The organism is Methylocella tundrae, from assembly GCF_901905185.1.
GTDB classification, from domain to species: Bacteria; Pseudomonadota; Alphaproteobacteria; order Rhizobiales; family Beijerinckiaceae; genus Methylocapsa; species Methylocapsa tundrae.
In genome coordinates, this window is sequence record NZ_CABFMQ020000076.1 from 173,015 (window position 1) to 230,685 (window position 57,671).

Consider the following 57,671-nt stretch of genomic DNA (forward strand, 5'->3'; position numbering starts at 1 on the left):
TCCCGGCGACACCGATTTTCTCGCAAATGAGCAGGTCGATCAGGTCGAACTCGAGGAAGCCAACGCCAAGGCGCTCGAACAGGGCGGCAAGCCGGCCACGGGCACGCCGGTTCTGCTCGGCATCACCAAGGCCTCGTTGCAGACGCGTTCGTTCATCTCCGCCGCTTCCTTCCAGGAGACGACCCGCGTGTTGACCGAAGCCGCCGTCAACGGCAAGGCCGACACGCTCGAAGGCTTGAAGGAGAACGTCATCGTCGGCCGCCTGATCCCGGCGGGCACAGGCGCGGCGATGGCCAAATTGCGGCGCGTGGCGGCGATGCGCGATGAGCTGATTCTGGCGCAAAAAGGCGAGACATCGCGAGAGGCCGCGCCGACCCCGCTGCTGCCGGCCGCTGTTCCGGCGGCCCAGGACTGAGCAGTCAAGCTCACGCCGGCGTCTGACAAGGGCGACGGCGATGAGACGACCATGAGAAAGAGCGCATGATCGCAGCGGTCATGCGCTCTTTTCATGACTGGCGCGCGGTTGCGTCCGCGTCTTTGACTGGACAGGCGAACTGGTAAAACACCGGCTCTCACCGTTCGCGCCGCGGCGACGAAAGCTTCGCAACAGTTTGATTGATCATGATATCTATCGTGACCGCGGCCTGGTATTTTGCCATTTTCTTCCGCCGCATCGCGTGTCATTCTCGCGCGCATTGAACAAACTTGAGTTTCATGATGCGGACAGCAAGATTGATTTTTCATCTCGTGGCCGGTGCGGTCCTGTTGGCGGCCGCGACCGCTTCAGCGCCTCAGCCAGCGCTGGCGCAGTGGCGAAGCTATTCCGGCTATCAGCCCTATCCCTATTACCCGCCGGCCCCCCTGCCGGCCTATCCGGATTATCCGCTGCCGCCGGGAGCGCGGCCTTACGCCCCTTACGCTTATGGCGGCCCAAATCCACCATATGGCGGCGCCTATCCCGACTCCGAGCCGCGCGGCGAAGCCTACAGGCCCGGCTATGGCGCCCCCGAGGATCGGCAGGGTCTCGAACTCGGCGTCAATGCCGCGCAAAGAACGGCGATGCTGGTCCAAAATCCGACGAATCAACCGCCCGGCACCATCGTCATCGATACGCATAGCCGCCATCTCTATCTGATCCGGCCGAACGGGCAGGCGATCGAATATGGCATCGGAGTCGGGCGTCAGGGATTTGAATGGAAAGGCAGCGCGAGGGTCGGCCGCAAGGCGGAATGGCCACGCTGGATTCCGCCAAAGGAAATGCTGCAGCGCCGGCCGGACCTTCCTGAATCGATGGACGGCGGCCTAGAAAATCCGCTCGGCGCGCGGGCGCTTTATCTGTTTCAGGGGAACAAGGACACGCTGTTTCGCATCCATGGCACCAATGAACCGGACACAATCGGCAAAGCCGTGTCATCCGGTTGCATCCGCATGATGAACGCCGACGTCATTGATCTCTATCAGCGCGTTGGCGTCGGCACGCGAGTGGTCGTAGAATGAGCTGAGCCGGGGGGCGGCCGTAACACGCGCGCGTGTTACGGCCGCCCCCCGTCGCCGCTGCGCCAGTCTGTCAATGCCAGCCCATTGCTGAGCGAGCATGATGACCAATTCCGTCGATCATGCTTCGCGAGTTGCGGCTTACCTTGGCAGAACGCTCGAGCCCATCAGGAATGTGTCGACTGACTGCGCCGCCTGGCGTCCTTCGCGGATTGCCCAGACCACCAGCGATTGGCCGCGCCGCATGTCGCCGCAGGCGAAGACCTTTGGCAAGGAGGTTTTGTAGGCGATCTGGTCCGCCGCCACGTTGCCGCGTGGGTCGAGCTTGACGCCAAGGCTGTTCAGAAGCCCGTCCTGCAGAGGCGAAACAAAGCCCATGGCAAGCAGCACGAGATCGGCCCTGATCTCGAACGTGCTGTCCGGGATTTCCTTCAGCTTCTCGTCGACGTGGACGCAGATGATCTTCTTGACGACGCCGTCTTCGCCATGAATGGCTTTGGTGAGCACGGAAAACTCGCGTTTTGCGCCCTCTTCCTGTGAGGAGGAGGTGCGCAGCTTCAAGGGCCAGTTGGGCCAGGTCAGCAGCTTATTTTCCCTGTCAGGGGGAATCGGCATGATTTCGAGTTGCGTTACCGACAGCGCACCTTGGCGGATCGAAGTCCCGATGCAGTCCGAGCCTGTATCGCCGCCGCCAATGACGACGACATGTTTCGCCGCCGCGAGGATCGGCTCATTGCTCTGGACGGGCTCCCTGCTGACGCGGCGATTTTGCTGCGGCAGAAAGTCCATCGCGAAATGCACGCCGGAGAGATCGCGGCCCGGGATCGGAAGATCGCGCGGCTTTTCGGCGCCGCCCGAGAGAACGATGGCGTCATAGTCATTGAGCAGGGCCGAGGCCTCGATGTCGACGCCGACATTGACGTTGACGCGGAACTCGACGCCTTCCGCCTGCATCTGATCGACGCGGCGGTCGATCAGATGCTTCTCCATCTTGAAATCGGGAATGCCATAGCGCAGCAGGCCGCCCGGCTTGGCGTTCTTCTCGAAAACATGCACCTCATGTCCAACCCTTGCGAGTTGCTGGGCGCAGGCGAGGCCGGCGGGACCGGAGCCGACGACGGCGATTTTCTTGCCAGTCCGGACGGAAGAAATTTCAGGCGGCAGCCAGCCGTTGGCCCAAGCGCGATCGACGATGGCGCATTCGATCGTCTTGATCGTCACCGGGGTGTCGGCGAGGTTCAGAGTGCATGAGGCTTCGCAAGGCGCGGGGCAGACGCGGCCGGTAAACTCGGGAAAATTATTTGTGGAGTGGAGGTTGCGGGAAGCTTCCTCCCAATCGGAACGATAGACGAGATCGTTCCAGTCCGGGATCTGATTGTTGACCGGGCAGCCGGTATGACAATAAGGGATGCCGCAATTCATGCAGCGGGCCGCCTGATCCTTCGTCGCCTCTTCGGACAGCGGGATCACGAACTCCTTATAGTGGCGAATTCGGTCGGAAGCGGGCGCATAGCGCCGGTCGCGCCGGTCGATTTCCAAGAATCCTGTCACCTTGCCCATAAAAGCCCCTCTGCCGGACGTTGTCGCCCGCAACTCGCGATGGTCACGCTTCAGCCCGCGTTCAAAGCCGCAAGGCCCAAACGCGAGCTGATGAACATGCAGGATTTGCGCCTGTGTCAAGCCGGAAAACGGCCGTTGAAGCGCGCCTGTTTTCCCCTAGATTCCAACCGTCGCGAGAAGCGCCTGACCCTGCTCCAATTTCATTTCTTCGATGGCGCGGCGATATTCCACCGGCATCACTTTGCGGAATTTGTTTTTGTACTCGTCCCAATGGTCGAGGATCAGCTTGGCCCGCTCCGAACCGGTGTTGGCGGCATGTTGCGAGATCAGCTGATGGAGACGCTCGGCGTCATAGCGGGTCATGTCGCTCATCACGTCGACGCGGCCGTGGGCGTCGAGATCACCGCCCTGGTGATAGCTGTTTTGCATCACTTCTTCTTCATCGGCGACAGGCTGCAGTTCGACCATTGCAAGATTGCAGCGCTCGGCGAATGTGCCTTCCTCGTCGAGCACATAGGCGATGCCGCCCGACATGCCGGCCGCGAAATTGCGTCCCGTCTGGCCGATGACGACGACAATGCCGCCCGTCATATATTCGCAGCCGTGATCGCCGACGCCCTCGACAACCGCCACCGCGCCGGAATTGCGCACAGCGAAGCGCTCGCCCGCGACGCCGCTGAAATAGCTCTCTCCCGCGATTGCGCCATAGAGGGCGGTGTTGCCGACGATGATGGCATCCGTCGCAGCGATGCGTGAACCCGCCGGCGGACGAATGACGATCCGGCCGCCGGACAATCCCTTGCCGACATAGTCGTTCGCCTGACCTTCGAGTTCAAGCGTGACGCCCGCCGCCAGCCAGGCGCCGAAGCTTTGTCCCGCGGTTCCCTTGGCGAGGATATGGATCGTGTCGCGCGGCAGCCCCGCATGGCCGTATCGCTTCGCGATCTCGCCCGACAACATGCCGCCGGTGGTGCGGTCGGTGTTGTGGATCGGCGTTTCGATGACGACTTTCGCGCGCGTCTCGAGGGCGGGCCTTGCCTGCTCGATCAGTTTACGGTCGAGCACCCTGTCGAGCCCGTGGTTCTGCGCGATCGAATGATAGATCGTCTGGTTTGGCGCCGGCTGCGGCTTGTGGAAGAGCTTCGAGAAATCGAGCCCGCGCGCCTTCCAGTGGGCGATCGCCTTTTGCCTGTCGAGCATTTGCATCTGGCCGATCATCTCATCGAAGCTGCGATAGCCCATCTGCGCCATCAATCCGCGCACTTCCTCGGCGACGAAGAAGAAGAAATTGATGACATGTTCGGGCAGGCCGACGAAGCGCCTGCGCAGCACCGGATCCTGCGTCGCGACGCCGACCGGGCAGGTGTTCAGATGGCATTTGCGCATCATGATGCAGCCGGCGGCGATGAGCGGCGCGGTGGCGAAGCCGAATTCATCGGCGCCGAGCAGAGCGCCGATGATGACGTCCCGGCCGGTGCGCAGGCCCCCGTCGACCTGCACCGCAATGCGCGAGCGCAGCCGGTTGAGGACGAGCGTCTGCTGCGTTTCGGCGAGGCCGATCTCCCACGGGCTGCCGGCGTGTTTGATCGAGGTCAGGGGCGAGGCGCCCGTGCCGCCCTCGAAGCCGGAGATTGTGACATGATCCGCCCGCGCCTTCGAGACGCCGGCGGCGACCGTGCCGACGCCGACCTCCGATACGAGCTTGACCGAGACGAGCGCCTGCGGATTGACGTTTTTCAGATCCGAGATGAGCTGCGCCAGATCCTCGATCGAATAGATGTCGTGATGGGGCGGCGGCGAAATCAGTCCGACGCCCTGCGTAGAATGGCGCACCTTGGCGATCACCGCGTCGACCTTGTGGCCGGGCAATTGTCCGCCTTCGCCGGGTTTTGCGCCCTGCGCCATCTTGATCTGAATCATGTCGGCGTTGATGAGATATTCGGTGGTGACGCCGAACCGTCCGGAGGCCACCTGCTTGATGGCGGAGCGCATGGAATCGCCATTGGGCAGCGGCTTGTAGCGATCGGATTCCTCGCCGCCCTCGCCGGTGTTCGACTTGCCGCCGATGCGGTTCATGGCGATCGCCAGCGTGGTGTGAGCCTCGCGCGAAATCGAGCCATAGGACATGGCGCCGGTGGCGAAGCGCCGCACGATCGTCGCGGCGGATTCGACCTCCTCGATCGGTACGGGCGAGCGGCCGTCTTCCTCCGCCGATTTGATGCGGAACAAAGACCGGATGGTCAGAGGCTGTTCGCTCTCGTCGTTCAGAAGCGCGGCATAGGCTTTGTATGTCTCGGGGTTGTTGCCGCGCACAGCGTGTTGCAGCAGCGTCACCGATTGCGGCGACCAGGAATGCGCCTCGCCGCGAATGCGGTAGGCGTAATCGCCGCCGACGCTCAGCGCGTTGCGATAGACGGGCGAATCGCCGAACGCATCCTTGTGCCGGCGCACCGTTTCCTGTGCGATTTCGGCGAGGCCGACGCCGCCGATCTGCGTCGCCGTGCCGGTGAAGTATTTCGCAACGAAATCATCGGCGAGGCCGACCGCGTCGAAGATCTGCGCGCCGCAATAGGACTGGTAGGTCGAAATGCCCATCTTCGACATGACTTTGAGCAAGCCCTTGTCGATCGATTTGATGAAGCGCTTGCACGCCTCATAACCATCGACTTCCTCCGGGAACTCGTCCGCCATGGCGGCGATCGTCTCGAAGGCGAGATAGGGATTGATCGCCTCCGCGCCATAGCCTGCGAGCAGCGCGAAATGATGCACCTCTCGCGCTTCGCCTGTCTCGACGACGAGGCCGACCGAGGTGCGAAGTCCCTTGCGAATCAGATGATGATGCACGGCGGCGGTCGCGAGCAGAGCCGGGATCGGAATGCGGTCGGGGCCGGCCAGGCGATCGGACAGAATGATGATGTTGAAGCCGCTTTTCACCGCCTGATCGGCGCGATCGCCAAGGCGCGCCAGAGCTTCGCCCATGCCATCGGCGCCCGCTTCCGCCTTATAGGTGATGTCCAGCGTCTTGGTGTCGAAGGCTTCCTCCAAATGGCCGATCGAGCGGATCTTCTCGAGATCGCTGTTGGTCAGAATCGGCTGGCGGACTTCGAGCCGCTTCAGCTTCGAATTGCCCTCATGATCCAGAATGTTCGGCCGCGGCCCGATGAAGGAGACGAGGCTCATGACCAGCTCCTCGCGGATCGGATCGATCGGCGGGTTGGTCACCTGGGCAAAATTCTGCTTGAAATAGGTGTAGAGCGGCTTTGAGGCTGAAGACAGCGCCGAGATCGGCGTGTCCGTCCCCATCGAACCTACGGCCTCCTGGCCGGTCGCCGCCATCGGCGCCATCAGGATTGCGAGATCCTCCTGCGTGTAGCCGAACGCCTGCTGACGGTCGAGCAAAGACACGTCGGTGCGGGTCGAGCGCGGCTCGACATGGGCGAGGTCTTCGAGGAAGATCTGCGTATTCTTCAGCCATTCGGCATAAGGATGCGACGTCGCAAGCGCATTTTTCATCTCGTCATCGGAGATGATGCGGCCCTGCTCGAGATCGACGAGCAGCATCTTGCCGGGCTGCAGGCGCCATTTGGCGATGATGCGCTCTTCCGGGATCGGCAGCACGCCGACTTCCGAGGCGAGCACCACCAGCCCGTCGTCGGTGACGATGTAGCGCGCCGGCCGCAGGCCGTTGCGATCGAGCGTCGCGCCGATCTGCCGCCCGTCCGTGAAGGCGACGGCGGCGGGGCCGTCCCACGGCTCCATCATGGTGGCGTGATATTCGTAAAAGGCGCGCCGCGCCTCGTTCATCAGAGGATTGCCGGTCCAGGCTTCCGGAATCAGCATCATCATCGCATGGGCGAGCGAATAGCCCCCCTGCACGAGGAATTCGAGCGCATTATCGAAACAGGCCGTATCGGACTGGCCCTCATAGGAAATCGGCCAGAGCTTTGAAATGTCATTGCCGAATAGGCCGGACGCGACCGAGGCCTGGCGCGCGGCCATCCAGTTGACGTTGCCGCGCAGGGTGTTGATCTCGCCATTGTGGGCGACCATCCGGTAGGGATGCGACAGCGACCAGGTCGGGAAGGTGTTGGTCGAAAAGCGCTGATGCACCAATGCGAGCGCCGAGACGAAGCTCGGGTCGGCGAGATCCTTGTAATAATGGCCGAGCTGTCCGGCCAGCAGCAATCCCTTATAGACTACGGTCCGCGACGACAGTGAAACCGGATAAAAGCCCGAGACTCGCGGGTCGCCGAGCTCATGCACGGTATTGGAGATGACTTTGCGCAGGATGAAAAGCCGCCTCTCGAAGGCTGTCTGGTCTTCGACGTGAGGGCCCCGCTGGATGAAGATCTGCCGGCTCACCGGCTCGGTCGGCTTGACGCTCTCGCCGAGGTCCGAAGAATCGATTGGCGTGTCGCGCCAGCCGAGAAAAATCTGGCCCTCATCGGCGATCACTTTCTCGATGATGGTCTCGACGATTTTGCGCCCTTCGGGATCGCGCGGAAGAAATAGCGCGCCGATGGCGTATTCGCCGGGCGCGGGCAGTTCGAACCCGAGCTCGCGCGCTTTCCCCGCGAAGAATTCGTGCGGAATCTGCACCAGCATGCCGCAGCCGTCGCCGGCCTTGGGGTCGGCCCCGACCGCGCCGCGATGATCGATGTTGAGCAGGATCTGAAGTCCCATCTCAATGATCTCGTGCGACTTCCGGTTATTCATATTCGCGACGAAACCAACGCCGCAGGCGTCGTGCTCTCGCATGGGCGAATAAAGACCTTGCTCTGGCGGCAGTCCCGGATCGCGCGCGCTCAAGGCCACAGCGCTCGTAGCAAGGCCGCTCGACGCGAGAGAGGAGTGACGGGAGGCGGCCGGGTCAATGGAATCGGTCATATCTTACCTCTCTCAGGAATTGGGAAGCGCGCGCCGACAGCCGCCTTCGCGAAGCGGGCCGGCGTCGGCGAAACAGCGAGCAGCCGGTTGAACTGTCAGCGCGCAGCATCGCTTCGGCATTGGATCGCCCTCGGTCATGGTCTCTTTGGCGCGCATGGTTCCTCTCGCGCGGTCTTTCGCCGCTGTCGCATCGCCCGCGGACGATAGCCCTTATTATTTCGACCCTCAACGAGCGTGCGTCCGCGACAAGACCGGAAGCAGGCGAGAAGAATGCTCAGCCTGCGCCGAGCCGCCAGACGGAGATGTTTCCATGGAGAACATGGCCAGGCCGGCGCGCCGCGGATAGCGGAAACACGTCAGTATCACTGTCCTATCCGGAATGGGAAAATAGGTCATTTGATCGGCGTTAACAAGAGGGCTGCGCCGCGATGGGCGTCATTTCCTCGTATGGCGGCGCAATAGAGTTTGATTTTCTCAAATCCTTGCCAATCTTAGCAATTTGGATGCCATGACTTGCGCCCGCGACGCCGCGCCAGCTTGACCGATAACCGCTGCCGCGTTCTGCTGCTGATCGGCGAGCCGTCTTGCCAGAATTATGAGGCCCAATGGATTTTACGAGCGACAATGCCGCCGGGGTCAGTCAGCCGATCTTCAACGCGATGATGGCGACGAATCAGGGGGCCTCTCCCGCTTATGGCGCGGATCCGTTCACGGCCAAAGCCGTCGCCCTCCTGAGCGCCATCTTCGAAACCGATGTCGCCGTCTTTCTCGTTGCGACCGGCACAGCCGCGAACGCGCTCGCGCTCGGCGCTCTTTGCCCGCCCTGGGGAGCCGTCTTCTGTCACGAGACGGCGCATGTCATGGAGGATGAATGCGGCGCGCCGGAAATGTTCACGGGAGGCGCGAAGCTGATCGGCGTCAAGGGACGCGCGGGCAAGATCGCGGCGAAGGATCTCGCGGCGGCTCTCAAAGCCTTTCCGCGCGGACTCGTGAAACAGGTCCAGCCCGCGGCTTTGTCGCTGTCTCAGGCGACAGAGTGCGGCGCCGTCTATAGCTGCGCCGAGCTGGCCGAGCTTTCGGCGATCGCGCATGCAGCCGGCCTTGGCGTGCACATGGATGGCGCGCGTTTCGCCAACGCATTGACGACTCTTGACTGCGCGCCTGCTGAAATGAGCTGGAAAGCCGGGATCGACGTGCTTTCCTTCGGGGCGACGAAGAACGGCGCGCTGGCCTGCGAGGCGGTGCTCGTTTTCGATCCAGCCAAGGCGCACACGCTGCCCTTTCAGCGTAAACGGAGCGGCCATACGGTCTCGAAGGGGCGTTTTCTCGGCGCGCAGATGGCGGCTTATCTCGAGGATGGCCATTGGCTCGTCAACGCCCGCACAGCCAATGAGCATGCGGCCCGTCTGGCGGCGGGTCTCGCCAGGGCGCCAGGCGCGCGACTGCCCTGGCCGAGGCAGGCGAATGAGGTCTTTGCATTTCTGCCGGGGAAGACCGACGCGGCCCTGCGAGCGGCGGGCGTTCGCTATTATGACTGGACCATGCGCGATTTCGGCGAGCAGCGCGCGGAAGATGAAGTCTTCGTCCGGCTGGTGACGTCCTTTGCAACCTCGGCGTCGGATGTCGAAAAGCTGATCGCACTCGCAGGAGGCTGAGCTTTGAATCGAAAAAAAGGCGCCTCGAATGAGGCGCCTCGAATCGCTCCCGGCGGGAACTCTTCTTTCGGAACAGAGAGCTGATCCAAGTTCGGTTCGGCTGAACTCAATCATCCTCCGGCCCGATTGATTCCAATCTTGCGGAAATCAGGCGGCTTGCTGTGCTGAGACGATCTGAGGGCCGGCTTCCGCCTTGGCCGCGCCGATCGGGATTTGACGCGGTTTGCGCGCTTCCGGAACTTCCCGCAGCAGATCGATGTGAAGCAGGCCGTTTTCGAGGCTGGCGTTGGTTACGTGAACATGCTCCGCGAGCTGGAACCGGCGCTCGAAGGAGCGGGACGCAATGCCGCGATAGAGCACCTCGGCCTTGGGAGCTTCCCCTTCAGCCTGCGCGCCACGCGCGCCGCGAACGCTCAGAGTATTATCCCGGGTCTCGACCGAGAGATCCTTTTCGGCAAAGCCCGCGACGGCGATGGAAATCCGATACGAATCTTCGCCCGTGCGTTCGATGTCATAGGGCGGGTAGCTCGGCGCGGCGTCATAGCCGGCGGCTTGGTCGATCATGTTGAACAGGCGGTCGAAACCAATCGTCGAGCGATAAAGGGGAGAAAGATCAAACTGGCGCATCTGCATATCCTCCTTGAATTGAAGCGACACGTTCTTAAGGCGGCCATCGTGGAGTCTCTTGCTCCGAACCTGGCCGGCTTTGCGCGTCCGTAAGCGGCCCGCGCAAAAATGATGTAAGAAATGGGCTGCCCGTTGCAAGAGGGACGAAGCCTTGCTTCAAAAATTGGCGAGGAGCGCGCGCTCACCGAAGCCGGATTGCGTTGGCGCGCCAACTCAATCTTGCCTGGGACTCTTTGATTTCGCATTATTTTCATTCGCGGAACCGGCATCAGCTTTTCGGAAATGATGCCTGGCTTCAGCCAATTGCGAAGATTGACACGGATTGGACGATGAACCTTTGCATCACCGAGGCGAACCCCATCCCGCCTGGCGCCGTCGTGTCCCGGATCCGGACGAAGGACGGCATCGCTCTGCGCGTCGCGCGGTGGAGTTGCGGCGAGACTTGCGCCGGCACCGTGACGATCCTTCCCGGCCGGGCCGAATTCATCGAAAAATATGCTGAGGTCGTCGCGGAATTGCTTGCCCGGAACTTCGACGTCGTCGTCATGGACTGGCGCGGGCAAGGCGGCTCGGATCGCCTGACTTCGCACCCCGCGAAGGGCCATGTCGGGCATTTTTCCGCTTATCAACGTGATCTCGAAGCCTTGCGTGGCGAAATCCTCGAACCGTTCGGACGGCTGCCGTTTTTTGCGCTCGGCCATTCGATGGCCGGCGCCATTCTGCTCGATCAGGCGCGCGCCGGGCGCTCGGCCTTCGAGCGCATTGTGCTCACCGCTCCGATGATCGATCTGTATCAGCTTCGCTTCGCCCGCCTTGCGCATAGTCTTGCGCGCGGCCTTGCCGGGCTCGGCCTTGGTCGCGCTTTCGCGCCGGGGGCGGGCGGCGCAACGCCGTATCTGGCGCGATCCTTTAACGGAAACGTCCTGACCTCGGACCATCTTCGCTTCGGCCGTGTCGCATCGGTCGTCGCGGCCTGGCCGGAGATTGCAATTGGCGCCCCGACGATCGGTTGGGCCAATGCGGCGTTCCGCCTGATGGGGCGTTTCAGGGACGCGGAATATCCCCGCCGGGTTTTGACGCCGGTCCTCATCATCGGCGCCGGCGCCGACGCCGTTGTCGACACGCGGGCGACGGAAGCATTCGCCTGCCGGTTGAAGGCCGGCCGCTGCATTACGCTGCGCCACGCGCAACACGAGATCATGCTCGAAAGGGAAGCCATACGCGAACAGTTCTGGGCGGCGTTCGACGCCTTCGTTCCGGGTTCGCTCAAAGGCGTCGATCCCTTTGCGACAAGTCTCGCATCAGCGTCGGCGCGCGACGACGCATGAGGCTAAGACGCGGCCGAGGAGAAAATTCGATGGTTTCGCGTCGCCGTGATGGGACCTGCGCCGTCCTGGTCGCCGGGGCCCGGCGCGCTGGAGGATGAGCGTGGAGCAGCTACGAAACTATGTCGCCGAAAGGACCCTGAAGGATGGAACGATGGTCGCCGTCCGGGCGGTCCGCCCTGACGACGGGCCTAAAATTCACAAGGCATTCAAGGGTCTTAGTCCAGATACAGTCTATAGCCGGTTCTTCGGGCACAAGAGCGACGTCAGCGACGCCGAACTCTCTCATATAACCGGGGTCGACTTTGATCGCGATGTGGCTTTGCTGGTCACGATCGGCAAAGGCGAAGACGAGATGGTTATCGGCGGAGCGAGTTACTTCGCGATCGATCCGGCCCATCCGCTGAATAGCGCCGACCTCGCCTTTACGGTAGAAGAGGAATATCAGGGGCTTGGCGTCGCGAGCGACCTCTTGCGGCGGCTCATTGAGATTGCGCGGCAAAAAGGCGTCGCGCGACTGGAAGCCGATGTGCTGGCTGACAACCAGCCGATGCTCGCCGTCTTCCGCCATGCCGACGCGCCGGTCAGGCTGCGTCGCGAAGACGACATCATTCATGTGACGCTCGCCTTAGATGCGACGAAATGACCGCGTTTTTCACGCCTCAAAGCGCGCGTCCGGCAAGCTAACAGCGGCCACTAGGACCGCTGCGATTTCATCATGGTGACTGGTCAGAGAACGACGACCGGAGCGCCGACTTTGACGCGCTCGTAAAGGTCGACGACGTCGTCGTTGAGCAGCCGGATGCAGCCCGACGAGACAGCCTGGCCGATCGTATCGGGCTCGTTGGTGCCGTGGATGCGATACATCGTGTCGCCGTGGCCATTATAAAGATACATCGCCCGCGCGCCGAGGGGATTGTCGATGCCGCCAACCATCGTTCTCGGCAGCTCGGGGCGGCGCTTCAGCATGGCGGCGGGCGGCGTCCACGTCGGCCATTCAGCGCGGCGTCCGATATAGGCGCGTCCTTGCCAGCCAAAGCCATCGCGGCCGACGCCGACGTCATAGCGCATCGCCTGACCGCCTTCGAGCGAGAGATAAAGATACCGATTCTTGGTGTCGATCGTGATCGTGCCGGGCTTTTCCTCGGTTGGATCCGGCACCAGCGCGCGCGTCGGGGCGACCTCGCGGTTGAGCTCGGTTGGAAGACTGGCTTGCTGCGTCTGCGCCCCTGGTTGGCCCTGTCCCCGAACGAGGCTGGAGGAAGACCCAGAGTCGAAAGCCTGCGCGCCCGTCGCCATCAGCACGGCGGCCGCGGCGGCGGAAAAAAGAACGTTCTTTATCATGACCATTGCCAAAAACCCCCGTCCAACAGCATCGAGGACATAAGACTGCCAACCCAACGCCCAAGCTGTGCGGTTTGTTCCAGATCAATGGCAAAGATTTCGCATTCTGGCCATCAAATCGACGTCGTTTCGACGAATGCGGCGACATTCGCGCCGCCGATTTGGGTCACGGCCTCGGCCAGCTGAAATCGTCGGCGCGTCCTGGCTTCGGATCGGTTTGCTGCTCTTGCCGCAGAGTCTGCCTCGCGGGCGCCTGTGGGCTCGCCGCGCGAGAGGCGAGTTCGCCGCCTGGCGCGCGCACGGGTCCGGTCAGCGGCAGCACCGGGCCGGCGATGGGTTTTGGCGGGGGAGGCGGCGCGGGCGCGCCGGCCGGTTCGCTCGAAGACGCCCCTGGCGCGGCGCCGTTCGGAGACGCGTCCGCGGGCGGCAGGCTCGCCTCCGCGGGAGCCGAGATCGCCGGACTTTCAGGGTTTCGCGGCGCTGTCTCGTCGAGATTGCGGCGGATATCCGGCTCGACGAAATGCGCCAGCTTGCGAGCGCCAGCCTTGGTGAAATGGATGCCGTCGGCCGCCCGCAGCTTCACGATCTGTCCGTTGAGATCCGGCCCCATGGCGCTGTATTCGCCGGCGTCATTGGCGAAGGCTTCCCAAACGTCGACATAGGTCGCTCCGGCCTTGCTGGCGTATTCGCGATAAAGGTCGTTGAAGGCGGAGGCGTCGGCGGACAGACGCTCGCTTTTCAGGACGGGCAGTCCCACCCAGACCAGCGGAATTTTCTTGTCGCGGAACATTGAAGCGATCGTTTCGATGCGATGCGCATAAGCCTCGACCCATTGCGGCGAACGCGGCTCGAACGCGCCGCCCTTGCCGTCCCGCAGGGTCTGACGGTCGTTGCTGCCGATCATCATGACGGCGAAATTGATCTTTTCGCCGCTCGCAAGAAGGTCCTGCGCGGCCTTCGTCCAATCATAAAAATCGTCGCGCACGAGCCCGCTGTTTTCTTTTGCCTTGCGCAGGATCGCGACCTCTGGCCGATCCGCGAAGGCTTCCGTCAGGCCCTGCTCAAGCATTTGCCCGAGGCTGTCGCCGAGCACGGCGACGAAATAGGTCGGCGCGACGGACGGCGCCGCAGGTTTCGCCGTGGCGCTGTCGGCCGGTCGCTCATCGCGCCGACTACTAGGCCTTGTCCGCTCCGAGGCGCGTCTTGGCGCGGCGCGATGAAATTCAGGCCTTGGCTTGATCACGCGGCTCGGCGGCGGGGCGGGCTGAAACAAATGCGTGAACCAGGCGAACGGATCTGCCTGCGCATGGGCGGGCGACGCGCCGACGCAGGGCAGGAGGAGCGCGACGATCGTGAGCGCCAGCGCATGAAGCCGGAGAAGGCCGAGCCGGGACGTTCTCGATCGACGATCGCAAGACGGTCTGATCATTGCGCCATTATAGACAGGTTCCGTTGAAGCCGCACCCCCCTCCGCGTCCGGAGAGGTTGTGAAATTCCTCCGGCTCAGGCTCAGCCTGATTGCGCGCCGCACCGATTTTCCGCCCTTGCCGAGGGCGGGCGCCGACATCGCGCGCAGTTGATGCGTCACCCCTCCTGCTACGCTTTGAGGCCGCCCTTTCGCGGCATATACCTTCGCCCCGTTCGCATACACCGGCGGCCCGTTCGAGAAGCCGCCTCCGCTGTGCTCACCTGCGGCGTCATCGCCGTGAGCAAAAAGGGAGAAACATGCATGAACGTCCGCGCCAACATCACAGTGACCAGGGCGGTGGTTCCGCCCGCTATCAAGGCATGGCTGTCGACGGCCCGTCCGATGCTGATCGACGGCAAATGGGTCAAGGCTCAGTCCGGCAAAACGTTCGATGTCTTTGATCCCGCGACGGGCGAACCGATCGCCAGCGTCGCGGAAGGCGATAAGGCCGATATCGACCTCGCGGTGAAGGCGGCCCGCCGCGCTTTTGCATCGGGGCCATGGTCGCGCATGACTCCGTCCGAGCGGGGCCGCATTATTCATCGCATCGGCGATCTGATTCTTGAGAACGCCGATGAACTCGCAAGCCTCGAGGCGCTCGACAATGGCAAGCCGAAAGCCGTCGCCAAGGCGGCAGACGTGACCCTTGCAGCCGATATGTTCCATTACATGTCCGGCTGGGCGACGAAGATCGAGGGCAAGACCATCCCGATCTCGGCGCTCGCCGCTCCTGGGGCCGAGTTTGTCTCAATGACCCGTATGGAGCCGATCGGCGTCGTCGGCCAGATCATTCCGTGGAACTTCCCGCTTCTGATGGCGGCCTGGAAACTCGGGCCGGCGCTGACGACGGGCTGCACGGTCGTGCTCAAGGTGGCCGAGGAAACCCCTCTCTCCGCCCTCCGTCTCGGCGAGCTTATCCTCGAAGCCGGCGTTCCGGCCGGCGTCGTCAACATCGTGCCCGGCTTCGGCGAGACGGCGGGCGCGGCTCTCGCGGAGCATCCGGACGTCGATAAGGTCGCTTTCACCGGCTCGACGGAGGTTGGCCGGCTGATCGTCCAGGCGGCGTCCCGCGACCTCAAGAAAGTCTCGCTCGAGCTCGGCGGGAAATCGCCAAATATCATTCTCGGCGACGCCAATCTCGAACTTGCGATCGCCGGCGCGACCGCAGCGATTTTCTTCAATCATGGACAGTGCTGCAACGCCGGCTCGCGTCTGTTCGTGCAAAGGAACATTTTCGACAAGGTGGTCGAGGGCGTCGCGGCGCAGGCCGACAAGATCAAGCTCGGCCACGGCCTTAGCGACGACACGGAAATGGGTCCCCTGGTTTCCAAGGTGCAGTATGACCGCGTGACCGGCTATCTGGCGTCTGGCCGCCGGGAGGGCGCCCGTGCGCTTTGCGGCGGCGAAGGTCTTGGCGGGGCGGGCTACTTCGTGCCGCCGACTGTGCTCGTCGACACCAAACCGAACATGAAAGTCGTGCGGGAGGAAATTTTCGGGCCCGTGCTCGTCGCCACTCCCTTCGACGAAGTTGACGACGCGCTCATCGCGGAAGCGAACAACACCATCTACGGCCTCGCCGCCGGCGTGTGGTCAGGCAATACCGGAAGAGCCCACCAGATCGCCAACAGGCTGCGCACGGGAACGGTGTGGATCAACTGCTACCACGTCTTCGACGCGGCGCTGCCCTTTGGCGGCTACAAGCAATCCGGCTGGGGCCGCGAAATGGGACAGGCCGTGTTGTCGAATTATCTTGAGACAAAGGCCATCACGACGCGCCTTGGCTAAACGCGGTAGGAATCAGGCGTTGCAACCACGATGATGGGCATGAGGGTTCGTTATGGAACGCTCATGCTCTCATGTGCAACGGGCGCCCGCGCGATCGCCGCGCGGGCGGCTGAGACGGCGCTTTTCACATCGTCCTTGAAATGCACGCGCCTGACGCCGTCGCTGTGCAGCAGCAGAGCGCGGCGCACGGCTTTGCTCGCGCCCGAAACATAAACGAGGGCGCCGGCGCGGCGCGCCTTGCGCGCGAATTCTCCAATCGTCACTGCCGCGGTCGAATCGAAAAACTGCACGGCCGAGAGGTCGATGACATAGGCTTTCGGCTGTTCGGCGATCTCGTCGAGAACGGCGCTGACGCCGGCGGCCGCCCCGAAGAAGAAGGCTCCCGAGATCCGGAACGCGACGATGTCGCGGTCCGTCGTCAGCGTCGCGTCATAGGCCTCGCCCGCCTCGCTGCGATCGGACTGGTCCTCGTCCATCGGGCCCAGAGTTTCGACTTCCAGCGATTGCGACATGCGGCGCAATATGATTAGCGAAGCGAGGCTGAAGCCCACCAGGATTCCGGTGGCAAGATCACGGAAGATGGTCAACAGGAATGTCGCGAGCAACACGATGGCGGCGCCGCGCGAAGCGCGCAGCAGGGTCGCAAAGGCGTGTTTTTCCGCCATGTTCCAGGCGACGATGGTGAGGACGCCGGCAAGGGCCGCGAGCGGAATGTAAGAGGCGAGCGGCGCCGCCACCATCATGAAGATCAGGAGAAACAGCGAATGGAGCATGCCGGCGATCGGGCCGCGCGCGCCCGCGCGCACATTGGTCGCCGTGCGGGCGATGGTTCCCGTCACGCAGATCCCGCCAAATAGCGCCGACGCCATGTTGGCGACGCCTTGCGCGACCAGTTCGCAGTTCGAGCGATGGCGCCGCCCGGACATGCTGTCAGCGACGACAGCCGACAACAGGCTCTCGATGCTGCCGAGCAGGGCGAAGGAGAATGCGGCCGGGAGCACGGCGGTGATTTTGTCATATGACATCGCCGGCAGATAGGGCGCCGGCAGGCTTCTCGGAATGCCGCCGAAATGCGTGCCGATGGTCTCGATCGGGAGGCCGAGCGCAAAACCGGCGGCGGAGGCGATAGTCACGGCGATGAGAAGGCCCGGCCAATGCGGGCGATAGCGCCGGATGAGTAGAATGACGGCGATGGTCGCCGCCGCGACGCCGACCGCCGACGGGCTGGTCGTCGGCAGGGCTTTGCCGAGAGCGCCGAGCTTTTCAATCAGAGGGCCGGGTTCTGGCCCCGACAGGGTGAGGCCGAACAGATCCTTGATCTGGCTCGCGAAAATGATCGTCGCGATGCCGGCGCTAAAGCCGACCGTCACCGGATAGGGGATATATTTGATGAAGGCGCCAAGACGCAGGAACCCGATCGCCACCAGGATCAGCCCGGATAGCAGCGTCGCCAGGATCAAACCGTCGACGCCGTGCGCCGCGACCGTCGCCGCCACGAGAACGATGAAGGCGCCGGCGGGACCGCCGATCTGGAAGCGGCTGCCGCCGAGCGCCGAGACGAAAAATCCGCCGATGATCGCGGTATAGAGCCCACGGTCCGGCGTCACGCCCGAAGCAATGGCGATCGCCATCGACAGAGGCAGGGCGACGATCGCGACGGTGAGGCCGGCGACGGCGTCGGCGCGCAAATCGGAGAGGCCGTAGCGCTCGCGCAGGACGGTGATGAGCTTGGGCGTAAAGAGCTCGACGAAACTCGGGTTCAAAATGCCGGCGGCCATGCCGATTTTCTCCCAATCAAATATCGCGGGATCGTCTGGCTCAGGCCCTGGCGGTCTCCGTCATATGCGTTTCAAAAAAGTCAATCCGGGCGCGGCGCCGGCTCCTTGAATCGAACGCCCCGGCCGCCGCCAGAACTTGCCGCATCTTCCGCGATAAGTTCGACGCCGGCGCGATTGAACGCCTCGATCACCTTGGTCAGGGTCTCCACCACGCCCCGTACATTGCCCTCGCTGGCTTCCATGCGCTGGATCGTTGGCAGCGACATGCCGGAGAGCTCGGCAAGCTGGCGCTGGTCGATCCCGAGCAGGGCGCGGGCGGCCCGCATCTGGGCGGCAGTGATCAAGAGCGGTCCCATGTTTATTTGCTATTACGCATATAGCATCATGATTGATGGTTTCAACATGAATCTAGGGAGATTTAACATGAGTCTTCCCGGCCGCCTGACGGCAGCGGGCCAATCGGGCGTAGCGAGGATGAGGCTCGCGCCTTCGAGCCTTGGCGCGCCCGGCGCGCTGCGCTGTTCGGGTTCATTACTCGCCAGATGGAGATGAACGGTGAGCGGTCGAGACATGGTGGAAAGGGTGGTGGGGGAGGTCCGCTACAGGCGTAAACTCACTATGCGCCGCGATTTGTACTCGCTTCGTTTTCGAAAGAGGTGGCTGTCCAGCCCGGATTGCACCCAGGGGCGCAATCAAAACACAGACACTGCGATTTTCAGTTGCCTTTTAGGTCGTTCAACAACAATCGCCTAGATACCCCAGACGCCTCTATACACGGGATCAAGAACAGCGAGTTAGGACGGCTTTGTCTACATGGATTCCCAAATTGGCTAAGAAACGTCCCGTCTAAGTTATGTTAATTTAAGTTGGCCGCTTTGATTCTATGTAGAGTTTGAACGCAACGGCAACTCGGCAGCTGGCTTTTTAAGCTAACTTCTAAGTTAGAAAGTGACTTTTTATTTCAATTGTTTGCGAAAGGCAAAAGGCTTATCGTTGCAATGGCGAAAGTTGCGAGTTCGATTGCAACCCAGCGATGCCCTTCCTAAACGCACGCCGACGACCGCACCTTTCGTCGTTCACGACCCGCAACCGGAACAAAGCCCGGTGTTTTGGGGGCAAATGCCATGTCCCGTATCGTGACGGTCGGGGGGCAAAATATTCCGTCAAGTGGGATTTGCTCGGCGCATCGGCTCTCCTTAACCCGAATTGTCGATTCCGTGGCTGTGTGGTCATTCAATGGGGGACAACAGCATGAAGAGCATAATTCGACTTATCGAATACGCCGCGATCGCCGCGATAATGATCGCCGGCTCGACCGCCGTACGCGCCGACGACGAGGATTCACGCGACGGGCGGAACGCTTATGTGGTGACCCCGCTCGTCTCGAATTTAGCTGGCAAAGCCAAGTTCCAGGACCAAGTGCTGAAGAATGCGTGGGGCGTCGCCTTTTCGCCAGCCGGCAGTCCTTTCTGGATCGCCGACAACGCGACTGGCTGTTCAACGCTTTACGACGGGACCGGCGTAAAAATGGCGCTCCAAGTGTCGATCCCGCTGCCCGGCAACATCGTGCCCAGCACGGATTGCCAAACCGTCAAGCCGCCGCCGGCCCCCTCGCCGAAGCCTACGCCTGCCGCGCCGACCGGCTTGATCTGGAATCCGTCATCGGCGTTTGTGGTCCCCGGGACAGTCTCGCCGGCGAACTCCAAGGGCATCGCGGCCGTTTTCATCTTCGATACTGAAGATGGAACCGTTTCCGCATGGGCTGGTGGCCTTACGCCTGCGACCAATGCAGTGCTTGCCGTCGACAATTCAAAAACGCCGAATCCTGCAAGCGGGGCGGTCTACAAAGGTCTCGCATTCGGCGTCAATGTTCATGGCGCGTTCCTCTTCGCCACCAACTTCCGCGCCGGGACGATTGATGTATTCGGCCCGCCAACTATCGCTGGCGGCTTATTCACGCCCGCGACGACCGACGGAGGCTTCACGGATCCGGAGATCCCGGCCGGCTACGCGCCCTTTGGCATACAGAACATCGATGGCGATCTTTTCGTGACCTATGCGAAACAGGATGCGCAAAGGCATGACGACGTGGCGGGCCCCGGCAATGGCTTCGTCGACGTGTTCGACACCGACGGTCATTTGCTGCGACGCTTCGCCAGCCGCAGACCGCTCAACTCGCCTTGGGGCGTCGCGCGGGCGTCCTTCGCCTTCGGCCGGTTTAGCGGTGCGATCCTTGTAGGCAATTTCGGCAACGGCAAGATCAACGTGTTCGACTCGCGCGGACGCTTTATTGATGAACTCGACGGCCCCTACGGCAGGCCCCTGGTAATCGACGGCTTATGGACGCTAACCCTGGGCGGCGGCGCCAAATCGAGTTCTGACACGCTCTATTTTACGGCAGGGCCCAATGGCGAAACCGATGGTTTGTTCGGCACGATTACGCCGCTATCCAAAGACTGACCTTGGCCCCTGAGGCTTATCCGGTTTGAAGTTAGCTCTGGCCCAAGCTTGTGAACAGCGTCATCGTGCATCCGGTCGCGCCGCGGTCCCCTCTCGATATCGAGCTTCGAGGGTATCTGGCGGAGGGCCGCCGAGCCAAAATTCGCGCCAAACGGCCGCTATAGTGGGGTGAGCGGTGGTAGCGGAGGAGGGACTCGAACCCCCGACACAAGGATTATGATTCCTCTGCTCTAGCCGGCTGAGCTACTCCGCCCCGCGCGCTGCAATGAAGCGCGACGAGGCGTTGGCATAGGCATGCGGGCGAATTGTGTCAAGCAGGCAGTTCAGCGCCTCGCCCCGGCCGGTGCTTTGCCGCCGTTGCGAGCCCGGCCTACGCCCGCCCCGCCACCTCGTCGATGCGCTTCAGCATGTCGGCGGGGTCTTCATAGACGCGATAGGCGCCGGCGCGCTCCAGCTCTTCCTGGCCATAGCCTCCCGAGAGAAGGCCAATGCCGAGGCAGCGTGCGCGCCGGCTCGCCAGCATGTCCCAGACGCTGTCGCCGACGACGGTCGCGGTAAGCGTTTCGACGCCAAGGCGCGCCGCGGCGGTGAGAAAAAGATCAGGGTCGGGTTTGGCGTATTTCACCTGATCGCGCGTGACCACGACGACGCGCTTTAAATCGACGCCAAGCATTTCCAGAACGGGGGCCGCCGTCTCCATGCGTCCGCTTGTCGCGATCGCCCACGGAACGCCGGCCTCGGTCAGATAGGCGAGCAGCTGACGCGCGCCGGGAAGAGGGCGGATGGCGTCCGCCCGGCTGCGATAGGCCTCGGCATGGCGCTTTTGCAGCCGTTCGATGCGCTCCGGGCTGATCTCGAGTTCAGTTTCGCGCAAGAGCATATGCGTGAACAGGCCGCCGCTCATGCCGATCTTGCGGTGGATGCGCCAGATCGAAAGCTCGATCCCTTCTGCCTTTAAAGCCTCGTCCCAGGCCAGCACATGCTGGTAGACGCTATCGACCAGCGTGCCGTCGAGATCGAACAGAAACGAGCCTTGAGGGCTTTGCATGGCTTTCCGTCAGTCAGTTTCACCTAACCCGAAGGCGGCGCCGTTCGAGAGGCGGAGCGAGCCCGATCGAATCACATGCATGAGTCGACCGGGCAGAGCCGCTCAGGCGGCCGATATGACCTGGACGATGCGGCGGCTGCGCGAATCAACCAGAACGATCTCGTTGTTCACGACCGAGAAGCTGTAGCGCCTGTCGACGCCATATTCCGGCGGCACGGCGTAAACGGTCAGCCCTCTCGGCAATCTTTCCCCGATCCTGACCGGACCGCGAATCGTCTGCGAAGGCACGTTCCCCTCGCGCACATAATCCTGAAGCGTCGGCCAGTGGGCCGCGCCGAAGACGGCGTTGCCGACGCCGCCGACGCCGCCGATGACGCCGCCAGCGACGCCGCCGAGAACTGCGCCGACCGGGCCGCCTGAGCGGGCGCCCTCAGCGGCCCCGCTCTGGATGCCGCTCGAGAGGCTCTGCGCCTCAGCCGCGAGCGGCGTCAGCAGCAGGGCGAACAGAACGCTGCGAAGAAGAAGTTTGGTTTTCATCACGATTTTGTCCCTTGCGGATGGACGGACTCTGCAACGCTGTCGGCGTCGCGGGCGCGCCGGTCATAACGGCCCCGCTCCGGCTGCGCTACAGGTCCGGGCCGTGAGGCGTTTGGCGTCTTCCGACCTGCCAGAAGGCTCGAACGTCACAACATGCCTGCTTGGTCAAGCACGTTTGGCGCGCCTCTTCAAGCATTTGGCGCTTCAGCGGAACGGCATCGCTCGCTTCGCGGTCAAAACCTTGTGAAGGGCTGTTTTTGGACCAAGTGTCAGGGGGGGCGGCCGATCGGAAAGCCGGGCCTTGACCGACAGGGCCGGTTCGATCAACTAAGCGCAGGGCGGCGCGCCGGCATCGCCCGGCGCCGGAGGGCGTCGCTCAATCTATTGCTTAAACGCTTTTTGGCTGACACAGCCGCACTTGTTTCCGCCATCATGCTGGCCGCCGGCGGAAAAGCGCCGCGCTGCGACGAAAACTTCAAGGAGAAGCCGTGAGCAGAGATCCATATGAGGTCCTCGGCGTCGAGCGCAACGCATCAGCGGCGGATATTCAGAAGGCCTATCGCAAGCTGGCGAAAAAGCTCCACCCCGACCTCAATCCAGGCAATGTCAAAGCCGAAGAGGAATTCAAGGAGGTTGCCTCGGCCTATGGTCTGCTTGGCGACGCCGATAAGCGAAAGCGGTTCGACAATGGCGAAATCGACGCCTCTGGCGCCGAGCGGGCGCCTCAGCAATACTATCGTGATTACGCTGGCGCGGGCCCTGGCGCCAATCCTTACGCCAATGAGTCGGCCTACGCTGACTTCATGGACGATGAGACGCTGGCGAGCATCCTGCGCGGCGCCCGCCGGCGCCAGGCGGCCGGCCGCGACATTCATTATCACTTGCCCGTCGATTTTCTGACGGCGGTCAATGGCGGAACGGCTCGCGTCGGACTGCCGGACGGCGCGACGCTCGACGTCAATATCCCGGCGGGGGCGCGGGAGGGGCAAATTCTTCGCCTGCGCGGAAAGGGCGAGCCGGGTTTTGGCGGCGGCCCGCCCGGTGACGGGCTTGTCGAACTGGAGGTGCGGCCCCACCCGTTTTTCGCGCGCGAGGGCGACGATATTCACCTGACCTTGCCGATCAGCCTCGCAGAGGCCGTTCTCGGCGGCGAGGTCAAGGTCCCAACGCCGACCGGCGCCGTCAGCATGAAGGTGCCGAGGGGCGCGAACTCCGGCGGCAAGCTGCGCCTCAAAGGCAAGGGGGCCGCGCGCCCGGACGGAAGCCGCGGCGACGAATATGTCACCTTGAAAGTCATGCTGCCTGAAAAGAGCGATCCGGAGCTTGAATCATTCGTGACGAACTGGGCCGCGGGGAAAGCTCAAAACCCGCGTGCCGGCATGGAGGCCTGAATGATTGACCGACAGCAGTTCCTGATGCGGGCGCGCCTCGAAGCGCACACGCTTGAAGCCTGGATCGAGGAGGAATGGCTGATCCCGCGACGCGAGGGCGAGGCCGAAGATTTTTCCGAAACGGACGTCGCGCGGGCGCAACTCATCCGCGATCTCAAGACGGATATCGGCGTCAACGATGAAGCCGTCGCGGTCATCCTCCATCTGATCGACCAGCTTCACGGCTTGAGGCGGACGCTTCAGGAGGTGCTGCGCCAGGATCGCGTTCAGACGGACCAATGATGCAAACCCGATCAAGGGCGCGCCCTTGATCGCCAAAAAAGGCCGTCGGCGACGTCAAAGCGGGATAGGCCGCTGCCGGCCTCTTGCCTTTACGCCCGGCCGCAACAGCCAGGATCATGCTCCAAGCCGCGTCCGACGGTTGTTTTCAGTAGTCGCGATCGCCAGGGCTGTTCGCTCATCGGGGCTTGGCTCGCGCCTTCAAACTCGTCCGAGAGGCCTCCCGTCCTGGCCAAAAATTTCGATAATGTATTTTCCAACATTCCGCGGGTCGCCCGAAATCACATAGATAAAATCGTCGTTCGGATCGTTCGCCTTGACGATTGCGATAAATTGCGCGGCGTCGTCCTCAGAATCGAAGACTCGGTCTCTCATTAGGGGACGAAATCCTTGGCTGTGCGGGCGGATCCGCGCCGCGTTGTTGCGACAATGCCTGACGCAGCTTGCGCCAGCATGGCGGATCGGTGATCCGCCTAGCGTCAATTCACAGCAGGCATCGCCTTAGCCGCGCCAGACCCAAATACGCCTCAAATGCGCGTGATCTGCCGGGGTCTGTCGCGGCCGCTCTCCCGCGTCTCCCGCGTCTCCCGCGTCTCCCGCGCGCGAAGGGCGCGCGAAGGGTCAGCGGCGCAATCCTTCGCCAACCGGGCGAGGAGGCGCGGGGCTCGATCCTTCAGGACGGCGCCAGCGGGGAAACGGCTTTGCGCGGGGAGGCGCTCATGCTAGAGCATTGTCGCCTCCTTATCTTTTTGTTTTCTCGTCTCCTTTTTTGAGGCGAAGGCATGTCCGCTTCGCCTCGAACGCCCTCGAGGCTTCAGGAAAGCTGTTTCTCGTGTCGCTCGCCGCTCGACCGAATGTGATCATTATCGGCGCCGGGCCGTCCGGTTTGATGGCGGCCGAGGTTATCGCCTCGGCGGGCGTCGGCGTTACGATATTCGATCGGATGGCGGCGCCTGGACGCAAATTTCTGCTGGCCGGCCGCGGCGGCCTCAACATCACCCATAGCGAGGATTTCGAGATCTTGCTGACGCGCTATGGCGACGCCCTGCCGCGCCTGCGCGACGCGCTCGAGCAGTTTTCGCCGAAGGCGCTGCGCGCCTGGTGCGAGGGCCTTGGCGAATCGACCTTCATCGGTTCGAGCGGGCGCGTCTTTCCGGCCAGATTCAAGGCCTCGCCATTGCTGCGGGCGTGGCTGAAGCGTCTCGCCTCGCTTGGCGTTGTCCTGAATTCCCGACACGAATGGCGGGGATGGAGCGATGAAGGCGCCGCCATCCTCAAAGGCCCCGAGGGTCAGTTCGAGGTCGCCGCCGACGCGACCATTCTGGCGCTCGGAGGGGCGAGTTGGCCGCGTCTTGGCTCGGACGGCGGCTGGGTCGCGGCGCTGGAGCGCGCGGCCATCGCAACAGCGCCGCTGCGGCCCGCCAATTGCGGATTTCTGGTCAATTGGTCAGATCATTTCAGGGATCTTTTCGAGGGCGCTCCTTTGAAGGGCATCGCTTTGTCCTTTGGCGAAACGAGCGTGCGCGGAGAGGCGATCATCACCCACGCGGGGCTCGAAGGCGGCGCGCTTTACGCCTTGTCCGCGGCGCTGCGCGAGTCCGTCGCCGCTTCGGGGGAGGCCGTTTTGCGCGTCGCGCTGCGGCCCGATCTTTCGCTTGCGGAGCTGGAGCGGCGCATAGAGGCGCGAGACCCGAAACAGTCGTTTTCGACCTTCGCCCGCAAATCGCTCAAGCTTGCGCCCGCCGCGATCGGCCTTTTGCAGGAGAGCGCGAGACAGGGCCTGCTCCCCCTCTCGGCGATGGACCCCGCGCAACTTGCCGGGTTCATCAACGCCGCGCCGGTTCGCCTCAACGGGGTCGCGCCGCTGGCGCGGGCCATCTCGACGGCGGGCGGTGTTCTCTTCCATGAAGTCGACAGCAATTTCATGCTGGTGCGGCGCCCTGGCGCCTTCGTCGCCGGAGAAATGCTCGACTGGGAAGCGCCGACTGGCGGCTATCTCCTCCAGGCCTGTTTCGCCACGGGCGCAGCCGCGGGACGCGGCGCGCTTCAGTGGCTCTCGGAGCAAACGGGCGCGCCGGAATCTTTCGTCTCAAGAACTTGAAGAGACAACGCAGGGGCGCCGCTCCGGGCGTCAAAACTCATCCAGCGGATCTGGCCGATGACCGGTTCCTGCCCTTCGCGGAAGCGCGGCCAAGAGTTCTCGATGGCGGAGTTGAAACGAAGTGGATATTCGCGAACGAAGGCTTATGCGCGTGAGATCACGGTCTGCCGCCGCAATGAATAAAGGGTTCCTGTGGCGAGCAGGCCCACAAAGAGCAATGGAAGCACATTCAGCGGCGCGGCCGGGATTGGATAGACCGAACCGAGCAGCACGTAGCCAAGCACAATGAGCGCCGCCGCCGAAAGGACCACATGGCCCACGCGCAATTGGCCCGCGCGGCGCAGGAAGATCGGCGTCGATACGCAGGCCAATCCATAGGCGATCACGCAACCGAAGGTGCCAAAGGTGCCGAGCCAGTCGTAGATGTCGAGCGGCTTGGCGAATGTCGCCAGCGCCAATGCCGTCGCCATGATCAGGAAAGCGGACAGTGCGACCGCGCGCGTCGGCGCGGATCGACGGCCCAGCCGCGCTAGCGCGGCGGGAATCGCGTTTTGCTGCGCGAGGGCGAAGGCGATGCGTGAGGAGGCGACCATCGTGGCGGTGGCGCAGGCAAAAAGGCTGATGGCCGTGCCTATCGAGACCACGGCGCCCAGACCCGGCCGATCGAGAGCGCGGGCGAGATCATCCAGCGGCGCGTCGCTGGTGGCGACCGCGATGCCGTAATGATTGAACCCGAGCACAATCACGTAAGCGGAAAATACGAAGAACACGCCGGCCAGCACAGGGGTCAGGATCAACACGCGCGGAATGTCGCGCAGCGGCTGTTCGGCCTCGTCCCCTAACGTCGCGGCCGCCTCGAAACCGACGAAGCTCAGCACGCCGATCAGCAGCGCGCTGCTCATGCCCGAACCACGAAGCCCGGTGAGACGCAGCTGCGCGAGATCGACGGCGACGCCGAGGCGAACGAGGATCGTTATGCCGAGGACGACGACGAGCAGGATGGAGATGATCTCGAGCGCCAGCATCAGGACGGTTGAAAGCCGAATGTCGCGCAGCGCAAATAACACGGCCACGCTGCCTACGAGGGCTACCCAGAAAATCAACGGCAAGGAAATTCGCGCCGCTTCGAACAGCGTAGACACGTAAGCGGTGCAGCCAGCGAGCGTCGCCACTGAAAGCGCGAGGTAGACCAGCAAGAGAATCCATGCCGTGATCAGCCGCCCGACGGGACCGAGGCCATGGCCGACGAACTCCGACAGCGATCCCGCCCCGGCAAACGTCCGGGCAAGCGGCGCCAGGTTCAGCGCCACCAGCAGGATGGCGAGCGTCGCGACCAGAAAAGCGAGCCAGGTCCCGCTGCCCGCCGCGGCGAAGACGAGGGCGACGTTGATCGTCGGGGTCGTGGTCGGCGCAACGCCGGCCACGGACTGGCCAAGCACCCCGAGAAATCCGACCGATCGGCGAAGGCCAGCTTTCTTGGAGGTCGTTTGCAATTTCATGGGCGCACCTTTGACGCCTCCGCGTTGCGCGGCGTGCGTTTGGACCTTAGCGCCGAACCCTAACCAAAACGCTACAGGGCCGGCGCCCTGCGGCGGCCGTCGGCTTGGCAGAGTTTATTTTTTCAGTAAGCCGCCGCCTCGCGCAAAGCGATCGTCGCCACAAAGACGCGCCAATCATCGGGACGGCGACACCCAACGCCGACGATCCGGCGCGTTTATACGCTAAAGGTCGGGATCAAGCGTCTGGCTCAGGATCCGGTAGGGATGGGCGCGATAGACGCCGAGAATTTTCAGTTCCTTGCAGAAAAAGGCGAGTTCTTCCAGCGCGCGCGCCAATGCCGGCTCGTCCGGATGGCCGTCGACGTCGGCCAGAAACTGCGTCGCCGTGAATTGTCCCGCGACCATATAGCTCTCGAGCTTCGTCATGTTGACGCCATTGGTGGCGAAGCCGCCGAGCGCCTTATAAAGCGCGGCCGGCACATTGCGCACCCGAAAGACGAAACTCGTGACGGTCGGCTCGTCTGAGGGCTCGGCCCAGCGCGGCGTCTTGGACAGAATGACGAAACGCGTCGTATTATTCGGCTCGTCTTCAATGTCGGCGGCGAGAACCTCAAGCCCATAGATGTCGGCGGCGAGCGATGTCGCGATCGAGGCGCGCGCCGGATCGCCCCATTCGGCGACTTCCCGGGCGGAGCCCGCCGTATCGGCCGAAACATGCGGCGAAAGGCGCAGCTTGCGGATGATCTTCCGGCACTGGCCGAGCGCATGAACATGGCTGTAAACGGATTTGACGTCGCCAAGCTTCGCGCCCTTAAGGCCGAGGAGCTGAAAATGGATCGGCAAAAAATATTCGCCGACGACATGAAGGTTGGCGCTTGGCAGCAGGTGATGGATGTCGGCGACGCGGCCGGCGATCGAATTTTCGATCGGAATCATGCCAAGGCCCGCCTCGCCTTCAGCGATGGCGCTGAGCGCGTCCTCGAAGGTGTCGCAGGCAAGCGGCTCCCAATCCGGGTAGACGTTTTGGCAGGCGATATGGGAATTCGCGCCGGGCTCGCCCTGATAGGCGATTTTTCGAACAGTCATAACCTCGAAAACCTTGTCGCTACCTGAAAAACCGAAGCTGCCGCAGCCTATGGCATGTTCCGGCCGCTCGCGGGAAGCTCTTGTTGGAGCGGGGGCCGGAAAATGGGCGCCAGGGCGCGCCAAAACGCGTGTTTGCCCTTGCGCTCCAGATGGCGACGGGACAAAAAGAAGTGCGTGGCGGAGCCTTGACGATATTGTTATGGAAGCCGTAACGCAGATAGACTATGCAGCGTCCAAGCTGATGGAATCATGATCAGCGTGACGCTCCGGCTCGCCTTTTCAGGTTCGAGCCTGGCCTAAAATGGATGAAGGGTGGAGGGCGCAATTGTTTTCTTTCGAAACCAACAAGATCGCCGGAGCTATCCTTGGCTCGCTTCTCTTGGCCATGGGGCTCGGGGTCATCGGCCAGATGATTTTCTCCCATCCGCCGCTCGTCAAGCCCGGGTATGATCTGCCCGCGCCCGCCGAGGCTACGGAAGGCGCGGCGGCCACGCCCGCGGTTGCGCCGCTGCCCGCGCGCCTAGCCAAGGCCGACGTCTCGAAGGGAGAGGCCAGCACCAAGGCCTGTCAGGCCTGCCACAATTTTGAAAAGGGCGCTGGCCCCAAGGTCGGTCCGCCGCTTTATGGCGTCGTCGGCCGCCCCAAAGGCTCGATCCCCGGCTTTGCCTATTCCGACGCGATGAAGGCCAAGGGCGGCGACTGGACCTATGACGATCTCGATCAGTTCATCGCCAATCCCAAGGGCTTCGTGAACGGCACGAAAATGGCGTTCGCCGGCGAGCCCGATCCGCAAAAGCGCGCCGACATCATTGATTATCTGCATACTTTGTCCGATAGCCCGGTTCCGCTTCCGGCGGCGGCGGCGAAATAGGACGCCGCGGCAAAGCTCTGGCTCTCTCCGGGGGCGAAGGCAGGGCGAACAGCCCCTGATTGATCTAACGCCGGGTTTGCGCCCGGCGTTTTCGTTTATTTGCCTTGGCGAGCGTCATCATAAAACCTAGATAGGGTGCTCGTTGAGTTCATGGCCGAGCCTCGCGCGGCTCTGAACCTTGGAGCTGAACGCGCCACGGCGCCCGCCTCAGCGCGGAAAGCTTCGCAGGTTCAGCGCAGCCGGCGGCCGCATATCGGGATGGTTTTATTGCCCAATCCTTTTTGCTTCTCTCGTCGCTCGTTTCTGCAACTTTCCGCCGGCGGTCTCCTCCTACCTCCATTCATGTCCGGCCGCGCCGGAGCGGCGACGGAAGCCGGCGAAGTTCACGGCCTCTCCGTCTTCGGCGATCTGGCGCTTCCCGCGGACTTCCCACATTTCGCATATGTCAATCCCAACGCGCCGAAAGGCGGTCAGATGGTGCTGCAGGTCAGCTCGACCTCGGGCAACCAGAACTTCACCACCTTCAACACGTTGAACGCCTACATCCTGAAAGGCGACGGCGCGGCCGGCATGGGGCTGATCTTCGATACTCTGATGACCGGGAACGCCGACGAGCCGGATTCCCTCTATGGTCTCGCCGCCCGCGCCGTTAAAGTTTCCGCCGACAAGAGCGCCTATCGCTTCCTGCTCCGCAAGGAAGCGCGTTTTCATGACGGTTCGCCGCTGAGCGCCGAGGATGTCGCTTTTTCCCTGAACGTGCTGCGGACCAAAGGCCACCCTTCGATCCGCCAGGCGCTGCGCGACATCGACGCCGCCGAGGCCGAAGCCGACGACATTGTTCTCGTCAAGCTAAAGCCCCACCATAGCCGGGAAGCGGGTTTGATCGTGGCGGGACAGCCGATCTTCAGCGCGGCCTATTACAAGACGCGCGAATTCGATGCGACGACGCTCGAACCGCCGCTCGGCTCTGGAGCTTACAAGGTCGGGCGGTTCGATCAGGGCCATTTTATCAGCTTCGATCGCGTCCCCGATTATTGGGGCAGGGATCTGCCGGTCAATCTCGGCCAGGCGAATTTCGACCATGTCCGGTTTGAGTATTTCGCCGACCGTAAAGTCGCGTTCGAGGCGTTCAAGGCTGGGATTTTCACCTTCCGTGAGGAGTTCACCTCCGCCGTCTGGGCGACCGGCTATGATTTTTCAGCCGTCAAGGAAGGACGCGTTCAGCGCGCCACGCTGCCGGACGAATCCCCGATGGGAACGCAGGGCTGGTTCCTCAACATGCGGCGCGACAAATTCAAGGATCCGCGCATAAGGCAGGCGGTCGGTCTTGCTTTCGATTTCGAATGGACCAACGCCAATATCATGTATGGCGTCTATTCGCGCACCACCTCTTTCTTCCAGAATTCTCCGATGGCGGCGCAGGGAAAGCCTTCGCCGGAGGAACTCGCCCTGCTTGAGCCCTACCGCGGCGAGATCCCCGCTGAAGCCTTTGGCGAGGTCTATGCGCCGCCCGTGTCAGACGGCTCAGGGCAGGATCGCGAGTTGCTGCGCCGCGCCAATACTCTGCTGATGGACGCCGGATGCAAGCGGCAGGGCGCGGCGCTGATGCTGCCGGACGGGAAACCGTTTGAAATCGAATTTCTCGATTTTGACGGCGCTCTCGAGCCGCATACGGCGCCTTTCATCAAGAATTTGAAGCTGCTCGGAATCGAGGCGCGCTATCGCGTCGTTGACGCCGCGCAATATAAGCGCCGCACCGATGACTTCGACTATGACGTCGTGACCTCGCGCTTTGGCCTCGGCCTGACGCCGGGAGAGGGCATGCGCGCGACCTTTGGATCTGAAGCCGCCGACTTGCCTGGCTCGCGCAATGTCTCAGGCATCAAGAACAAGGCGGTGGACGCCCTGGTCGAGCAGGCGCTTGTCGCCGGAACGCGCGAGCAGCTGACTTTCATCTGCCGCGCCATCGACCGTATCCTGCGGGCCAGCTACCCTTGGGTTCCGATGTGGAACAAGCCTAATCACCTCGTCGCCTATTGGGACGTCTTCAGCCGCCCGGAGCGCAGTGGAAAGTATGATATCGGCGTCGTCAACACATGGTGGTACGATGACGAGAAAGCCAAACGCATCAATTTCGTCAGCCGCTGACGAGGCCTGATGTTCGCTTATATCGCCCGCCGCCTTCTCCTGATGATTCCGACTATTTTTGGAATCCTTCTCATTTCATTCGTCATCGTGCAATTTGCGCCGGGCGGACCCGTCGAGCGCATCCTCGCTCAATTGCAGGGCACAGACACTGGCGCGACGGCCCATTTCGGCGGCGGCGGCGAGATCGGAGCGGGCAACACGGGGGATTTCGGCTCGAAATATCGCGGCGCGCAGGGCCTTGATCCGAAATTCATCGCCGAACTCGAAAAGCAGTTCGGCTTCGACAAGCCGGCCTATGAGCGCTTTTTCCTGATGATCAAAAATTATGCGACCTTCCAGTTCGGGCGCTCTTATTTTCGCGACGTGCCGGTGTTGCAGCTGATCAAGGAGAAGCTCCCGGTTTCAATCTCGCTCGGGCTGTGGATGACGCTGCTTTCTTACGCGATCTCGATTCCGCTTGGCATCAAGAAGGCGGTCAGCGATGGCTCGCGCTTCGATATCTGGACCTCGGCGGTCATCATCACCGGCTACGCCATCCCGAGTTTTCTGTTCGCGATCCTGCTTATCGTGCTGTTTTGCGGCGGCTCCTTCTGGCAGATTTTTCCGCTGCGGGGCCTCACGTCCGAGAATTTCGATCAGCTTTCGCTGCCCGGCAAGGTGGCCGATTATTTGTGGCATATCACGCTGCCGGTGACGTCGATGACTTTGGGGGCCTTCGCGACCTCGACATTTCTGACCAAGAATTCCTTTCTCGATGAGATCCGCAAGCAATATGTGCTGACCGCCCGCATGAAGGGATTGAGCGAGCGCCGCGTGCTCTACGGCCATGTCTTTCGCAACGCCATGATGATCGTGGTCGCTGGCTTTCCGGGCGCCTTCATCGCCGCCTTTCTTGGCGGCTCGCTCTTGATTGAAACGATCTTCTCCCTCGACGGGCTTGGCCTGCTATCGTTCGAATCTATCGTCAATCGTGATTATCCGGTTGTTTTTGCTAATCTTTACATCATGGCGCTGCTGGGGCTCGTGGTCAATTTGCTGGCGGATTTGACCTATATGTGGATCGATCCGCGCATCGATTTTTCCACGCGGGAGGTCTAGCCCGTGAACGCCCCCGCTCTGGAGACGGCATTGAAGCCGGCGGCGCCGCCAAGGCGCGGGCTTGGCCTCAGCCCGATCAATCAGCGCCGGCTCTCCAATTTCAAAGCGCATAAGCGCGGATACTGGTCGTTCTGGGTCTTTACTGTCTTGTTCGTTCTCTCGCTCTTCGCCGAGTTCATCGCCAACGACCGGCCGATTCTCGTCGTTTACAAAGGCGAAATGCTGTTTCCGATCTTCCGCGACTATCCGGAGGAGAAATTCGGCGGCTTTCTCGCCCGTACCGATTATCGGGACGAGGTGATCGCCAAGGAAATCGACGCGAACGGCTTCATGGTCTGGCCGCCGATCCATTTTTCCTATCGCACCATCAACCGGCAATTGCCGACGCCCGCGCCTTCGCCGCCGACATGGATGCTGAGCAAGGCGCAATGCACCGCCGCGGCCAAACGTTTCAATAAATCGGACCCCGATGGCGGTTGCCGCGCCATAGAATGGAACTGGCTCGGCACCGACGATCAGGGGCGCGACGTCCTCGCGAGACTGATCTATGGGTTCCGGCTCTCGCTTCTGTTCGGCCTGACTCTGGCGGGCGTTTCATCGGTGATCGGCATTGCCGCGGGCGCGGTGCAAGGCTATTTCGGCGGCTGGACCGATCTCGTGTTTCAGCGCTTCATCGAAATCTGGTCGTCGCTGCCGCATCTTTACCTTTTGATCATCATCTCCTCGATCATCACGCCGAGCTTCTTTGTTCTGCTCGGCATTTTGCTGCTTTTTTCCTGGGTCAATCTCGTTCACGTCGTGCGCGCCGAATGCCTGCGCACGCGCAATTTTGAATATGTCAACGCGGCCCGCGCGCTGGGGCTCGGCAACGCCGCCATCATCTGGAAACATGTGCTCCCCAACGCCACGGTCGCGACGCTGACCTTTCTGCCTTTCGTTCTCAATGGTTCGATCACAACCCTGACGGCGCTGGACTTTCTAGGCTTCGGGCTGCCGCCCGGCTCGCCCTCGCTCGGCGAACTTCTGCTGCAGGGCAAATCGAACCTGCAGGCGCCCTGGCTAGGCCTCACCGGCTTCATCGTCATCGCCGCCATGCTCTCGCTTCTTGTGTTCATCGGCGAGGCGGTGCGCGACGCTTTCGACCCGAGAAAGACGCTCCACTAGGCGCTGCACAAGACGCTTCAGATGAGCGCGCATTTGTGACAGACTGCATGCGGATCGGAGGAAATGGCCATGCCATTGCGTTCGCAGCTGTTCCGCGACGACGCCCGGCTGCAAGGCTGCCTCGTCGAAGATCGATGGCATGTGACGCCGGGTAGCGCGGGCGATTATGTGCACAGAATACAGGTCGCGCTCATGGAGCTTGACGGGCTGCGCATAGACGCGGGGGAACTTGCGGCGAAGCGATACGGGACGTCGACGGCGGCGGCGGTGCTTCAGTTCAAACAGAACCGCGATATCGTCAATCGCTCCTATCAGACGCAAGCCGATGACATAGTCGGGAAGATGACCATCGCCGCGCTCGACGAAGAAATGCTGGAAGCCGAGCGATCGAGAACGATTACGTCGGAAACCCATATTTGTTCATTTGATCAGAAATCAGACTTCGAGGTTTAAGCAATCGAGGTCAGCGGGGGCTGGAGCGCTATGCCGACACCGTGGTCCGCGCCGATCAAGGCGGCGAAGCAACTTTCGATATTCCCGACCTCAAAAGTCACTGGCGGGCCGTGGAAGGCGGTCTTCACCAAAGCGCTGGCCGAGTTCAATGCGCTTTCCGCCAAGCACTCGCTTGGGGTCACATTCGCCATCGCTTCGAGCGCGCCGGACCCAAGCGGCGTCGGCGGCGCGGACGTCCAGTTCGACACCATCAACGGAACCGCGAACTTCACATGTTTCAATCAGGCTTTTTCGGACAAGCTGAGTGGAAACGCTATGGAGGGGCACACCAAGGTCATTTCGCAAGTTTTCGGCTCCACGAAATCGATCGCAAAGGCTTTCATCTTCGTGCCTGCAACGCCGAGAGTCGGCGCGGCTAGCAGCCGCGTGGTAGGCGATCCCGTGAAGCTTGTCATTGCAACGCATGAAATGATTCACGCCTGTGGGCTGGATAATTCCGAACACACGGCGCTCAAGGATGCGGATCTATTCTTTGACGTCCCGTCCTTGCGCGATAAGGTTCACCCGGCAGATGATAGGATTGCCGTCGGCAACCCGATTGTAGAAATGCCGCCGCTTTTTCTCTCCGCCCCGACGATCAAGCTGATACAGACCAACTGGTAAATCACTTGCCCGAAATGAACCTGGCCGGCCGCCCGCTGCTCGACGTCCGCGATCTCTCTGTTTCGTTCAACCCCTCCGCCGTGGAAGCGCCCGCCGTTGCTGGCGTGTCCTTTACCGTTGATCGCGGCCGCACGCTGGCGCTCGTCGGCGAATCCGGCTCCGGCAAATCGGTCACCGCGCTGTCCCTCGTGCGTCTGTTGCCGCCTGGAATTGCCCCGCTTGGAAAGGCTGTCTTTGAGGGTGAGGATCTGCTGACGGTCAGCGAGGAGCGTCTTCGCGCGATCCGGGGCGCCAAGATCACCATGGTGTTCCAGGAGCCGATGACCTCGCTCAATCCGCTCCATACGATCGAAAAGCAGATCAGCGAAATCCTCGAGCTGCATGGCGCGCGCGGCGCGGAAAAAATTCGGGCGCGCATCATCGAGCTTCTCGAGGAGGTCGGGATTCCAGACCCGGCGGAGCGGCTCGGCGCCTATCCGCATCAATTGTCGGGCGGCCAGCGCCAGCGCGTCATGATCGCGATGGCTCTCGCCAACCGGCCGGATCTCTTCATCGCCGACGAGCCGACGACGGCGCTCGACGTCACAGTTCAGGCCCAGATCCTGGATCTCCTGAAGCGCCTGCAAGAGCGGTACGGCATGGCGATGCTGTTCATCACCCATGACCTCAACATTGTGCGCAAAATCGCCGACGACGTCGCAGTCATGCAGAAGGGCCGGATCGTCGAGGCGGGTCCCGTCGCCAGCATTTTCGCAGCGCCCAGCCATCCTTACACAAAGGCGCTGCTCGCCGCCGAGCCGAAGGGCATGCCGCCCGCGATGAACGCAGAGGCGAAGCCCATTATCAGCTGCGAGAATATCCGCGTCTGGTTTCCGATCAAACGCGGCTTCTTTCGCCGCACCGTCGGCTTCGTCAAGGCCGTTGACGACGTCAGCGTGACCGTCCGCGAGGGCGAGACGGTCGGTGTCGTCGGCGAATCAGGGTCCGGGAAAACAACGCTCGGCCTCGCGCTTTTGCGGCTTATTCGCTCCGAAGGCGAAATCGTCTTCCTCGGCCAGCGCACGGACGAACTCCGGTTCAAAGAGCTGCGCCCGCTGCGGCGCGATATGCAGATCGTCTTTCAGGACCCCTACGGCTCGCTCTCGCCAAGGCTTTCGGTCGCCGACATTGTGGCCGAAGGGCTTGGCGTGCAGCAGAAGGCGCTCTCGGCTTCGCAAAAGCGCGAGATCGTGGCGCGCGCGCTCTATGATACGGGCCTCGATCCGGCGGCGATGGATCGCTACCCGCATGAATTTTCGGGCGGCCAGCGCCAGCGGGTCGCCATTGCCCGGGCGATGGTCCTCGAGCCCAAATTCATCGTGCTCGACGAGCCGACCTCCGCGCTCGACATGTCGGTCCAGGCGCAGATCGTCGATCTCCTGCGCGATCTGCAGAAGCGCCGGGGGCTCGCGTTTCTTTTCATCAGCCATGATTTGCGCGTCGTTCGCGCGCTGGCGAGCGAGATCATCGTCATGCGGCACGGAAAGGTCGTCGAGAAGGGCCCGGCGGCCGAACTGCTGAACCATCCCAAAAGCGATTATACGCGCGCTCTTTTCGCCGCCGCCTTCGATATCAAGGTCGAGGCCGGAGCGGCTTAACGCATAATGCCGAAAAGTCGCCGACTTTTCGAACCCACATCATACGTTAAACAGAGGCTTAAAGGGCGGAATCGGATTGCGCTCACGCATTCTGCCTTCGAGCATATTCCGATCAGATCGGTTCGATCTGATCGACAAGGATATGCTCAAGTTTTTGAATCTGGAGCGATTTCTGATCGATCGAATGATTCCATTCGATCGGAAAGCGCTCTAGCCCGGCGTTTATCGTTAACATTTCCTAAAAAATATCGCGCGCGCCCGGCGATAGGCCAAGCTTGGCCGTAACTTCGCCACTGTTGGTCAGCACTACTAATCATAGTCGAATGAAGACACAGCGCTCGTCATGCAACGATTTCTTGAATGAGGCGTTGCCTCTGCGAAGATCCGTCCAGTTGAGGAGATGTTCGCGCTCATGGTTAACCTCGACCTCCTTTATAAGCCGGTGTCCCTAAAGCCTGACCGGTCAAATGGTCGACTGATTGTTGTCTCCAATCGTGTCCCTGTTCCTACCGCTTCCGGCGCGCCCGCGGCCGGAGGGCTCGCCGTCGCTCTCCAATCCGCCCTGAGGAGCAAAGGCGGCATCTGGTTCGGCTGGTCGGGCAAAGCCTCTCAGGAGGCCGACCGGGAGCCTCAGTTGCGCACGCTGGGTTCGATCAGCTTCGCCGTTTGCGACCTGACGCGCCGCGATATAGAGGAATACTATCACGGCTTCGCCAATCAGGCGCTATGGCCCATCTGTCACTACCGGCTGGACCTGGCGCGTCTGTCGGAGCGCGACGCCGCGGGCTATTTCCGCGTCAATGAATTTTTTGCGCGCCGTCTCGCAAAAATGCTGCGCCCCGACGACGTCATCTGGATTCATGATTATCATTTCATTCCGATGGCAGCCTTTCTGCGCCAGCTCGGGGTTCAGAACCGCATCGGCTATTTCCATCATATTCCCTGGCCTTCGCCGGACACGGCTTCGGCTATGCCGCATTATGATCGCATCCTGCGCTCGTTCAGTTCCTATGACGTCGTGGGATTCCAGACAGAGCCGGACGCGGATAATTTTCGCGATTGCCTGATTGAATCTGGCGCCGGACGCGCCGTCGACGGCAACTGGTGCGAAGCTTACGGCCGCAAATTCCAGGTCGACGCCTTTCCGATCAGCATAGACGCGGAGGCTTTTGCGCTGGAGGCGCGTCTTGCCGAACGCAATACGCTGGTCAAGAGGATGCGCGCGAGCCTTGAGGGCCGAGCCATGATCATCGGCGTCGACAGGCTTGATTATTCGAAGGGAATCAAGCACCGGATCGAGGCTTTCGGCGCTTTCCTGGAGCGATATCCGGAGGCCGCGAAAGCCCGCGTCACCATGCTTCAGATCACGCCGAAGTCACGCTCCGAAGTTCCTGAATACGCCAATATTCAGAACGAGGTCGCGGAGGAGGTGGGCCATCTTAACGGCAAATTGGGCGATATAGACTGGACGCCGCTGCGCTACATCAACAAGACGATGAGCCAATCGGCCTTGGCGGGACTTTATCGAATGGCCCGGGTTGGCCTTGTGACGCCGCTGCGCGATGGCATGAACCTCGTCGCGAAAGAATATGTCGCCGCGCAATCGCCGGATGATCCCGGCGTTCTCGTGCTGTCGCAATTCGCGGGCGCCGCGCGTGAACTCAAAAGCGCTTTGATCGTGAATCCCTACGACATTGGAGCGACCGCGGCCGCCATCGCCCGGGCGATCGAGATGCCTCTCGAAGAGCGTCAGGACCGTTGGCGCGACATGATGGCGACGTTGCGCGACAACAGCATCGATCACTGGACAGCCAACTGCCTGCAGGCGATCAGTGGCGAGAGCGAGGCGGATCTCGAGGGCTCGCTGCATCCGGCGGGCTCGATCATCCGCTCCGGCGCGATTGCTAAATCTGAGCCCTGGCTTGCGCCGTCCCCGATCTGGACAAGCCTCGGCTATTGACGTTTTCCAGCATGGCGCGGGGACGCCCGCGCGCCTATGACGACGCCTGGATGTTCCGGCGCCGCTGAAGGTCGGCCAGATCGACAAGGCTCAGCTTGACCCTGTCCGCTGCAAGACCGTTTACGCAAATTATCATTCCGATTTGATTTCAGACGTTGATTGAGCCCATGCTTTAACGTCAGCTCGAAACCGCTCCGCGCTTGAGCCGGTCCGTTGAAGCGGCTAAAAAGCTACGGAAGTCCGAGCCGCGTCCGCTTGCCGTCATCTCCCCCAAGAGAGCATCATCATGATCGATCGCAGCGATGTGCATTGGTATCGCGACGCCATTATCTACCAGCTGCACGTCAAATCGTTCTTTGATTGCAACAATGACGGCATTGGCGATTTCAAGGGGCTCACGCAAAAGCTCGATTACGTCAAAGACATCGGCGCCAATGCGATCTGGTTGATGCCATTCTACCCTTCGCCGCTGCGCGACGACGGCTACGACATCTCGAACTATCGCGACATCAATCCGGCGTATGGCTCATTGCGGGATTTCAAGATCTTCGTTCGCGAGGCGCATGATCGGGGATTGCGCGTCATCATCGAACTCGTCGTCAATCACACCTCCGATCAGCATCCCTGGTTCCAGCGCGCCCGCTTGGCGAAGCGTGGCTCCGCGGCGCGCAAGTTCTACGTCTGGGCTGACAATGATCAGGGCTACAAGGACGCTCCGATCATTTTCCTCGACATAGAAAAATCGAACTGGACTTATGACGAGATCGCGGGGGCCTATTACTGGCATCGCTTTTATTCGCATCAGCCGGACCTCAATTACGACAATCCGCGCGTGCTCGAAGCCGTTCTCGACGTAATGCGCTTCTGGCTCGATATGGGCGTCGACGGCTTGCGGCTCGACGCCATTCCCTATCTCGTGGAAAGGGAAGGCACGAGCTGCGAAAATCTTCCCGAGACGCATTCGATCATCAAGAAGATCCGGGCCGCCGTCGACGCTGATTATCCAGATCGCATGCTGCTCGCCGAGGCCAATGTCTGGCCTGAGGAAGCGGCCGGCTATTTCGGCAACGGCGATGAATGCCATATGGCGTTTCATTTCCCGCTGATGCCGCGCATCTACATGGCGTTGGCGCAGGAGGACCGCCATCCGATCACCGACATCATGCGCCAGACGCCGGAGCTTCCAGACGGTTCGCAATGGGCGATCTTCCTGCGCAACCATGACGAGATGACGCTCGCCATGGTGACCGATAAGGAGCGCGATTACCTTTGGTCCTTCTACGCCGCCGACCGGCGCGCGCGGATCAATCTCGGCATCCGCCGCCGTCTTGCGCCCTTGCTCGAAAACGACCGGCGCAAGATCGAACTTTTGAATTCGCTGCTGCTGTCCATGCCAGGCACGCCGGTCCTTTATTACGGCGATGAGATCGGCATGGGCGACAATATCTATCTCGGCGATCGCGATGGCGTGCGCACGCCGATGCAATGGTCCGTCGACCGCAACGGCGGTTTCAGCCGGGCCGATCCGGCCAAGCTTTTTCTGCCGGCCATTCAAGACCCGATCTACGGCTATAGCGCGGTCAATGTCGAGGCCCAGCTTGCGACGCAATCGAGCCTCTTGACCTGGATGCGCCGCCTCATCGCGGTGCGGCGCTCGAACCTCGCCTTTGGGCGCGGCGGTTTGCGCTTCCTCTATCCAGCCAACCGCAAGGTCCTTGCTTATCTGCGTGAGACGGAAGCCGAGCGGATTCTCTGCGTCGTCAACGTCTCTCGCGCGCCTCAGGCGGTCGAGCTCGACCTTGCCGAGTTCAAAGGCGCGGCGCCCGTCGAATTGACCGCCGGCAGTCAATTCCCGCAGATTGGCTCTGCGCCCTATGTTCTGACTTTGCCGTCCTATGGATTCTTCTGGTTCAGATTGGAGGCTGTGCTGGAGGAGGCGCCGGCCCCGCAGCCGGTTCCTGAACTTTTTACGCTGGTCGCCGTCGGCAAAATCGACAGCATCCTCTTGGGACGGGAACTCGTCGCTTTCGAGCGGAACGTCGCGCCCAAATTCTTGACCTCGCGGCGCTGGTTTTGCGGGCGAAATGTGCTGATCCCGAAGGTGTCGGTCAGAGATTTCGCGGTTCTTCGCAATGGCGGAGAGGAGCGCCGTTTTGTCCTGCCGCTTCTCGATGTTGTCGAGGGAGACGGCGCGATTGCAACCTACTTCACGCCTTTCGCGGCGGAGCGCGAGAGCGAACAGCTGACGGCCGCGTCCGTCGCCGTCGCCAAACTGCGTCGCGGCGCGCAGATGGGCGTGCTCTATGACGCCGACGCCTGCCCAGCATTTGGCGTCGCCATGCTGGCCGCCTTCCGGGAGGATCAAGCAGTGGCGACCACGAAAGGCGGAAAGGTCGTCTTCGCCGTCGCCGATCCGCACAACCCTGATCTCGCGATCGCAGCCGCCGAGATGCATCAGCTCGGCGTCGAACAGCATAATTCGACGCTGGTGCTCGACAATCTTCTGTCGCTGAAGATCTATCGCCGGTTGCAGACGGGCGAGAGTCCCGAAGTCGAGATCAAGCGTTTCCTCACCGAAGTCGCGAGCTTTCCCAACACGCCGCCCCTGCTTGGCGTCGTCGATTACGTCGATCCCCTCGGCGCGCGCATGACGCTCGCCACCTTGCAGCCCTTTGTGCGCTGCCAGGGGGACGCCTGGACCTGGACGCTCGAGGCGCTAAAACGCATTCTCGAGGCTTTGGCGATGGCGCCGCCGCAAACGGAGCAAAACGATCAGGGGGAACCGGCCAGCTTTTCCACCTATGTGCCGCATATGCAGCGTCTTGGCCTGCGCACGGCCCAGATGCATCTGGCGCTGGCGACGCCGACGGATGACCCTGCCTTCAAGGCCGAGGTTTTAACGCATGCCGACCTGCGCCATGGCGTCGCGAGGCTGAGAGAGGCCGCAAGGGGCGGCTTCGAGCGCTTTCAGGGGCTCGCCCGCCTCAGCGAAGCCGCGGGCCAGGAGGGCGGCCCCGACATTGAGAGGCTTATTGGCCGGCGCGATGAATGTTCCGCCCTCTTCAATACGCTGGAGGAAGAGGAGCCACGCGGGGCGATCAAGATCCGCATCCATGGCGACTATCATCTCGGCCGGGCGCTCGTCGTCAAAGACGACGTCATCATCGTCGGCTTCGAAGGAGTCGCTGATGGCGGCGATCCACAGGCCAAAGCCTCGCCTCTGCGCGACGTCGCCTGCATGTTGCGCTCTTTTGCCTATGTCGCCGCCGCCGCCGAGCGCGGCATCGCGAAGCTGGTGCCAGACCCGGCGATGGCCGCGACCCGGCTGAGCGAACAGCTCGTCGAATTTTCAGAGATTTTTGTCGAAGCCTATATGAGCGCGACGCATGGAGGACCAATCTGGATCGAGGATCAGCCGACGCGGCGGCGGCTCCTTATTCTTTATCTGCTCTCCGCCGCCTTCGAGGAAGTCACGGATGAGAATCGCTGCGCGGAGGCGGACGTCGTCGCCGCGAAAGGAATCAACGCCATTCTCGACCGTGCGGCGAAACTTCTTCTTTAGCGCGTGACCATTGCCCGCTTGCTCGCCGCGGCGCATAAGCCTGTCCGGCGATCAGCGAGCGGCCGGATGGCGCCGACGCCGACGCCGACGCGGGAGCGGAACAGTACCGGTTTTGACCGTTTGGCGTTGACGGGCCGGACCGATCGTGATTATAAGCACGGCTCCCGGCTATGCGCTGCCCGCCCGTTATGGCGCCGTGGCAAATGATGGCCTCGTCCAGGACACAATAAAATGGCGAATACACCCTCGGCCAAGAAGGCCGTCCGTAAAATCGAGCGTCGCACAGCGGTCAACAAGTCGCGGCGCAGCCAAATGCGGACTTACGTTCGTAAAGTCGAGGAAGCAATCGCTTCAGGCGATGCAGAAGCGGCAAGCAAAGCTTTGCGCGTCGCAGAGCCCTTGGTTATGCGTGCAGCGCAAAAAGGTATCATTCACAAAAATACCGCATCGAGAAAGGTTTCTCGACTGAGCGCCCGCGTGAGCTCAATCGCGAAATAATATCTCGGTTAGGCATTATTGCTTTTTCATTGCTGAGCCTGGCGCAAGCCGGGCTTTTTCTTTGCGCCTGTTTGTCTAGGCGGCCGAGGCATTTCCAGCCGCTCAATTTTAACGAAGGGTTCTCCCCGCACATCTATTTTCCATGCATTCCAACAGCTTGTGGCCAAAGGGCGTAGTTTCCGCCGAAATCGACCGCTGGGCCGGAATTTTCCCCGTCTTTCAAGACACTTTTTTGACTCTTTCTTTATAGGCGGAACTCTCCAGCCCGGCATTTTGGGAGCGCGCAGAATCAGGCGTTTAGTTGAGGCGACAGGTGCGAAGGGTAAAGGCGGGACGCCAGCACCGGCGTCTGACTCGAAATTTTGGCGCCCGACGCCTTGCGGAGGCCTTCGCCTATGCTAAAGTCTTATCGCGGTCGGGACGGAGCAGCGGAAGAGCTGAGGGCACGGTCTAGCCGCAACCTCCGGTTTCGTTTTGCGTTAGCGCATGTAAAGGCGCTAGATTAGCTCGTAGGAAGATCTATTTTGACATATTATGTGAAGGTTATCGCGCAGCAGTGCTTGCTCGAAGCTTTTCCTAATTGAGCTGATGCGCCGAAAAATGGAGTTTCTTGCGCCACAGATACACAGCTATATTTGAGTTTTCGAGAATGGTATCCGCGGTTGATGATGCGGGGTAGGGGGAAATCCGTGGTCGTGAATCGAGTTATCCAACATCGGCTTCAACGCAAGTTTGGATCACAGTTCTATCAGCCTGCGCTCATCCAGGACGCGCATTGGGCTTTGCACCGGCATCGCCGGCGCCCCCGCCCTTAGCCTCTGCTTTTTCCTAATTTTCACTCGACTGTTATTTGGCGCTGCGATTCACGCGGCCCGATAGCGCTGTCTCGATTTCAGAAGCAGGCCGATGCTGAACTTGCGCACTCAGATGAACAAGCCCCAGGAGCGGGGCGATTTGGAAGCTTGGATGCGGATCTGCCGCCGTCTGCGCGCCGACGTTGGAGATGACGTTTTCTCGTCCTGGTTCGGCCGCCTCGAGCTTGATAGCCTGGCGGAGGCGACCGCCAGCCTGTCGGTGCCGACGAAATTCCTGAAGAGCTGGATACAATCGCACTATGCCGAAAAGCTCCTTTTGGCTCTGGCGGCGGAATTTCCTTTTGTCAAAGGCTTGTCGATCGCTGTTCGCTCGTCCAATCGAGCGCTATCGCCGGTCGTGATCGGCCGTGATGCGGTTGAAGGCCCGGCTTGCGCGGAGGGCGCTCAAGCCGATGCGCTGCGGGCGACGCCCGAAGCCGCGGGCGACAGCGCTAAATTTCTCGTGCAAAAGCCCCGCGAATCGAATCTCGCCGGCAAGCCACAGTCCGAAGCGGGCGAAGCCGACATCATAGCGGGCTCGCCATTGGACGGACGCCTCACCTTCTCGAATTTCTCGGTCGGACGATCAAACCAGCTCGCCTATGCGGCCGCGCAGCGCGTCGCCGCGGCGGCTCCAGACGAGCCGCTGCTCTATAATCCTCTTTATCTGCATGCGTCCGTCGGCCTTGGAAAGACGCATCTCCTGCAGGCTGTCGCCCGCGCCGCGAGGGATGCGAGGCGTCGCGTCATCTATTTGACAGCCGAGCGCTTCATGTATGGCTTCGTCTCCGCCCTCAAGGCGCAGACCGCGATCGCCTTCAAGGAAAAGCTGCGCGGCATCGATATTTTGATTATCGACGACATCCAATTCCTGCAGGGCAAGTCGATTCAGCAGGAATTCTGCCATACGCTGAACGCTTTGATCGACGGCCACCGGCAGATTGTCATTGCGGCGGATCGGCCGCCGGGCGACCTTGACACGCTTGACGAGAGGGTGCGCTCGCGCCTCGCTGGCGGCCTCTGTGTCGAGATTGGCGGCCTTGACGAATCGCTGCGCGTCAAAATTCTGGAAGGGCGCGTCGCCGCGGCGCGGCTGGCGCATCCGAATTTTGATGTGCCTCCCGCCGTCACGGCCTATGTCGCGAGCGCCATTCAGACCAATGGCCGCGATCTTGACGGCGCCGTCAATCGGTTGCTCGCTCACGCCTCGCTGAATGGAGCCCCGCTTGGCATCGAGACGGCGGAACTGGCGATCAGGGATCTGGTGCGCACGCATGAGCCAAAGCGCATCAAGATCGAGGATATTCAAAAGCTGGTGGCGACCCATTTCAACGTCAGCCGCGCCGATATCCTTTCATCGCGGCGCACGGCCAATGTTGTTCGCCCGCGCCAGATCGCGATGTATCTGTCGAAGTCGCTCACTTTACGCTCTCTGCCTGAGATCGGGCGGCGCTTTGGCGGACGTGATCATACGACCGTGCTGCATGCCGTGCGCAAGATCGACGCGCTCGCCGCCAAGGATGGAACGCTATCGGAAGAGATTGAACTTTTGAAGCGCATGCTGATGGAGTAAGGCGGAAAACGCCGCTTCAAAAAGATCGCACCGTTTTCGCCGGAATCGCGCCCCTTATCTAAATCGGTCCAACCCAAGATCTCGTTCAAAAGGCCCGCGACTTTTTCGCATCATGCTCTAGATTGCCGGCATGAACGTGGCGGCGATTCGCATCATCGGCATCGACCCTGGACTGCGCAACATGGGTTGGGGCGTCATCGAGGTTTCCGGCTCGCGGCTGGCTTTCGTCGCATGCGGAAGCGTCCATTCGAGCGCGCGGGAAAGCCTTGCAGCGCGCCTCTGTGAGCTGCATGAGGGTTTGCTTCGCGTCATCTGCGACCTTTCGCCGTCGGAGGCGGCGGTCGAGGAAACATTTGTCAACTGCGATCCGCAATCGGCTCTGAAACTCGGTCAGGCGCGGGGCGTCGCTTTGGTGACGCCGGCTCTCGCCGGATTGCCGGTGTCCGAATATGCCGCGAACCTTATCAAAAAGACCGTGGTCGGCAATGGCCATGCCGAAAAGGCGCAGGTCGCTTTGATGGTGAAATTCCTGCTGCCGAAGAGCGAGGCGAAAAGTCCCGACGCCGCCGACGCGCTCGCCGTGGCGATCACGCACGCACAGCTGCGGATCAGCCGCAGCCTGGCGAAATCTCTGGGATCGTCTGCGAGATGATCGGCAAGCTCAAAGGCGTCATCGATTCGCAGGGCGAGGATTTCGTCATCCTCGATGTGCATGGCGTCGGCTATATCGTGCATTGCTCGGCGCGCACCTTGCAGGGCTTGCCGCCCACGGGCGAGGCGGCCGCACTCGCCATTGAGACGCAGGTGCGCGAGGATTCGATCCGGCTGTTCGGCTTCGCCTCGGAAGGCGAGCGCGACTGGTTTCGCCTGCTGCAATCGGTTCAGGGCGTCGGCGCCAAGGTGGCGCTCGCGGTGCAGAGCGTTCTGGCGCCGGGAGAGCTGGCGATGGCGATCGCCAGTCAGGACAAGGCGGCTTTTGCCCGGGCGCCGGGGGTCGGCCCAAAGCTTGCCGCCCGCATCGTCGCGGAATTGAAGGACAAGGCGCCTGTCTTTGGCGCGGCCGACGCGCCGCTGTCCCTCGCCCGCGGAGCCGACCAAGGGGTGGTGTTTTCAGCCGGCCAGGGCACCATCGCGGATGCGATTTCGGTTCTGGTCAATCTTGGCTATGGACGCTCGCAGGCGGCTATGGCGATCGCCGCCTCGATCAAGGCGCTCGGCGAGGACGCGCCCGCCGCCGATCTGATCAAGCGCGGCCTTAAGGAATTGGGGTAAGCGGCGGAGGTGACGGCGAGGGCCTTTAGGGGCTGCTCACGCCTTGCCATGATGCGCGGCCTCGGCGTTGGCGTCGAGCGGCCAGCGCGGCTTCGCCGCGAACGTCATGTCGTCGGTGAGGCCAAGCGACAGCCGCTCGATGCCGGCCCAGGCGATCATCGCGCCATTGTCCGTGCAAAGCTGGGGCGGCGGCAGGACGAGCCTCAGACCGCTCTCGCCGCAAAAGCGGATCAAGGCGCGCCGGATCGCGCCATTGGCGCCGACGCCGCCCGCGACAACCATCGCGTTCGATTGGCCGACCGTCTCGCGAAACAGCCTCAGCCCGGCGCGCGAGCGGTCGATGATCGTATCCACGATAGCCGCCTGGAATGAGGCGCAAAGATCGGCGATGTCGGTCTGGCTCGGCGACAGGATCCGTTGCGCCTCGAGGCGGACGGCGGTCTTGAGGCCGGAGAGCGAAAAATCCGGCTTCGCGCGTCCGTGCATCGGACGCGGAAAGTCAAACCGCGCCGGATCGCCTTTGGCGGCGGCGATTTCCACCTGGGGACCGCCGGGATAGGGCAGGCCGAGCATTTTGGCGACCTTGTCGAAGGCTTCGCCGACGGCGTCGTCGACGGTCGAGCCGAGCCGGAGATAATCGCCGACGCCCTTGACGGCGACGAGCTGCGTGTGGCCGCCGGAGACGAGCAGCAGCAGATAGGGAAATTCCAGTTCGTCGGTCAGGCGCGCGGTCAGGGCGTGGGCTTCGAGATGATTGACGGCGATGAAGGGTTTGCGGCTCGCCAGCGCCAGCGCCTTCGCCATGGTGAGGCCGACGATGACGCCGCCGATGAGCCCGGGTCCGGCCGCGGCCGCGATGCCGTCGAGGTCGGCGAGCTTGACGCCTGCGCGATCCAGCGCGCGCACCACGAGTCGGTCGAGCACCTCGATGTGCGCGCGCGCTGCGATCTCCGGCACAACGCCGCCATAGGCCGCATGTTCGGCGATCTGGCTCATCACCTCGTTTGACAGGATTTCGCCAGCGCCGCCGGGTTGCAGGCGCACGACGGCGGCGGCCGTCTCGTCGCAGGTGGTTTCAATGCCGAGAACGCGCATGGGCAACTTTCAGAGCTTCCGTCTTTTCGGACGATTTTCGTAATTGCGGGGGGCGGAAAATGGTCTAATCAATCAGATAGGAGAGAGCGGCTTGGCGCGCGGCCGCGACCGGGCTAATGTCCTCTCCTATAGAGTATTTTTGCGTGATAGGGATACCGCTTCGCGTGAAAAATACGGCGGAACAAAAGGCTAGAATGATTTCGCCGGTTTGAGAAAATCGGCAAATCCTCAAAACCACCAAAATCCATGAAGGAAATTCGCGATTCTTCGTTCGAACCCCCCATTGCTCCAGGACCTCAAACTCAGAATCGGAACAAGAGGCAGTCCTCTGGCGCTGGCACAGGCCCATGAGCTGAGGCAGCGTCTCGCGCTGGCGCACGGCGTCGGCGCCGAGACAATCGAAATCGTCATCATCAGGACGTCGGGCGACGCTATTTTGGACCGGCCCCTGAGCGAGGCCGGCGGCAAGGGCCTGTTCACCAAGGAGCTCGATCTCGCCCTTATGCGCGGCGAGGTGACGATCGCGGTTCATTCGGCGAAGGATCTGCCGACTCTCCTGCCCGAGGAGATCGCCATTCTCGGCTATCTGCCGCGCGAGGACGTGCGCGACGCCTGGATTTCGCCGCATGCGCCGCATCCTCTTGGTCTTGCCCCTGGCGCCGTCGTCGGCACGGCGTCGCTGCGCCGGGCCGCCATGGTGCGCCGCCTTCGCCCGGATCTACGCGTGGCGCTGCTGCGCGGCAATGTGCAGACGCGGCTCGCCAAGCTCGCGGCGGGCGAGGTAGACGCGACATTACTGGCGCTCGCCGGCCTGAAGCGGCTTGGCCTTGAAGGGCAGGCGAACGCTTTGCTTGATGTCAACGAGTTCGTGCCGGCGGCGGGGCAGGGGGCGATCGCCGTGACGGCGCGGGCTGATGATCGCGCCGCGCTGTCCGCCCTGGCGCCCGTCCTCGACTCTGCGACAGGGCTTGCGCTCGCCACCGAGCGGGCCTTCCTTCATGTTCTCGACGGCTCATGCAAGACGCCGATCGGCGCTTTCGCGCAGATTGACGGAACGAACCTTGATTTTCACGCCATCGTGCTGAGGCCGGACGGCTCCGAGCATTTCGAGACGCGCCTCAGCGCCCCCGCGGAACAGGCGGCGGCGCTAGGCGAGGCGGCGGGCCGCGAACTCCTCGCGCGCATTCCATCCAATCTCTTCGAGGATTAGAACCCAAATGCTGATCCTGCTTACACGCGCCATGGACGAGGCCATGCGCACTGCGGCCAAGCTGACCGCGATTGGTCATCACGCCATTCTATCGCCGGTTCTCGAAATGGCGCCGACCGGAGCGCAATGGCCGCCCGGTGTGGCCGACGCGATTCTGGCGACGAGCACACAGGCCTTCGAGCTATTCTCCGATTCGCCGCAGTGGCCATCGCCCGAAGCGCGCCGCCTCATCCCCTTGCATGTGGTCGGCGAACGCACGCTCCAAGCCGCCCGCGAGCGCGGCTTTGAGGGGCACGGGCACGTCGCCCCCGACGCCAAGGCCCTCGCCCCGACGATTGTTAAATCGCTTGCGGGCGGCGCCGGCTCGGCTCGGCTCGTCTATCTCGCGGGGCGCGATCGCAAGCCCGATCTCGAGCGGGAGCTGAAAGCGGCGGGGCACGTCGTCGAGGCGGTCGAAGTCTATGCGGCGCAGCCGGTCGATGCTTTGGATGAAGAGGCCGCCGCTCTCATAGACGCAGGCGAGATCGGCGCCGTCATGCATTATTCCCGGCGCAGCGCGGATATTTTCTTAAGGCTTGCGCAGGAGGCCGGAGTTAACGTCACAAACATCGCGCATGTCGCGATCTCGGCGGATGCCGCGCAGCCTTTGCAGGCCGCCGCGATTCAGTGCGTGCACATCGCCGATGAGCCCAATGAACAAGGCATGCTCACTGTGGTCCGCGCAGTCGCAGCTCAAGACTTTGTTGATCGCAAACAGGGCGCAACGCCTTGATTAGCTCGCGGCTCCAGCCCATCATGTTGCAATGAATTTGCAAGCCGAAGCATTTTCAAGCGGAGCCGATCGCGCTCCGCATAAGAAAAATGCGCTAAAACAAAGGGATGGAGCTATTTTTCGATTTCGGGAGATTGGCCGGCGCCTGCGCGTGCGCGTCTATGTTTCTATGCTCGCTTTGGCGTTGCTCGCGCTCGACTTTGCTGGCGTAAAGGTCGCCTTCGCGGCTGATGCTCAAATTGACGTGAAGATCGGCTTCGTTCGCGGGCCGCATTCACGCGACACCATTTCCATTCTGGATATTCCGGCGGACGACGATGGCATCGCCGGCGCAAGGCTCGCGGCCGAGGACAATAACACCACCGGAAAATTTCTCGGACAAAGCTTCGAGATCGAAGATGTGAAATTGAAAGACGGCGACGATCCGTTGAAAGCCTTTCAATCTCTCGCCGATAAAGGCGTTGGCCTGATCCTCGTCGATCTGCCGGCCAACCAACTTCTCGCCGTCGCCGACGCCGCCAGGAACAAGAACAAGGACATCCTTCTGTTCAACACCAGCGCCTATGACGATTCGCTGCGCGAGGAAAACTGCCGCGCCGACGTCATCCATGTCGCGCCGACCTATTCAATGCTCGCGGACGGACTCACCCAATATCTTGTCTGGAAGCGGTGGCCGCGCTGGTTCATGATCAAGGGCTCGCACCCTGAGGATGAGCTCTTTGCCGAGGCGCTGCGGCATTCTGCGAAAAAATTCGGCGCCAAGATCGTCGAGGAGCGCACCTATCAAGACACCGGCGGCGGGCGACGCTCCGATTCCGGCAGCGTGCAGACCCAAAGGCTCATCCCCACCGCGACACAGGGCGCGCCTTCTTATGACGTCCTTATCGCGGCGGATGAATCGGATGTCTTCGCCAATTATCTCCCCTATCGCACTTACGACCCGCGGCCGGTCGCGGGCTCAGCCGGCCTCAAGCCGACGAGCTGGGATCCAAGCCATGAGCAGTGGGGCGCCTATCAATTGCAGAGCCGGTTCTTCAAGCTCGCTTCGCGCGGCATGAACGCTCGCGACAATCAGGCCTGGGTCGCCGTGCGCATGATCGGCGAGGCGGCGAACCGCACCGGCTCGAATGATCCAAAGACTCTGCGCGATTATATGACAGGTCCTGATTTTTCGATCGCCGCCTTCAAAGGCCAGAAGCAGACGTTGCGGCATTGGAACCAGCAATTGCGTCAGCCGATCCTGCTCGGCGACGGCCGCATGATCGTGTCCGTCTCGCCGCAGGAGGGCTTCCTGCACCAGGTCTCGGAACTCGACACTCTCGGCTTCGATCAACCGGAAACAAAATGCAAACTGCAGTGAACTTTCGAGACTTGCGCCGCGGCGCCGGCGCGGCTTGCGTTCTGATGACGCTCATTCCTTTTTGCCCGGCTGTCGCCGCGACAGCCTATGTCTCCAACGAGAAGGGCAATTCGATCTCGATCATCGACACCGACAAGCTGGCTGTCGTCAACACGGTCAAGGTTGGGCGCCGCCCGCGCGGCATCGCGCTCAGCAAGGACAATTCGCAGCTGTTCATCTGCGCCGGCGACGATGACACCATCCAGATCCTCGACACGAAAACCCTGACGATCGTCGGCGACTTTCAGTCCGGCGCGGATCCGGAGCTGCTCATTTTGAGCCCGGATGGAAAGCTGCTCTATACCTCGAATGAGAACGATAATCTCGTGACCGTGATCGACATCGCGAGCCGCAAGACCATTCTGCAGATCCCGGTTGGCGTCGAACCGGAAGGAATGGCCCTCAGCCCCGACGGAAAAGTGCTGGTCAATACGTCGGAAACGACGAATATGGCCCATCTCATCGACACGAGCACGCGCAAGATCTTCGCTAATGTTCTCGTCGATGCGCGGCCGCGCTCGGCGCAATTCACGCCAAACGGCAAGGAGCTTTGGGTCTCTTCGGAAGTCGGCGGCACGGTCAGCGTCATCGACGCCGCGAACCCCAAGGTGCTGCAGAAGATATCGTTCGACATTCCAGGCCTTGCGAAAGAAGCGGTCCAGCCGGTCGGCATCAGATTCACGCCGGACGGCGCGAAAGCCTTCGTCGCGCTAGGTCCCGCGAACCGCGTCGCCGTGATCGACGTCGCCACTAAAAAAGTCGATAAATATCTACTCGTCGGCCAGCGCGTCTGGCAGTTGGCGTTTACGCCCGATTTCAAATACCTCTACACCACCAACGGCGTTTCCAATGACGTTTCGGTCATCGACGTCGCAAACCTCAAAGTGGTGAAATCGATCCCCGTCGGGCCTTTCCCGTGGGGCGTTGCGATCGCGCCATGACCGCCGACCCGCACGAGCCCCTTCCCGCCGAAAGAGATGCTTCGGTCGCGGCGCTGAACGTTGCCGGCGTCAGCCATTCCTACGGCAAGCGCAAAGCCCTGGATAATGTGTCGTTCGCGGTGCGGCCGGCGAGCTTCACCGTCCTGCTGGGGCTGAACGGCGCGGGCAAGAGCACGCTGTTTTCCTTGATCACGCGCCTGTTTGGCGTGCGCGCGGGCGCGATCTCGATTTTCGGCTGGGACGTCAGCCGCACGCCGGGAGAGGCGCTGCGCCGGCTCGGCGTCGTGTTTCAGGCGCGAACGCTGGATCTTGATCTTTCGGTAGAGCAGAATCTTCGTTATCACGCCGCGCTGCACGGCATGGGCGCCGCCGAGACCAAGGCGCGATCTGTCGAAGTGCTGACGAAAGTCGACATGCTAGATCGGGTCAACGACAAGGTTCGCGCGCTTTCGGGAGGCCAGATGCGCCGCGTCGAAATCGCCCGCGCCCTGTTGCATCGCCCGCGCATGTTGCTCCTTGACGAGCCGACGGTCGGGCTCGACGTCAAGGCGCGATCGGATATTCTGACGCATGTGCGCAGCCTCATCGCATCCGAAGGCATTGGCGTTCTGTGGGCGACGCACCTCATCGACGAGATCGAGAACAGCGACGACGTTGTCGTGCTGCATCGCGGCAAGCTCCTCGACAAGGGCAATGTCGCGGAGGTTTGCGCACGCGCCGGCGCCGCCAGCATGAGCGCCGCCTTCAACCGTCTCGCCGGCGTCGACGCCGCGGAAGCCCATTGAAAGAAGGCGCAATCGACATGAGCGCTCAGGAATTTCCCGCCTTATCCGCCCCCGCGCAAGGCTTCAGCCTGACGCAATATGCGATTTGCCTGAAAGGCGTCGTCTGGCGCGAAGCGCTGCGTTTTTTGCATCAGCGCGAACGTTTCGTCTCGGCCCTGGTGCGCCCACTGGTGTGGCTGTTTATTTTCGCGGCGGGATTTCGCTCGGTGCTCGGGGTTTCGATCATCCCGCCCTACGACACCTATGTGCTCTACGACGTTTACATTACGCCGGGACTCATTGCGATGATCCAGCTTTTCAACGGCATGCAGTCCTCGCTCTCGATGGTCTATGATCGCGAGATGGGGAATATGCGCACGCTTCTGGTGAGCCCGTTGCCGCGCTGGTTTCTGTTGACCGCAAAGCTCGTCGCCGGCGCCTCGGTGTCGATCCTCCAGGTCTACGCATTCCTGCTGATCGCCTATTTTTGGGAGATCGAGCCGCCGACCCTTTGGGGCTATCTGAGCGTGCTGCCGGCGCTCATCCTGTCAGGCTTGATGTTCGGCGCGCTCGGGATGCTGCTGTCGTCGCTGATCAAGCAATTGGAAAATTTCGCGGGGGTGATGAACTTCGTCATTTTCCCGATGTTTTTCGCGTCCACGGCGCTTTACCCGCTCTGGCGCGTGCAGGAAGGCGCCCCGATGCTGGCGCTGGTCTGTCAACTCAACCCATTCACCCACGCCGTGGAACTGATCCGTTTCGCCTTCTATGGCCAGATCAATCCGGTATCGCTGGCCGTGGTGGCGGGCTGCACGATCGTTTTTCTCGGCGCCGCCATCATCGCTTATGATCCCTCGCGGGGCATGCTCATGCGGCGCGAGGGATAGCAGTCGTGATAGGGCTTGTTACTTGGAGCCGTCGGCCTTGAACTGGGAGATATAGGCGATGACGTTATCGCGATCCGATTCCTTCGGCAGGCCGGGGAAGATCATTTTTGTGCCGGCGATCATGGCTTTCGGATTGGTCAACCAGGTGTGCAGCTTTTCCGAATCCCAATCGAAGCCAGCGTTCTTGACGCCGTCGGAATAGCTGTATCCCGCCGCGGTGCCCGCTTTGCGGCCGATGATGCCGTTCAGTTCCGGCCCCACGAAGTTCACGGCGCCGGGGCCGATCTTGTGGCAGACGCTGCACTTCTGCTTGAACAGCGTCTCGCCCGCGGCTGCGTCTCCGTCGGCGGCCAGAGCTGCGGAGGCGGGGACGAGAAAAGCAAGGGTTGCGGCGATGCAGGCGTATCTGAGGTTCATTTTCTGGTTTCCTTCCCTTGAGCGATGCACTGTCGCTTGGGTCTCACGGGCGGCCTTCAGCGTTGGCCAGGGTCACGATCCTGAGATTATCGCTTACCCGGAAAACCATGTATCCTGACACCACGATAAAAGACAACCCGAAGCCAGATAGAAGCGAGCAGATCTTGACCGCCAAACGACAGAAGAATGCGAAAAACGCATCGTCTCCGAAGGGAAATTCAGGGCGCCGGCAGCGCGTCCGGCTCGGGGCGATATTTTGTCTCACCCTTACGCTCGCGTTTGCGGGCCGCTCGGAAGCCGCCGACAAGCTCCGCCTTGGCGTCCAGAAGACTGGGACATTCGCCTGGGAGCTCGCGGTCATCAAGGCGTCCAAACTCGACGCCAAAGCGGACCTCGACCTCGTCGTGACCGAACTCGCCTCAACCGAGGCGGCGAAGATCGCGCTGATGGGCGGCGCAGTCGATATCATCCTGAGCGATTGGCTCTGGGTCGCGAGAGAGCGTGGCCTTGCCTCCAATCTTGTCTTCCAGCCCTATTCGACGGCCGTCGGGGCGCTGATGGTTCCAGCTGATTCGCCGATCCAGACGCTCGATGGATTAAAGGGCAAGACGATTGGCGTCGCGGGCGGCCCGATCGACAAAAGCTGGCTGCTGCTGCGCGCATACACGCAGCGCGACGGACTTGACCTCAAAGCGAGCGCGAATGTTGTTTTCGGCGCGCCAGCCTTGCTTTACGCAAAGACCGCGAACGGCGAACTCGACGCCAATCTCAATTTTTGGAATTATGTCGTGTCTCTCGAGGCCCGTGGTTTCCGCCGGTTGATCGGCATAGATGAGGTCGAAAGGCGGCTTGGCGCCAAGGGACCTCTGGCCATGGTCGGCTATGTCTTCGACGAGAGCCTGGCGAAGAGCCATGGCGCGGCGCTCGACCGATTTTTCAAGATCGCGCATGAGGCCAAGGAGGAACTCGCCCGCTCCGATGCGGATTGGACGCGGATTGGCAAAGAGATCGGCGTAACGGATCCAAAGGAGCTGGCGCTTTATCGCAAGCGCTATGTCGAGGGCGTTCCAACGCGCCCGGTCGAGGACGAGGCCGCGGACGCCGCCGCGCTCTACCATATCCTGCGTGATATTGGCGGGCCCGAGCTTGTTGGCGCCGCGAACGAACTCAATCCGGGCACGTTCTACAAGGGCGCCGCGAACCAAACTCCGGCGGAACACTGAGCCGTGTCAATTCGTCTGGCGTCGCTGCTGCTGCTGTTGCTGATGTGGGAGGTCGGATCGAGCGTCGCCGGCTCGCGTCTGCTTCCCTCGCCCCAAGCCGTTCTGACTGTGATTGGCGCCGAGGCGCGTTCCGGCGCTCTCTTCTTCAACCTTGGGGCGACGTTGGCGCGCGTGATCGCCTCTTTTGTTTTAGCCATGGCGATCGGGTCGGCGCTCGGCATGGCGATGGGCCGTAACAAGGCGATCGATCGCTTCTGCGATCCCTGGCTCATCGTTCTTCTCAATCTTCCGGCGCTGGTTGTGATTGTTCTCGCCTACATCTGGATCGGGCTCAACGAGGTCGCGGCGATCGGCGCGGTGGCGCTGAACAAGCTGCCGAACACGGCGGCGACGGTGCGCGAGGGCGCAAGGGCGCTCGACCGCAGCCTCGATGAGATGGCGGAAGTCTTCGTCATGCCGCTCCGCGCGCGCTTCCGGCACGTCATTCTGCCGCAGCTTGCGCCTTATCTCGCGGCGGCGACGCGGTCCGGCCTGTCGCTGGTCTGGAAGATCGTGCTCGTCGTCGAATTGCTCGGCCGCTCGAATGGCGTCGGCTTCGAGATCGGGACCGCCTTTCAACTTTTCGACGTCACGCGGCTTCTCGCCTATGCGCTTCCCTTCGTCGCCCTGATGCTGGCGATCGAGACTTTCATCGTGCAGCCGATCGAGCGCCATGTCTCCCGTTGGCGGCCGAAACATGCTTGAGGTCATCATCGCCCGAAAGGCGCTCAGGATCGCCGCCGGCGACAGCCGCATTGTCCTGCGCGACGTCGCCTTTAATCTGAAGGACGGAGAGGTCGGCGCCCTGCTCGGCCCCTCAGGCTGCGGCAAGACTACCTTGTTGCGCATCATCGCCGGGCTCGATCGCGATTTCGAGGGCGTCGTTCGCCTGCCTTCGCCGCACAAGATTGGCATGGTTTTTCAGGAGCCGCGGCTGTTGCCGTGGCGGACGGTCGCGCAAAATCTGCTGCTGGCGGGAGCAACGCCGGGGCCAGGTCTCGACGACATCCTCAGCGCACTCGGACTAACGGAGCATCTTGATCATTTTCCAGGCGAATTGTCGCTGGGTCTCGCGCGCCGCGTCGCCATAGCGCGCGCTTTCGCGGTCAAGCCGGACCTGCTGCTTCTCGACGAGCCTTTCGTTTCACTCGACGCCGCCCTGGCGCTGCGGCTTCGCGCCGAGCTTTTGACGCTGGTCGAGGCGCGCAAGACGATGACGCTGCTCGTCACGCATGACGTCGAAGAGGCCATAGCGCTCGCCGACCGCATCATCATTTTGTCGCCGCACCCTGGCCGCATGGTCACGGACAAGACGATCGATACGCCGCGCCTTGCGATGACGCCGGAGCGCGCGGCGAAAGTGAAAGCCGAGATCGACACGCTCATCGCTGGGGCCGCGGGGTAGGGGCGCCTACGATGGCAAAAGCATCTCTAAGCAAGGAGACGCGGGACTTGTCCGAATCTTGCCGAACCTGCAAAACTGTCGACGCACCGGGGTTCTCTTGAACGACGACATGGCCGAGGCCCGCGCCGCGCTCCAAAAATTCTTCGGGTTCACGGATTTCAAGCCGGGACAGGCCGACGTTCTGGAGGCGGCGTTCGCGGGCGAGAACATCTTGGCGGTGATGCCGACGGGTTCGGGCAAATCGCTCTGCTACCAATTGCCGGCGATCATCCGCCCGGGCCTCACCATCGTCGTCTCTCCGCTCATCGCCCTGATGCGCGATCAGGTGCAGCAGTTGCGCGAGCGCGGCGTCGGCGCCGCCGCGCTGAATTCGGTCAATAGCGCGAGCGACAACGCCTTGATCGAGGCGGGCTTGCGCAAAGGACGCTACCGCCTTGTTTATGTCGCGCCCGAACGCCTGGTGCGCGGCGACACGCAGGCCCTGCTGCGCGAAGCCGGCGCCAATGTTCTCGCCATCGACGAAGCGCATTGCGTGTCGCAATGGGGCCACGACTTCCGGCCGGAATATTCCGATCTCGCGCAGGTCGCGAAATCGATAGGAGACATGCAGCTCATCGCTGTCACAGCGACGGCCGATGCGCCGACCCGCGACGACATCGTGCAAAAGCTGTTTCCGGCCAAGCCTCGCGTTTTTGTCCGTTCTTTCGACCGGCCGAACATCCATCTCGCCATGCAGCGCAAAGCCAATGTCACGCATCAGATCGAGACGATGATCGCGCGCCACAAGGGACAAAGCGGCATCGTCTATTGCGCCTCCCGGAAAGGCGTTGAAAAGCTCAGCGAAACGTTGAGCGCGAAGGGCGTTGCGGCGCTGCCCTATCACGCGGGGCTTGCGTCCGAGATTCGCTCGGCTCATCAGGATGAATTCTTGCGCTGCGATGGCGTCGTGATCGTCGCAACGATTGCTTTTGGCATGGGCATCGACAAGCCGAATGTGCGCTTTGTCTGCCATGCCGATCTGCCGCAAAGCATCGAAGCCTATTATCAGGAGATCGGCCGCGCCGGCCGCGACGGTCTGCCCTCCGACACGTTGACGCTGTTCGGCGAGGCCGACGTCAGGCTGCGCGAGCGGCAAATCTCCGAAAGCGATTCGCCGCCTGAGAGAAAGCGCCTCGAACGGCGTAAACTCAACGGGCTCCTCGCTCTCTGCGAGACGCCGCGCTGCCGCCGCCAGACCTTGCTGGCGGCTTTCGGGGAAGCCTCCGAGCCTTGCGGCAATTGCGATGTCTGCGAGGGCAAATGGCCGTTCTTCAACGGCGTCGTCGCCGCCCAGAAAGTGATGTCGGCGATCCATCGGACTTCGGGGCGGTTCTTCTCCAGCCATCTCGCCAATCTGCTCATCGGCAACGCCACGGCGGCGATCACCCGGCATGGCCATGATC

The 57,671-nt window shown here is 62.0% G+C and carries 46 protein-coding genes and 1 tRNA gene (2 of these 47 running past the window's edge); 33 read left to right on the forward strand and 14 right to left on the reverse strand.

Annotated elements, in window-relative coordinates:
* Together rpoC and MPC4_RS08635 are read left to right on the forward strand one after the other, a co-directional pair.
* Nucleotides 1–415 carry the 3' end of a DNA-directed RNA polymerase subunit beta' gene (gene rpoC / locus MPC4_RS08630; protein WP_174512154.1) on the forward strand. The gene continues 3,782 nt to the left of window position 1, outside the view, so the window shows 415 of its 4,197 coding nt (coding positions 3,783–4,197); its start codon lies beyond the left edge, outside the window; its stop codon occupies nt 413–415.
* A gap of 302 nt (nt 416–717) precedes the next feature.
* Entirely contained in the window at nt 718–1,497 is a 780-nt protein-coding gene (locus tag MPC4_RS08635) for a L,D-transpeptidase (protein WP_174512155.1), read from the forward strand.
* A 138-nt stretch (nt 1,498–1,635) separates the two neighbouring features.
* Here MPC4_RS08635 and MPC4_RS08640 read toward each other — a convergent pair whose 3' ends face one another.
* Together MPC4_RS08640 and gltB are read right to left on the reverse strand one after the other, a co-directional pair.
* Nucleotides 1,636–3,054, reverse strand: coding sequence for a glutamate synthase subunit beta (locus MPC4_RS08640; protein WP_174512156.1), 1,419 nt, complete (start codon nt 3,052–3,054; stop codon nt 1,636–1,638).
* 156 nt (nt 3,055–3,210) lie between these two features.
* Nucleotides 3,211–7,941 (reverse strand): glutamate synthase large subunit, encoded by a 4,731-nt coding sequence (gene gltB, locus MPC4_RS08645; protein WP_174512157.1) that lies wholly within the window; start codon nt 7,939–7,941, stop codon nt 3,211–3,213.
* A gap of 605 nt (nt 7,942–8,546) precedes the next feature.
* Between gltB and MPC4_RS08650 the strand changes: the two genes are divergently transcribed.
* Complete coding sequence (locus MPC4_RS08650; protein WP_174512158.1) at nt 8,547–9,596, forward strand: threonine aldolase family protein; 1,050 nt, start codon at nt 8,547–8,549, stop codon at nt 9,594–9,596.
* 147 nt (nt 9,597–9,743) lie between these two features.
* Here the strand turns inward: MPC4_RS08650 and MPC4_RS08655 are convergent, their stop codons facing one another.
* Complete coding sequence (locus MPC4_RS08655; protein ID WP_134492103.1) at nt 9,744–10,223, reverse strand: Hsp20 family protein; 480 nt, start codon at nt 10,221–10,223, stop codon at nt 9,744–9,746.
* A gap of 329 nt (nt 10,224–10,552) precedes the next feature.
* On the opposite strand from MPC4_RS08655, the gene MPC4_RS08660 reads away from it, so the two are divergent.
* Entirely contained in the window at nt 10,553–11,551 is a 999-nt protein-coding gene (locus MPC4_RS08660) for an alpha/beta fold hydrolase (RefSeq protein WP_174512159.1), read from the forward strand.
* A 100-nt stretch (nt 11,552–11,651) separates the two neighbouring features.
* Nucleotides 11,652–12,194 carry a GNAT family N-acetyltransferase gene (locus MPC4_RS08665; RefSeq protein ID WP_174512160.1) on the forward strand — a complete coding sequence of 181 codons (543 nt, stop codon included), beginning with the start codon at nt 11,652–11,654 and terminating at the stop codon, nt 12,192–12,194.
* Between the two features lie 83 nt (nt 12,195–12,277).
* Here the strand turns inward: MPC4_RS08665 and MPC4_RS08670 are convergent, their stop codons facing one another.
* Complete coding sequence (locus MPC4_RS08670) at nt 12,278–12,898, reverse strand: L,D-transpeptidase (protein ID WP_174512161.1); 621 nt, start codon at nt 12,896–12,898, stop codon at nt 12,278–12,280.
* Nucleotides 12,899–13,058: 160 nt separating this feature from the next.
* Entirely contained in the window at nt 13,059–14,321 is a 1,263-nt protein-coding gene (locus MPC4_RS08675; RefSeq protein WP_174512162.1) for an SGNH/GDSL hydrolase family protein, read from the reverse strand.
* Between the two features lie 300 nt (nt 14,322–14,621).
* On the opposite strand from MPC4_RS08675, the gene MPC4_RS08680 reads away from it, so the two are divergent.
* On the forward strand, nt 14,622–16,145 hold the full coding sequence (locus MPC4_RS08680; RefSeq protein ID WP_174512163.1) for an aldehyde dehydrogenase family protein: 1,524 nt from the start codon (nt 14,622–14,624) through the stop codon (nt 16,143–16,145).
* Nucleotides 16,146–16,195: 50 nt separating this feature from the next.
* On the opposite strand, the gene MPC4_RS08685 is transcribed toward MPC4_RS08680, so the two are convergent.
* The gene (locus MPC4_RS08685; protein WP_174512164.1) at nt 16,196–17,923 is read right to left on the reverse strand and encodes a SulP family inorganic anion transporter; all 1,728 of its coding nucleotides are present in this window, start codon (nt 17,921–17,923) and stop codon (nt 16,196–16,198) included.
* Nucleotides 17,924–18,003: 80 nt separating this feature from the next.
* Entirely contained in the window at nt 18,004–18,267 is a 264-nt protein-coding gene (locus MPC4_RS08690) for a helix-turn-helix domain-containing protein (protein ID WP_174512255.1), read from the reverse strand.
* 907 nt (nt 18,268–19,174) lie between these two features.
* On the opposite strand from MPC4_RS08690, the gene MPC4_RS08695 reads away from it, so the two are divergent.
* A complete protein-coding gene (locus MPC4_RS08695; RefSeq protein ID WP_174512165.1) occupies nt 19,175–20,383 on the forward strand; it encodes a TIGR03118 family protein in 1,209 nt (402 codons plus the stop codon).
* 176 nt (nt 20,384–20,559) lie between these two features.
* Here MPC4_RS08695 and MPC4_RS08700 read toward each other — a convergent pair.
* The 3 genes from MPC4_RS08700 to MPC4_RS08710 all read right to left on the reverse strand — a co-directional run bounded on the left by MPC4_RS08700 (nt 20,560) and on the right by MPC4_RS08710 (nt 21,968).
* A tRNA-Met gene (locus MPC4_RS08700) sits at nt 20,560–20,636 on the reverse strand.
* A 117-nt stretch (nt 20,637–20,753) separates the two neighbouring features.
* Nucleotides 20,754–21,431 carry an HAD family hydrolase gene (locus MPC4_RS08705; protein WP_174512166.1) on the reverse strand — a complete coding sequence of 226 codons (678 nt, stop codon included), beginning with the start codon at nt 21,429–21,431 and terminating at the stop codon, nt 20,754–20,756.
* 102 nt (nt 21,432–21,533) lie between these two features.
* Nucleotides 21,534–21,968: a DUF1236 domain-containing protein gene (locus MPC4_RS08710; protein WP_134492158.1), complete on the reverse strand. Its 435-nt coding sequence runs from the start codon at nt 21,966–21,968 to the stop codon at nt 21,534–21,536.
* A gap of 488 nt (nt 21,969–22,456) precedes the next feature.
* Between MPC4_RS08710 and MPC4_RS08715 the strand changes: the two genes are divergently transcribed.
* From MPC4_RS08715 to MPC4_RS08725, 3 genes are all read left to right on the forward strand, one after another.
* Nucleotides 22,457–23,359: a DnaJ C-terminal domain-containing protein gene (locus tag MPC4_RS08715; protein WP_174512167.1), complete on the forward strand. Its 903-nt coding sequence runs from the start codon at nt 22,457–22,459 to the stop codon at nt 23,357–23,359.
* The gene (locus MPC4_RS08720; RefSeq protein WP_244628910.1) at nt 23,360–23,641 is read left to right on the forward strand and encodes a chaperone modulator CbpM; all 282 of its coding nucleotides are present in this window, start codon (nt 23,360–23,362) and stop codon (nt 23,639–23,641) included.
* Between the two features lie 829 nt (nt 23,642–24,470).
* Nucleotides 24,471–25,739 (forward strand): BaiN/RdsA family NAD(P)/FAD-dependent oxidoreductase, encoded by a 1,269-nt coding sequence (locus tag MPC4_RS08725; RefSeq protein ID WP_174512168.1) that lies wholly within the window; start codon nt 24,471–24,473, stop codon nt 25,737–25,739.
* Nucleotides 25,740–25,882: 143 nt separating this feature from the next.
* On the opposite strand, the gene MPC4_RS08730 is transcribed toward MPC4_RS08725, so the two are convergent.
* Both MPC4_RS08730 and MPC4_RS08735 read right to left on the reverse strand, forming a co-directional pair.
* On the reverse strand, nt 25,883–27,238 hold the full coding sequence (locus MPC4_RS08730) for an APC family permease (protein WP_174512169.1): 1,356 nt from the start codon (nt 27,236–27,238) through the stop codon (nt 25,883–25,885).
* Between the two features lie 222 nt (nt 27,239–27,460).
* On the reverse strand, nt 27,461–28,324 hold the full coding sequence (locus MPC4_RS08735; RefSeq protein ID WP_174512170.1) for a prephenate dehydratase: 864 nt from the start codon (nt 28,322–28,324) through the stop codon (nt 27,461–27,463).
* A gap of 325 nt (nt 28,325–28,649) precedes the next feature.
* Here MPC4_RS08735 and MPC4_RS08740 point away from each other — a divergent pair, with 325 nt between their 5' ends.
* The 13 genes from MPC4_RS08740 to ruvA all read left to right on the forward strand — a co-directional run bounded on the left by MPC4_RS08740 (nt 28,650) and on the right by ruvA (nt 46,077).
* Nucleotides 28,650–29,195 (forward strand): c-type cytochrome, encoded by a 546-nt coding sequence (locus MPC4_RS08740; protein ID WP_134492168.1) that lies wholly within the window; start codon nt 28,650–28,652, stop codon nt 29,193–29,195.
* Nucleotides 29,196–29,453: 258 nt separating this feature from the next.
* Nucleotides 29,454–31,343: an extracellular solute-binding protein gene (locus MPC4_RS08745; protein ID WP_174512257.1), complete on the forward strand. Its 1,890-nt coding sequence runs from the start codon at nt 29,454–29,456 to the stop codon at nt 31,341–31,343.
* A 9-nt stretch (nt 31,344–31,352) separates the two neighbouring features.
* Nucleotides 31,353–32,441, forward strand: a complete 1,089-nt coding sequence (locus MPC4_RS08750) for a microcin C ABC transporter permease YejB (protein ID WP_134492172.1) — start codon at nt 31,353–31,355, stop codon at nt 32,439–32,441.
* A gap of 3 nt (nt 32,442–32,444) precedes the next feature.
* Nucleotides 32,445–33,605 (forward strand): ABC transporter permease, encoded by a 1,161-nt coding sequence (locus MPC4_RS08755; protein ID WP_174512171.1) that lies wholly within the window; start codon nt 32,445–32,447, stop codon nt 33,603–33,605.
* A 69-nt stretch (nt 33,606–33,674) separates the two neighbouring features.
* Nucleotides 33,675–34,058 carry a hypothetical protein gene (locus MPC4_RS08760; protein ID WP_174512172.1) on the forward strand — a complete coding sequence of 128 codons (384 nt, stop codon included), beginning with the start codon at nt 33,675–33,677 and terminating at the stop codon, nt 34,056–34,058.
* Between the two features lie 30 nt (nt 34,059–34,088).
* On the forward strand, nt 34,089–34,721 hold the full coding sequence (locus MPC4_RS08765; protein WP_174512173.1) for a hypothetical protein: 633 nt from the start codon (nt 34,089–34,091) through the stop codon (nt 34,719–34,721).
* Nucleotides 34,722–34,735: 14 nt separating this feature from the next.
* Complete coding sequence (locus tag MPC4_RS08770) at nt 34,736–36,358, forward strand: ABC transporter ATP-binding protein (protein WP_174512258.1); 1,623 nt, start codon at nt 34,736–34,738, stop codon at nt 36,356–36,358.
* 412 nt (nt 36,359–36,770) lie between these two features.
* Nucleotides 36,771–38,318: an alpha,alpha-trehalose-phosphate synthase (UDP-forming) gene (otsA, locus tag MPC4_RS08775; protein ID WP_174512174.1), complete on the forward strand. Its 1,548-nt coding sequence runs from the start codon at nt 36,771–36,773 to the stop codon at nt 38,316–38,318.
* A 286-nt stretch (nt 38,319–38,604) separates the two neighbouring features.
* Nucleotides 38,605–41,880, forward strand: a complete 3,276-nt coding sequence (gene treS / locus MPC4_RS08780; RefSeq protein WP_174512175.1) for a maltose alpha-D-glucosyltransferase — start codon at nt 38,605–38,607, stop codon at nt 41,878–41,880.
* A gap of 231 nt (nt 41,881–42,111) precedes the next feature.
* Nucleotides 42,112–42,378: a 30S ribosomal protein S20 gene (rpsT, locus tag MPC4_RS08785; RefSeq protein ID WP_134492182.1), complete on the forward strand. Its 267-nt coding sequence runs from the start codon at nt 42,112–42,114 to the stop codon at nt 42,376–42,378.
* 906 nt (nt 42,379–43,284) lie between these two features.
* The gene (dnaA, locus tag MPC4_RS08790; protein ID WP_174512176.1) at nt 43,285–44,805 is read left to right on the forward strand and encodes a chromosomal replication initiator protein DnaA; all 1,521 of its coding nucleotides are present in this window, start codon (nt 43,285–43,287) and stop codon (nt 44,803–44,805) included.
* 130 nt (nt 44,806–44,935) lie between these two features.
* A complete protein-coding gene (gene ruvC / locus MPC4_RS08795; RefSeq protein ID WP_134485950.1) occupies nt 44,936–45,457 on the forward strand; it encodes a crossover junction endodeoxyribonuclease RuvC in 522 nt (173 codons plus the stop codon).
* Complete coding sequence (gene ruvA, locus MPC4_RS08800) at nt 45,454–46,077, forward strand: Holliday junction branch migration protein RuvA (protein WP_174512177.1); 624 nt, start codon at nt 45,454–45,456, stop codon at nt 46,075–46,077. The genes ruvC and ruvA overlap by 4 nt, the downstream gene beginning before the upstream one ends.
* A 36-nt stretch (nt 46,078–46,113) precedes the next feature.
* Here the strand turns inward: ruvA and tsaD are convergent, their stop codons facing one another.
* Nucleotides 46,114–47,172 (reverse strand): tRNA (adenosine(37)-N6)-threonylcarbamoyltransferase complex transferase subunit TsaD, encoded by a 1,059-nt coding sequence (gene tsaD / locus MPC4_RS08805; protein ID WP_134492184.1) that lies wholly within the window; start codon nt 47,170–47,172, stop codon nt 46,114–46,116.
* Nucleotides 47,173–47,455: 283 nt separating this feature from the next.
* On the opposite strand from tsaD, the gene hemC reads away from it, so the two are divergent.
* From hemC to MPC4_RS08835, 6 genes are all read left to right on the forward strand, one after another.
* The gene (gene hemC, locus MPC4_RS08810; RefSeq protein ID WP_174512178.1) at nt 47,456–48,382 is read left to right on the forward strand and encodes a hydroxymethylbilane synthase; all 927 of its coding nucleotides are present in this window, start codon (nt 47,456–47,458) and stop codon (nt 48,380–48,382) included.
* A gap of 7 nt (nt 48,383–48,389) precedes the next feature.
* Entirely contained in the window at nt 48,390–49,154 is a 765-nt protein-coding gene (locus MPC4_RS08815) for a uroporphyrinogen-III synthase (protein ID WP_174512179.1), read from the forward strand.
* A 169-nt stretch (nt 49,155–49,323) separates the two neighbouring features.
* Nucleotides 49,324–50,514: an ABC transporter substrate-binding protein gene (locus MPC4_RS08820; protein WP_174512259.1), complete on the forward strand. Its 1,191-nt coding sequence runs from the start codon at nt 49,324–49,326 to the stop codon at nt 50,512–50,514.
* A 44-nt stretch (nt 50,515–50,558) separates the two neighbouring features.
* Nucleotides 50,559–51,494: a YVTN family beta-propeller repeat protein gene (locus tag MPC4_RS08825; RefSeq protein WP_244628911.1), complete on the forward strand. Its 936-nt coding sequence runs from the start codon at nt 50,559–50,561 to the stop codon at nt 51,492–51,494.
* The gene (locus MPC4_RS08830; protein ID WP_174512181.1) at nt 51,491–52,279 is read left to right on the forward strand and encodes an ABC transporter ATP-binding protein; all 789 of its coding nucleotides are present in this window, start codon (nt 51,491–51,493) and stop codon (nt 52,277–52,279) included. The genes MPC4_RS08825 and MPC4_RS08830 overlap by 4 nt, the downstream gene beginning before the upstream one ends.
* 17 nt (nt 52,280–52,296) lie before the next feature.
* Nucleotides 52,297–53,145 (forward strand): ABC transporter permease, encoded by an 849-nt coding sequence (locus tag MPC4_RS08835; protein WP_174512182.1) that lies wholly within the window; start codon nt 52,297–52,299, stop codon nt 53,143–53,145.
* An 18-nt stretch (nt 53,146–53,163) separates the two neighbouring features.
* On the opposite strand, the gene MPC4_RS08840 is transcribed toward MPC4_RS08835, so the two are convergent.
* Complete coding sequence (locus MPC4_RS08840) at nt 53,164–53,562, reverse strand: c-type cytochrome (protein ID WP_134485958.1); 399 nt, start codon at nt 53,560–53,562, stop codon at nt 53,164–53,166.
* A 164-nt stretch (nt 53,563–53,726) separates the two neighbouring features.
* Here MPC4_RS08840 and MPC4_RS08845 point away from each other — a divergent pair, with 164 nt between their 5' ends.
* The 4 genes from MPC4_RS08845 to recQ all read left to right on the forward strand — a co-directional run.
* Nucleotides 53,727–54,785, forward strand: a complete 1,059-nt coding sequence (locus MPC4_RS08845; RefSeq protein ID WP_244628912.1) for an ABC transporter substrate-binding protein — start codon at nt 53,727–53,729, stop codon at nt 54,783–54,785.
* Nucleotides 54,786–54,827: 42 nt separating this feature from the next.
* Nucleotides 54,828–55,529 (forward strand): ABC transporter permease, encoded by a 702-nt coding sequence (locus MPC4_RS08850; RefSeq protein WP_174512260.1) that lies wholly within the window; start codon nt 54,828–54,830, stop codon nt 55,527–55,529.
* Entirely contained in the window at nt 55,522–56,229 is a 708-nt protein-coding gene (locus MPC4_RS08855; protein ID WP_174512184.1) for an ABC transporter ATP-binding protein, read from the forward strand. Before MPC4_RS08850 ends, MPC4_RS08855 begins: the two co-directional genes overlap by 8 nt.
* A 109-nt stretch (nt 56,230–56,338) precedes the next feature.
* Nucleotides 56,339–57,671, forward strand: partial view of a DNA helicase RecQ gene (gene recQ, locus MPC4_RS08860; RefSeq protein WP_174512261.1) — the 5' portion only. 536 nt of this gene lie beyond the right edge of the window; only the first 1,333 of its 1,869 coding nucleotides appear in the window; its start codon is at nt 56,339–56,341; the stop codon falls past the right edge of the window.

Coding starts and splice junctions, on each gene's coding strand:
- MPC4_RS08670 (WP_174512161.1), bottom strand. CDS start 12,898: ATGGTCATGATAAAGAACGTTCTTTTTTCCGCCGCCGCGGCCGCCGTG.
- MPC4_RS08765 (WP_174512173.1), top strand. CDS start 34,089: ATGCCGACACCGTGGTCCGCGCCGATCAAGGCGGCGAAGCAACTTTCG.
- MPC4_RS08730 (WP_174512169.1), bottom strand. CDS start 27,238: ATGAAATTGCAAACGACCTCCAAGAAAGCTGGCCTTCGCCGATCGGTC.
- tsaD (WP_134492184.1), bottom strand. CDS start 47,172: ATGCGCGTTCTCGGCATTGAAACCACCTGCGACGAGACGGCCGCCGCC.
- MPC4_RS08640 (WP_174512156.1), bottom strand. CDS start 3,054: ATGGGCAAGGTGACAGGATTCTTGGAAATCGACCGGCGCGACCGGCGC.
- MPC4_RS08825 (WP_244628911.1), top strand. CDS start 50,559: ATGACGCTCATTCCTTTTTGCCCGGCTGTCGCCGCGACAGCCTATGTC.
- MPC4_RS08685 (WP_174512164.1), bottom strand. CDS start 17,923: ATGGCCGCCGGCATTTTGAACCCGAGTTTCGTCGAGCTCTTTACGCCC.
- ruvC (WP_134485950.1), top strand. CDS start 44,936: ATGAACGTGGCGGCGATTCGCATCATCGGCATCGACCCTGGACTGCGC.
- MPC4_RS08770 (WP_174512258.1), top strand. CDS start 34,736: ATGAACCTGGCCGGCCGCCCGCTGCTCGACGTCCGCGATCTCTCTGTT.
- MPC4_RS08750 (WP_134492172.1), top strand. CDS start 31,353: ATGTTCGCTTATATCGCCCGCCGCCTTCTCCTGATGATTCCGACTATT.
- MPC4_RS08850 (WP_174512260.1), top strand. CDS start 54,828: ATGTGGGAGGTCGGATCGAGCGTCGCCGGCTCGCGTCTGCTTCCCTCG.
- MPC4_RS08760 (WP_174512172.1), top strand. CDS start 33,675: ATGCCATTGCGTTCGCAGCTGTTCCGCGACGACGCCCGGCTGCAAGGC.
- MPC4_RS08650 (WP_174512158.1), top strand. CDS start 8,547: ATGGATTTTACGAGCGACAATGCCGCCGGGGTCAGTCAGCCGATCTTC.
- MPC4_RS08855 (WP_174512184.1), top strand. CDS start 55,522: ATGCTTGAGGTCATCATCGCCCGAAAGGCGCTCAGGATCGCCGCCGGC.
- MPC4_RS08820 (WP_174512259.1), top strand. CDS start 49,324: ATGCTCGCTTTGGCGTTGCTCGCGCTCGACTTTGCTGGCGTAAAGGTC.
- MPC4_RS08815 (WP_174512179.1), top strand. CDS start 48,390: ATGCTGATCCTGCTTACACGCGCCATGGACGAGGCCATGCGCACTGCG.
- MPC4_RS08710 (WP_134492158.1), bottom strand. CDS start 21,968: ATGAAAACCAAACTTCTTCTTCGCAGCGTTCTGTTCGCCCTGCTGCTG.
- MPC4_RS08720 (WP_244628910.1), top strand. CDS start 23,360: ATGATTGACCGACAGCAGTTCCTGATGCGGGCGCGCCTCGAAGCGCAC.
- MPC4_RS08660 (WP_174512159.1), top strand. CDS start 10,553: ATGAACCTTTGCATCACCGAGGCGAACCCCATCCCGCCTGGCGCCGTC.
- MPC4_RS08675 (WP_174512162.1), bottom strand. CDS start 14,321: ATGATCAGACCGTCTTGCGATCGTCGATCGAGAACGTCCCGGCTCGGC.
- MPC4_RS08655 (WP_134492103.1), bottom strand. CDS start 10,223: ATGCGCCAGTTTGATCTTTCTCCCCTTTATCGCTCGACGATTGGTTTC.
- MPC4_RS08695 (WP_174512165.1), top strand. CDS start 19,175: ATGAAGAGCATAATTCGACTTATCGAATACGCCGCGATCGCCGCGATA.
- ruvA (WP_174512177.1), top strand. CDS start 45,454: ATGATCGGCAAGCTCAAAGGCGTCATCGATTCGCAGGGCGAGGATTTC.
- MPC4_RS08635 (WP_174512155.1), top strand. CDS start 718: ATGCGGACAGCAAGATTGATTTTTCATCTCGTGGCCGGTGCGGTCCTG.
- treS (WP_174512175.1), top strand. CDS start 38,605: ATGATCGATCGCAGCGATGTGCATTGGTATCGCGACGCCATTATCTAC.
- MPC4_RS08835 (WP_174512182.1), top strand. CDS start 52,297: ATGAGCGCTCAGGAATTTCCCGCCTTATCCGCCCCCGCGCAAGGCTTC.
- gltB (WP_174512157.1), bottom strand. CDS start 7,941: ATGACCGATTCCATTGACCCGGCCGCCTCCCGTCACTCCTCTCTCGCG.
- rpsT (WP_134492182.1), top strand. CDS start 42,112: ATGGCGAATACACCCTCGGCCAAGAAGGCCGTCCGTAAAATCGAGCGT.
- MPC4_RS08745 (WP_174512257.1), top strand. CDS start 29,454: ATGGTTTTATTGCCCAATCCTTTTTGCTTCTCTCGTCGCTCGTTTCTG.
- MPC4_RS08840 (WP_134485958.1), bottom strand. CDS start 53,562: ATGAACCTCAGATACGCCTGCATCGCCGCAACCCTTGCTTTTCTCGTC.
- dnaA (WP_174512176.1), top strand. CDS start 43,285: ATGCTGAACTTGCGCACTCAGATGAACAAGCCCCAGGAGCGGGGCGAT.
- MPC4_RS08680 (WP_174512163.1), top strand. CDS start 14,622: ATGAACGTCCGCGCCAACATCACAGTGACCAGGGCGGTGGTTCCGCCC.
- otsA (WP_174512174.1), top strand. CDS start 36,771: ATGGTTAACCTCGACCTCCTTTATAAGCCGGTGTCCCTAAAGCCTGAC.
- MPC4_RS08735 (WP_174512170.1), bottom strand. CDS start 28,324: ATGACTGTTCGAAAAATCGCCTATCAGGGCGAGCCCGGCGCGAATTCC.
- MPC4_RS08830 (WP_174512181.1), top strand. CDS start 51,491: ATGACCGCCGACCCGCACGAGCCCCTTCCCGCCGAAAGAGATGCTTCG.
- MPC4_RS08705 (WP_174512166.1), bottom strand. CDS start 21,431: ATGCAAAGCCCTCAAGGCTCGTTTCTGTTCGATCTCGACGGCACGCTG.